The 57,671-nt window shown below is 73.0% G+C and carries 47 protein-coding genes (1 of these 47 cut by a window edge); 24 read left to right on the forward strand and 23 right to left on the reverse strand.

The window, feature by feature from the left end; all coding sequences use genetic code 11:
- Positions 1 to 470: 470 nt before the first annotated feature.
- The 3 genes from VKA29_RS29045 to VKA29_RS29055 form a co-directional block, all read right to left on the reverse strand.
- A complete protein-coding gene (locus tag VKA29_RS29045; protein WP_324788969.1) occupies positions 471 to 1,613 on the reverse strand; it encodes an acetamidase/formamidase family protein in 1,143 nt (380 codons plus the stop codon).
- 261 nt (positions 1,614 to 1,874) lie between these two features.
- Positions 1,875 to 4,127 carry a cytochrome P450 gene (locus VKA29_RS29050; RefSeq protein WP_324788970.1) on the reverse strand — a complete coding sequence of 751 codons (2,253 nt, stop codon included), beginning with the start codon at positions 4,125 to 4,127 and terminating at the stop codon, positions 1,875 to 1,877.
- A gap of 298 nt (positions 4,128 to 4,425) precedes the next feature.
- Positions 4,426 to 5,508: an NAD(P)-dependent alcohol dehydrogenase gene (locus VKA29_RS29055; RefSeq protein ID WP_324788971.1), complete on the reverse strand. Its 1,083-nt coding sequence runs from the start codon at positions 5,506 to 5,508 to the stop codon at positions 4,426 to 4,428.
- Positions 5,509 to 5,651: 143 nt separating this feature from the next.
- Here VKA29_RS29055 and VKA29_RS29060 point away from each other — a divergent pair, with 143 nt between their 5' ends.
- The 8 genes from VKA29_RS29060 to VKA29_RS29095 all read left to right on the forward strand — a co-directional run bounded on the left by VKA29_RS29060 (position 5,652) and on the right by VKA29_RS29095 (position 16,662).
- Positions 5,652 to 7,100 (forward strand): aldehyde dehydrogenase family protein, encoded by a 1,449-nt coding sequence (locus VKA29_RS29060; protein WP_324788972.1) that lies wholly within the window; start codon positions 5,652 to 5,654, stop codon positions 7,098 to 7,100.
- A gap of 12 nt (positions 7,101 to 7,112) precedes the next feature.
- Complete coding sequence (locus tag VKA29_RS29065; RefSeq protein ID WP_324788973.1) at positions 7,113 to 8,339, forward strand: helix-turn-helix domain-containing protein; 1,227 nt, start codon at positions 7,113 to 7,115, stop codon at positions 8,337 to 8,339.
- 713 nt (positions 8,340 to 9,052) lie between these two features.
- Entirely contained in the window at positions 9,053 to 10,075 is a 1,023-nt protein-coding gene (locus tag VKA29_RS29070; protein ID WP_324788974.1) for a zinc-binding dehydrogenase, read from the forward strand.
- On the forward strand, positions 10,072 to 11,448 hold the full coding sequence (locus VKA29_RS29075; RefSeq protein ID WP_324788975.1) for an amidohydrolase family protein: 1,377 nt from the start codon (positions 10,072 to 10,074) through the stop codon (positions 11,446 to 11,448). Before VKA29_RS29070 ends, VKA29_RS29075 begins: the two co-directional genes overlap by 4 nt.
- Positions 11,449 to 11,897: 449 nt before the next feature.
- Positions 11,898 to 12,986: a BMP family ABC transporter substrate-binding protein gene (locus tag VKA29_RS29080; protein ID WP_324788976.1), complete on the forward strand. Its 1,089-nt coding sequence runs from the start codon at positions 11,898 to 11,900 to the stop codon at positions 12,984 to 12,986.
- Between the two features lie 30 nt (positions 12,987 to 13,016).
- Positions 13,017 to 14,573 (forward strand): ABC transporter ATP-binding protein, encoded by a 1,557-nt coding sequence (locus VKA29_RS29085; protein ID WP_324788977.1) that lies wholly within the window; start codon positions 13,017 to 13,019, stop codon positions 14,571 to 14,573.
- Entirely contained in the window at positions 14,570 to 15,751 is a 1,182-nt protein-coding gene (locus tag VKA29_RS29090; protein ID WP_324788978.1) for an ABC transporter permease, read from the forward strand. The genes VKA29_RS29085 and VKA29_RS29090 overlap by 4 nt, the downstream gene beginning before the upstream one ends.
- Positions 15,748 to 16,662, forward strand: a complete 915-nt coding sequence (locus VKA29_RS29095; RefSeq protein WP_324788979.1) for an ABC transporter permease — start codon at positions 15,748 to 15,750, stop codon at positions 16,660 to 16,662. Before VKA29_RS29090 ends, VKA29_RS29095 begins: the two co-directional genes overlap by 4 nt.
- A 628-nt stretch (positions 16,663 to 17,290) precedes the next feature.
- Here the strand turns inward: VKA29_RS29095 and VKA29_RS29100 are convergent.
- Positions 17,291 to 18,325, reverse strand: a complete 1,035-nt coding sequence (locus VKA29_RS29100) for an aldo/keto reductase (RefSeq protein WP_324788980.1) — start codon at positions 18,323 to 18,325, stop codon at positions 17,291 to 17,293.
- A 213-nt stretch (positions 18,326 to 18,538) separates the two neighbouring features.
- Between VKA29_RS29100 and VKA29_RS29105 the strand changes: the two genes are divergently transcribed.
- The 6 genes from VKA29_RS29105 to VKA29_RS29130 all read left to right on the forward strand — a co-directional run bounded on the left by VKA29_RS29105 (position 18,539) and on the right by VKA29_RS29130 (position 22,808).
- Positions 18,539 to 18,991, forward strand: a complete 453-nt coding sequence (locus VKA29_RS29105; RefSeq protein ID WP_324788981.1) for a VOC family protein — start codon at positions 18,539 to 18,541, stop codon at positions 18,989 to 18,991.
- Positions 18,976 to 19,401, forward strand: a complete 426-nt coding sequence (locus VKA29_RS29110; RefSeq protein ID WP_324788982.1) for a nuclear transport factor 2 family protein — start codon at positions 18,976 to 18,978, stop codon at positions 19,399 to 19,401. Before VKA29_RS29105 ends, VKA29_RS29110 begins: the two co-directional genes overlap by 16 nt.
- A 166-nt stretch (positions 19,402 to 19,567) precedes the next feature.
- Complete coding sequence (locus VKA29_RS29115) at positions 19,568 to 20,428, forward strand: fumarylacetoacetate hydrolase family protein (RefSeq protein WP_324788983.1); 861 nt, start codon at positions 19,568 to 19,570, stop codon at positions 20,426 to 20,428.
- A 26-nt stretch (positions 20,429 to 20,454) separates the two neighbouring features.
- Positions 20,455 to 21,618 (forward strand): amidohydrolase family protein, encoded by a 1,164-nt coding sequence (locus VKA29_RS29120; protein ID WP_324788984.1) that lies wholly within the window; start codon positions 20,455 to 20,457, stop codon positions 21,616 to 21,618.
- 63 nt (positions 21,619 to 21,681) lie between these two features.
- A complete protein-coding gene (locus tag VKA29_RS29125) occupies positions 21,682 to 22,455 on the forward strand; it encodes an aldolase/citrate lyase family protein (protein WP_324788985.1) in 774 nt (257 codons plus the stop codon).
- Entirely contained in the window at positions 22,452 to 22,808 is a 357-nt protein-coding gene (locus VKA29_RS29130) for a cupin domain-containing protein (protein WP_324788986.1), read from the forward strand. Before VKA29_RS29125 ends, VKA29_RS29130 begins: the two co-directional genes overlap by 4 nt.
- A 106-nt stretch (positions 22,809 to 22,914) precedes the next feature.
- Here the strand turns inward: VKA29_RS29130 and VKA29_RS29135 are convergent, their stop codons facing one another.
- The 3 genes from VKA29_RS29135 to fdxA all read right to left on the reverse strand — a co-directional run bounded on the left by VKA29_RS29135 (position 22,915) and on the right by fdxA (position 25,443).
- Positions 22,915 to 23,712 (reverse strand): IclR family transcriptional regulator, encoded by a 798-nt coding sequence (locus VKA29_RS29135; protein WP_324788987.1) that lies wholly within the window; start codon positions 23,710 to 23,712, stop codon positions 22,915 to 22,917.
- A gap of 211 nt (positions 23,713 to 23,923) precedes the next feature.
- The gene (locus tag VKA29_RS29140) at positions 23,924 to 25,108 is read right to left on the reverse strand and encodes an FAD-dependent oxidoreductase (protein ID WP_324788988.1); all 1,185 of its coding nucleotides are present in this window, start codon (positions 25,106 to 25,108) and stop codon (positions 23,924 to 23,926) included.
- Complete coding sequence (gene fdxA / locus VKA29_RS29145; protein ID WP_420718587.1) at positions 25,105 to 25,443, reverse strand: ferredoxin; 339 nt, start codon at positions 25,441 to 25,443, stop codon at positions 25,105 to 25,107. The genes VKA29_RS29140 and fdxA overlap by 4 nt, the downstream gene beginning before the upstream one ends.
- Before the next feature lie 187 nt (positions 25,444 to 25,630).
- Between fdxA and VKA29_RS29150 the strand changes: the two genes are divergently transcribed.
- The 5 genes from VKA29_RS29150 (at position 25,631) to rbsK (ending at position 31,075) form a co-directional block, all read left to right on the forward strand.
- Positions 25,631 to 26,983 carry an aromatic ring-hydroxylating dioxygenase subunit alpha gene (locus VKA29_RS29150; protein WP_324788989.1) on the forward strand — a complete coding sequence of 451 codons (1,353 nt, stop codon included), beginning with the start codon at positions 25,631 to 25,633 and terminating at the stop codon, positions 26,981 to 26,983.
- Positions 26,980 to 27,510, forward strand: a complete 531-nt coding sequence (locus tag VKA29_RS29155; RefSeq protein WP_324788990.1) for an aromatic-ring-hydroxylating dioxygenase subunit beta — start codon at positions 26,980 to 26,982, stop codon at positions 27,508 to 27,510. The genes VKA29_RS29150 and VKA29_RS29155 overlap by 4 nt, the downstream gene beginning before the upstream one ends.
- 20 nt (positions 27,511 to 27,530) lie before the next feature.
- Positions 27,531 to 28,742: a VOC family protein gene (locus VKA29_RS29160; RefSeq protein WP_324788991.1), complete on the forward strand. Its 1,212-nt coding sequence runs from the start codon at positions 27,531 to 27,533 to the stop codon at positions 28,740 to 28,742.
- Positions 28,739 to 29,905, forward strand: a complete 1,167-nt coding sequence (locus VKA29_RS29165; protein ID WP_324788992.1) for a hypothetical protein — start codon at positions 28,739 to 28,741, stop codon at positions 29,903 to 29,905. The genes VKA29_RS29160 and VKA29_RS29165 overlap by 4 nt, the downstream gene beginning before the upstream one ends.
- Before the next feature lie 252 nt (positions 29,906 to 30,157).
- Positions 30,158 to 31,075: a ribokinase gene (rbsK, locus tag VKA29_RS29170; RefSeq protein WP_324788993.1), complete on the forward strand. Its 918-nt coding sequence runs from the start codon at positions 30,158 to 30,160 to the stop codon at positions 31,073 to 31,075.
- 124 nt (positions 31,076 to 31,199) lie between these two features.
- Here rbsK and VKA29_RS29175 read toward each other — a convergent pair whose 3' ends face one another.
- Together VKA29_RS29175 and VKA29_RS29180 are read right to left on the reverse strand one after the other, a co-directional pair.
- Positions 31,200 to 32,273, reverse strand: coding sequence for a TauD/TfdA family dioxygenase (locus VKA29_RS29175; protein WP_324788994.1), 1,074 nt, complete (start codon positions 32,271 to 32,273; stop codon positions 31,200 to 31,202).
- Between the two features lie 494 nt (positions 32,274 to 32,767).
- Positions 32,768 to 33,721 carry a LysR family transcriptional regulator gene (locus VKA29_RS29180; RefSeq protein WP_324788995.1) on the reverse strand — a complete coding sequence of 318 codons (954 nt, stop codon included), beginning with the start codon at positions 33,719 to 33,721 and terminating at the stop codon, positions 32,768 to 32,770.
- A gap of 63 nt (positions 33,722 to 33,784) precedes the next feature.
- Between VKA29_RS29180 and VKA29_RS29185 the strand changes: the two genes are divergently transcribed.
- Positions 33,785 to 35,053 (forward strand): MFS transporter, encoded by a 1,269-nt coding sequence (locus VKA29_RS29185; RefSeq protein ID WP_324788996.1) that lies wholly within the window; start codon positions 33,785 to 33,787, stop codon positions 35,051 to 35,053.
- Positions 35,054 to 35,437: 384 nt separating this feature from the next.
- Positions 35,438 to 36,454: a sigma-70 family RNA polymerase sigma factor gene (locus VKA29_RS29190; RefSeq protein WP_324788997.1), complete on the forward strand. Its 1,017-nt coding sequence runs from the start codon at positions 35,438 to 35,440 to the stop codon at positions 36,452 to 36,454.
- Here the strand turns inward: VKA29_RS29190 and VKA29_RS29195 are convergent.
- The 8 genes from VKA29_RS29195 to VKA29_RS29230 all read right to left on the reverse strand — a co-directional run bounded on the left by VKA29_RS29195 (position 36,338) and on the right by VKA29_RS29230 (position 45,473).
- Positions 36,338 to 36,682, reverse strand: a complete 345-nt coding sequence (locus VKA29_RS29195; protein WP_420718588.1) for an STAS domain-containing protein — start codon at positions 36,680 to 36,682, stop codon at positions 36,338 to 36,340. The two genes, VKA29_RS29190 and VKA29_RS29195, sit on opposite strands and share 117 nt — an antisense overlap.
- 167 nt (positions 36,683 to 36,849) lie before the next feature.
- Positions 36,850 to 38,133, reverse strand: coding sequence for a thymidine phosphorylase (locus VKA29_RS29200; RefSeq protein ID WP_324788998.1), 1,284 nt, complete (start codon positions 38,131 to 38,133; stop codon positions 36,850 to 36,852).
- 66 nt (positions 38,134 to 38,199) lie between these two features.
- Entirely contained in the window at positions 38,200 to 38,601 is a 402-nt protein-coding gene (locus tag VKA29_RS29205) for a cytidine deaminase (RefSeq protein ID WP_324788999.1), read from the reverse strand.
- On the reverse strand, positions 38,598 to 39,884 hold the full coding sequence (locus VKA29_RS29210; RefSeq protein WP_324789000.1) for an ABC transporter permease: 1,287 nt from the start codon (positions 39,882 to 39,884) through the stop codon (positions 38,598 to 38,600). The genes VKA29_RS29205 and VKA29_RS29210 overlap by 4 nt, the downstream gene beginning before the upstream one ends.
- Positions 39,884 to 41,014 (reverse strand): ABC transporter permease, encoded by a 1,131-nt coding sequence (locus tag VKA29_RS29215; RefSeq protein WP_324789001.1) that lies wholly within the window; start codon positions 41,012 to 41,014, stop codon positions 39,884 to 39,886. Before VKA29_RS29215 ends, VKA29_RS29210 begins: the two co-directional genes overlap by 1 nt.
- Positions 41,011 to 42,537 (reverse strand): ABC transporter ATP-binding protein, encoded by a 1,527-nt coding sequence (locus VKA29_RS29220; protein WP_324789246.1) that lies wholly within the window; start codon positions 42,535 to 42,537, stop codon positions 41,011 to 41,013. Before VKA29_RS29220 ends, VKA29_RS29215 begins: the two co-directional genes overlap by 4 nt.
- A 197-nt stretch (positions 42,538 to 42,734) precedes the next feature.
- The gene (locus VKA29_RS29225; protein WP_324789002.1) at positions 42,735 to 43,802 is read right to left on the reverse strand and encodes a BMP family ABC transporter substrate-binding protein; all 1,068 of its coding nucleotides are present in this window, start codon (positions 43,800 to 43,802) and stop codon (positions 42,735 to 42,737) included.
- A 444-nt stretch (positions 43,803 to 44,246) separates the two neighbouring features.
- On the reverse strand, positions 44,247 to 45,473 hold the full coding sequence (locus VKA29_RS29230; RefSeq protein ID WP_324789247.1) for an amidohydrolase: 1,227 nt from the start codon (positions 45,471 to 45,473) through the stop codon (positions 44,247 to 44,249).
- Between the two features lie 422 nt (positions 45,474 to 45,895).
- Between VKA29_RS29230 and VKA29_RS29235 the strand changes: the two genes are divergently transcribed.
- On the forward strand, positions 45,896 to 46,603 hold the full coding sequence (locus tag VKA29_RS29235; RefSeq protein ID WP_324789003.1) for a class I SAM-dependent methyltransferase: 708 nt from the start codon (positions 45,896 to 45,898) through the stop codon (positions 46,601 to 46,603).
- Between the two features lie 334 nt (positions 46,604 to 46,937).
- Here the strand turns inward: VKA29_RS29235 and VKA29_RS29240 are convergent, their stop codons facing one another.
- The 4 genes from VKA29_RS29240 to VKA29_RS29255 form a co-directional block, all read right to left on the reverse strand.
- Positions 46,938 to 48,002, reverse strand: coding sequence for a hypothetical protein (locus VKA29_RS29240; protein ID WP_324789004.1), 1,065 nt, complete (start codon positions 48,000 to 48,002; stop codon positions 46,938 to 46,940).
- Between the two features lie 40 nt (positions 48,003 to 48,042).
- Entirely contained in the window at positions 48,043 to 48,981 is a 939-nt protein-coding gene (locus VKA29_RS29245) for an N-acetylneuraminate synthase family protein (protein ID WP_324789005.1), read from the reverse strand.
- Between the two features lie 14 nt (positions 48,982 to 48,995).
- Positions 48,996 to 50,270, reverse strand: a complete 1,275-nt coding sequence (locus VKA29_RS29250; protein WP_324789006.1) for an N-acylneuraminate cytidylyltransferase — start codon at positions 50,268 to 50,270, stop codon at positions 48,996 to 48,998.
- Positions 50,271 to 50,350: 80 nt separating this feature from the next.
- Positions 50,351 to 51,730 carry a DUF6716 putative glycosyltransferase gene (locus VKA29_RS29255; RefSeq protein WP_324789007.1) on the reverse strand — a complete coding sequence of 460 codons (1,380 nt, stop codon included), beginning with the start codon at positions 51,728 to 51,730 and terminating at the stop codon, positions 50,351 to 50,353.
- A gap of 198 nt (positions 51,731 to 51,928) precedes the next feature.
- Between VKA29_RS29255 and VKA29_RS29260 the strand changes: the two genes are divergently transcribed.
- Together VKA29_RS29260 and VKA29_RS29265 are read left to right on the forward strand one after the other, a co-directional pair.
- Positions 51,929 to 52,915, forward strand: a complete 987-nt coding sequence (locus tag VKA29_RS29260; RefSeq protein ID WP_324789008.1) for a glycosyltransferase family 2 protein — start codon at positions 51,929 to 51,931, stop codon at positions 52,913 to 52,915.
- The gene (locus VKA29_RS29265) at positions 52,915 to 54,246 is read left to right on the forward strand and encodes an alpha-2,8-polysialyltransferase family protein (protein ID WP_324789009.1); all 1,332 of its coding nucleotides are present in this window, start codon (positions 52,915 to 52,917) and stop codon (positions 54,244 to 54,246) included. Before VKA29_RS29260 ends, VKA29_RS29265 begins: the two co-directional genes overlap by 1 nt.
- 721 nt (positions 54,247 to 54,967) lie before the next feature.
- On the opposite strand, the gene VKA29_RS29270 is transcribed toward VKA29_RS29265, so the two are convergent.
- Together VKA29_RS29270 and VKA29_RS29275 are read right to left on the reverse strand one after the other, a co-directional pair.
- Positions 54,968 to 57,301 carry a glycosyltransferase gene (locus VKA29_RS29270; protein WP_324789010.1) on the reverse strand — a complete coding sequence of 778 codons (2,334 nt, stop codon included), beginning with the start codon at positions 57,299 to 57,301 and terminating at the stop codon, positions 54,968 to 54,970.
- Positions 57,298 to 57,671: the 3' end of a glycosyltransferase family 29 protein gene (locus tag VKA29_RS29275; RefSeq protein ID WP_324789011.1), read on the reverse strand. The gene runs 1,096 nt beyond the window's last position; the window shows 374 of its 1,470 coding nt (coding positions 1,097–1,470); its start codon lies off the right edge, out of view; its stop codon occupies positions 57,298 to 57,300. The genes VKA29_RS29270 and VKA29_RS29275 overlap by 4 nt, the downstream gene beginning before the upstream one ends.

Consider the following 57,671-nt stretch of genomic DNA (forward strand, 5'->3'; position numbering starts at 1 on the left):
GTCCGGACCGAATGGCAGGCCCGGACGACCACTCGGACGACAGGCCCAGGCAGGACCGAACAACGCACCCCGACAACCAGCCGATTGACGAACCCGGACGACGGACCGAGGGACAGGTCCGGCCGATGGTCCGAGGGACGCGGCCGCCGCGAACTGGCGCGGGGGCGGCGGCGCCGGCCCCCATCGCGGCCGGCCCACGGCGCCGGCGGCCGCTCGGACGACGAACCGAGGGAGAGGCCCGGGTGACGCGTTCGGACGACGGGCCCGGGCAGCGAACCCGGTTGGCGGGCCCGGATGGCGGGCCCGGATGGCGGGCCCGGATGGCGGGCCCGGATGGCGGGCCCGGGCAGCGGGCCCGGGTGGTGGGCCCGGGGGGCTGTAGTGGGGTGGTCGGGGTCGGGTGGGCTCGCGGGTTCCGGGGCGGAGCTCGGTGTACCGTCCGGGGCGTCTGCCGCGCAGCGGGCCGGTGGTCAGCGGGGTCGGGTGACCTCGCGGAAGTCGGACTTGCGGATCTTCCCGTGGATGCCCTTCACGCCGTCGACGACCTGGGAGACGGCGAAGTCGCCGGCGGCGCTGAGGTAGGCCATCGCCAGGTGGCGGTCGATGCCGTAGTCGGTCATGAGCAGGTCCAGCGCGCAGCGGACGCAGTCGCGCATCGCCTCGTCGAGGTCCTCGTGCAGGCCGATCGGCACGAGGTGGTCGTCGGTCTCGGCGAACGGGGCCGTGCGGCCGTTGCCGGGGCGCTGGGCAGCGCCGCCGGGTATCACCTCCAGCCTCACGGTGGCCCGCAACGACGCCTCGAACGCGGTGAGGGCGATCTCGCCGTCGCCCTGGGCGAAGTGGGGGTCTCCGAAGTAGACCAGCGCGTCGTCGACCTGGACGGGGAGGAAGAGGGTGGCGCCCTCGCCGAGGAGGGCGACGTCGATGTTGCCGCCGTGCCGTCCCGGAGGCACGGAGTGGGGACGCTCGTCGCCGGGTACGGCCACGCCCATCACGCCGAGGAACGGCCGCAGCGGGAAGCGCAGGGAGCCGCGGGAGGGGTCCGCCGGGTCCACCGCCATCCGGCCCCAGGCGCCGTCGCGGTCGGCGTGCGCGGTCGCGAAGGTCATCACGGGGCCCGGCAGCGCGGGCATCTCGCCGGGGAGCGCGCCGAAGCCGTGCCGGGCGGAGACCAGGCCGTACGGGACCCGCGGGGTCAGGCCGAGGACGGTCACGGCGAGCAGGTCGCCGGGGCGGGCGCCGGCCACGGCGATCGGGCCGGTGACGAGGTGCGGTCCGTCGTCGTCGAAGTCGTGCGGCATGCCGGAGTCCGCGATCTGCTGGACGTCGTCGAGCACATGGGCGCCGCCGACTCCGTAACGGGCGAAGAACTCGCGCGGGTTGCGGCCCTGGTCCTCCAGGACTCCCTCGTGGCTGAGGGTGTCGACCGTGACGACGGAGCCCGGCCGGACCGCGGCGACCGGTGCGTCCGCCTCGCACGGGAGGCGGCCCCAGAGGGTGTTGCCGGGGGTGGCCGGGACGTAGGCGGTCGACGGGATCGCTCCGTGGCCGGGCTGGAGGATCGGGAAGCCGGTCGCGGCAACGTCGAGGAGGGGCGAGTCGGTCGCTGTCATGGCCCACCTTTCGTGGAAGGGATGGGCCGACGCTATGAACGTCCCGTTGCCATGGCGTTTCGGGTGCGGGTCCGTGCCGTAACCGTGTCCCGTATTGCGATATGGCGTCTCGCAAGCGGTTCGGGTGCGGGGGGGGTTCGGGGTGGGCGTGGGCGCAGGCCGCAGCGCGGGCCGGCGGGGGTCGTGACCGAGAGGTCCTGATGCCGGACCGCGCTGCGGCGGGGTGACGGTGGGGCGGGGCGGGGTGTGGCGAGCGGGGGCTCAGAGGTCGAGGACGAGCCGTTCGCCCCGGCAGCGGCCGACGCAGATCATCATCGTGCGCCCGGCATCGCGTTCCTCGTCACTGAGCACGGAGTCGCGGTGCTCGGGCGTTCCGGCGAGGACGCGGGTCTCGCAGGCGCCGCAGTACCCCTTCTCGCAGTCGTAGGACAAGCCGCTGACGGCATCGCGCAGGACCTCGATGAGGCGGCGGTCGGCCGGCACGGTGAGGGTGGCTCCTGTGCGTGCGAGCCGCACCTCGAACGGCCGGTTCGCCGTGGAGTCGAACGCCGTCTCCAGGTCGTCGCCGGCCGCGAAGCGTTCCAGGTGGAGCCGGTCGGTGAGGCCCAGGCGGGCGGACTCGTGCTCGACCGCCGCGAGCATGGGGCCGGGGCCGCACGCGTACACCGCGGTGTCCGCGTCCAGTCCGCCCAGCAGCCGGGGGAGGTCCGGCAGCCCGGCCTCGTCCTGCGGCAGCAGGGTCAGCGCGTCGCCGGCGACGGCGGCGAGTTCGTCGGCGAACGCCATCGTCGCGCGGGTGCGTCCGCCGTACACGACGGAGAACGGCGTGCCGCGTCCGGCGGCCTCGCGGACCATGGCCAGGATCGGTGTGACGCCGATGCCGCCGGCCAGGAACAGGTAGGCCGGCGCGTCCACGAGCGGGAAGTGGTTGCGCGGCCCGCGCACCGTGAACGTGGCTCCCGGGCGGGCCAGTTCGTGCAGTTCGGCCGACCCGCCCCTCCCCCGGGCCTCGCGCAGGACACCGATCCGCCACGTCGTGGTGTCGGCGGGGTCCCCGCACAGCGAGTACTGGCGCAGCCTGCCCGAGGGCAGCCGCAGTTCGACGTGCGCGCCGGGCCGCCAGGCGGGCAGTTCGCCCCCGTCCGGCAGGCCGAGGCCGACGGCCACGACGCCCTCGGCCGCCGCGCGCACCGAGGTCACCCGCAGCGGGGTGGGCGTGGTCAGCGCGCGGGCCGCGCCCGTCGTCCCGGTCGCCCGGGGGCCGGGGGTGAAGACCACCGGGATCGCGTCCCAGCCGGACTGGTTGCCGCGCGTCGGGTAGGGCACCAGTCCTTCCTCGATCACCCGGTAGTCCGGCAGCCGGGTCAGGACCTGCGTCATCATCGCGCGGAACATGGCACGGGCGAGGTGGGCGCCCGCGCACCGGTGCGATCCGATGCCGAAGCTGAGGTGCCGGCTGGCGTCGCGGTCCAGCCGTACCCGCTCGGGGTCGGGGAAGACGGCGGGATCGTGGTTCGCGGCGACCCACGGGATCAGCACCCGGTCGCCCGCTTGCATCGGGCAGCCGCCGACCTCGGTGTCCCGGGTGACCGTGCGCGCCATCGACTGCGACGGGGCGAACGCGCGGAGGAATTCCTCGGTCGCGGTGTCGAGCAGATCGGGGGAGTCGGTCAGCCGTCGGCGCTGCTCGGGGTGGCGGGCCAGGTGCACGAGGGTCGATCCGGTCAGGGAGGTGGTGGTGTCGACACCGCCCGCGATGAGCAGACCGATCACCGACACCAGCTCGTCCTCGCCGAACTCACCGCCGTCCGCGGTCCGGCCGGCCACCAGCGCGCTGACCGCGTCGGCCCGGGGCGCCGTGCGGCGTTCGGCGATCAGTTCGCGGATGCGCCGGTCCATGTAGGCCAGCCCGGCGGCCCCGCGTGCGGCGCGCTCGCTGTCGGCCGGCGCGGCGAAGATGTCGTGCACCGGACCGGCCAGCTTCGCCCAGTCGTCCTCCGGGAAACCGAGCCAGTCCAGGGTGACCGCGGCCGGCAGCGGGTTGGTGAGGTCGCGGACGAAGTCGCAGGAACCGTGCTCGATGAACTCGTCCACCACGCGGGCGGCGTGCCGCTCGATCATGGGGACCAGTTGCCCGACCGCCTCGGGGGTCAGCAGCGGGTTGATCAGCTTCCGGTACTCGGCCGAGCGGGGCGGGTCGAGTTCGATCGGGTACTGCTCGAGTCCCGGGCCCTTGGGGATGACGATGCCGACTCCCTGGCCGCCGTGGTCGCTGCGGGCCGAGGAGAACGTCGCGTCGTCGCGGGCGATGCGGGCCACGTCGGCGTAGCGCGTCGTGTAGTGGAAGCCGCCGTGTGCGGCCGAGCTGCCCACCGGGCAGCTCTCGCGGAAGCGCGCGTAGTAGGAGACCGGGTCGGCGTTGGCCTCGGCGGAGTGGTGGTCGAAGTCGAGGGGACGCTCGTCGAAGTGACGCTCGGGGTCGACGCGGTGGTCGAGGTCGATGTCGGCGGACATGGTGGGCACGCTCCACGTGCTCGGGCCTGTGCGCGGTGTTGTCCGGCCGCGCCACCGGATGTCTGCTGCCTCATCGGCGGTCCGGTCACCCTAAGGCGCCGCCGCCCGCGTGACAACGCCTGGTGGAACACCGTCTCGCGAAGCACCGTCCCGACGCCTCGACGACGGCGCCCGGCAGGTCAGCAGGTCAGCAGGTGAGAAGTCAGAGGGTCAGGAGGACAGAAAGCCGGGAGGCCGGAAAGCCGAGAGGCCAGAAGGCCACAAGCTCAAGAGCTCGGAAGCTGGGAAGCTCGGAAGGTCAGAAGGTCAGTACGGCCTTGCCGACCGAGCCGGACCGGACGGCCGCGACGGCCTCGTTGATCTGCTCGAAGGGGAAGTAGGTGATCATCTTCTCGACCGGGAACCGGCCCTTGGCGTTGAGGTCGAGCAGCCGCGGCAGGAACAGCTGCGGCAGGCTGGAGCCCGCGATGATGCCGGTCACCGTGCGGCCGTTGAGGATGCTGCGCCAGTCGAAGCTCATCGACTCGCTGGGGCCGACGCCGATGACACCGGCGCGGCCGAGCGGCCCGAGGGCCTCCACCGCGACGCGCAGGACGTCCTCGCGTCCGGTGGTGTCGATCACGAAGTCGAACCCCTCCGGGACGAGGGCGGCGAGTTGCCCGGCGGCGTCCCCGGCCGAGGAGTCGACGGTGTGCGTGGCGCCGAAGCCGCGCGCCGCCTCCAGCTTGGCCGGGTTCACGTCCACGGCGGCGACGACCTCGCAGCCGCTCAGGGCGGCGGCGATGACGGCGGCCACGCCGACGGCCCCCGCCCCGAAGACCGCGATCGACGAACCGGGGCGCGGTTGCAGCACGTTGAGCACGCCCCCGGCGCCGGTCTGGAAGCCGCAGCCGAAGGGCCCGGCGCGCAGCAGGTCCAGCGACGGGTCGATCCTGACGACCGCCCGCTCCGGTGCGACGACATGACCGGCGAACGACGACTGGCCGAGGAAGTGGGCGTTGACCTCGCGCCCCTCGTGGGTCACCGCGGTGGAGCCGTCGGGCCGGCGGCCGGAGAAGTTCACCGCGTCGAAGGCGCGGCAGTAGGCGGGCGAGCCGGTGCGGCACAGCGCGCACCTGCCGCACGAGGTGAAGGACATGGTGACGTGGTCACCCGGGCGCACCGAGGTGACGTGCGCCCCGACCTTCTCGACGACGCCCGACCCCTCGTGCCCGAGCAGCGCGGGCGTGGGGAAGAAGGTGGCGAACTCGAGGTCGGTACCGCAGATGCCGACGGCGGCGACGCGGACCAGCACCTCGTCGGGACGGGGCTCCTCCAGGTCCACCTCGGTCAGGACGAACGGCTGTCCGGGGTGTTCCAGCAGAGCGGCGGTGGCGCGCACAAGGCCTCCTCGGTGACTTGCGCGGTCGTGCGATGACTCGCGCCGTCTCACACTGTCTCGCTACGTCTCGCTACGTCTCGCGCTGACTCGCATTGCGAGATCGCATATTGACATGCGCGATATGACCGGTCAAGGTTCCCCCTATGGCGGCTGTTGACTTCCCTTCTTCCCAGCACTTCATCGACGGCGAGTGGGTCGCGGCCCGCGACGGCGGCACGCTGGACGTCCTCGATCCGGCCACTCAGCAGGTGATCACCAGGACGGCCCGGGCGGGCGGCGCCGACGTCGACGACGCGGTCGCCGCGGCGCGCCGCGCCTTCCCCGCCTGGGCGGCGACCAACCCGAGCGAACGCGGGGCACTGCTCCGGCGCTGGGCCGACCTGGTCGTCGCCGAGGTCGAGGCGCTCGCGGCCGTGGAGGCGCGGGACGTGGGCAAGCCCCTGTCCGGCGGCCGGACGAACATATACATCGCCCACGGCATCATCGACTACTTCGCCGGCGCGGCCGACAAGCTCACCGGAGTGACGCTGCCGACCCGCAGCCCCGACTACCTGGGCTACACGGTTCCCGAGCCGTACGGCGTGTGCGCCGTCGTCATCCCGTGGAACGTGCCCGCCGTGCTCACCGCCGCGAACGTCGCGCCGGCGCTCGCCGCGGGCAACACGGTCGTCCTCAAGCCGTCCGAGATCGCGCCGCTGGCCCCGTTCGCCCTCGTCGAACTCGCCCGCCGCGCCGGCTTCCCGCCGGGCGTGATCAACGTCGTCACGGGGCTCGGTCCCGAGGCGGGCGTGGCGCTCACCTCGCACCCGGACGTCGGCCACATCAGCTTCGTCGGCTCCACCACCACCGGGCGGGCGATCATGGCGGCCGCGGCGCGGAACCTCGTCCCGGTGAAACTGGAACTCGGTGGCAAGTCACCGAACGTGCTCTTCGCCGACGCCGACCTCGACACGGCGATCCCGGCGATCGTCGCCTCGATCACCGAGAACGCCGGCCAGAACTGCTACGCCGGCTCCCGGCTGCTCGTGGAGGCCGCCGTGCACGACGAGGTCGTGGAACGGGTCGCCGCCGCCATGGCCGCGGTCGAGACCGGGCCCTGGGAGGCCGACCTGGACATGGGTCCGCTGGTCAGCGCCGCGCAGTTCGACCGGGTCGCCGGCTTCCTCGCGGACGCCCCCCGGGAGGGGGCGCGGCTGGTCACCGGCGGTGCGCCCGCCGGTGACGGGTGGTTCGTCCGGCCGACGGTGTACGACCGGGTGGACGCGGGCATGCGCGTCGCCCGCGAGGAGGTCTTCGGGCCGGTGCTCGCCGTCCAGTCCTTCCGCGACGCCACCGAGGCGACCGAGCTGATGAACGCCACCGACTTCGGCCTGCTGGCCTGCATCTGGAGCAACGACATCTCCCGGGCGCTGCGGCTGGCGAAGGACGTCCGCTCCGGGCAGGTCGCGGTCAACCAGTTCCACGACGCGGGAGTGATCGGCTTCCCGTTCAACATGCAGAAGGACAGCGGCTTCAGCCGGGGCGGCGGGTACGCGGCGCTGCGCGAGTACACGCAGGAGAAGGGTGTGGCCGTCCGGCTGCTGGACCGCTGAGAGCGAGAGCCCATGGGTATCACCACCGTTGGAACCGTTGGAACCGTTGGAGCGTGGTCCGGCGCGGCCCGGGGAGGGCCGGGACCGGACGCCGAACCCGCCGCCCTGGAGCGGGAACTGACCGAGGCGGTGCTCGCCGGCGCCGCGCGCTCGGACGTGCTCCGCGCGCTGTGCGGAGCGACCGGGCGGCCCGCGCGCCTGCTGTCCGCGCGGGGCGTGCCGCTGGCGGCCACCGACGGCGGCGCCGGCGTGCCGGCCGCGGTGGCGCACGGCGTGCTCGCCGGCACCGCCGGAGAGGTGGTCGACACCCTCGACGGACTGCGGGCGACGGCGCTGCCGGTACGGGCCGGGGCGACCGTGGCCGGGGTGCTGCTGACCCTGGGTCCCGGTGATCCCCGGGTACGGGCGCTGGCGGGCGCCGCGGTCACCGCGCTGCTCATCGACGCGGTGCGCACGGGCGAGGAGTCCGCCGAGGCTCCCCCGCGGCACACGCCGGCCGATGTCGTCGCGGCGCTGCGGTCCGGCACGGTGAGCCCGTCGCAGCGCGCGGCGGCCGCGTCGCTGGGGATCGATCCGCAGCGGCCGCCGGCCGGTGCCGTACTGCACTACAGCGGCTCCCGGCTGCGTGCCTGGTCCACCGCGCTGGCCTGGCTGGAGCACCCGGTGCAGCAGGAGGCGCGCACGGCGTGGACCGTGGTGCCGGGTGAGGCCGTGCTCGCCCGGCTGCGCAACCGGCTGCGCCTGATGACCGGCGACGAGTCGGCGGACCATGTCGTCGCGGCGAGCGGCTCCCACCCCGACTCGCCCGAGGACCTGGCCCGGTCCTTCACCGAGGCCGAACGACTGCTCGGCCTGGCCCGGACCCGGCACGTCCCGCTGCTCACCTACGACGGCTGCGGGGTCGTCCAGATGCTGCTGCCGCTCCCCCGCGCCCGGCTCGAGGCGTACGCCGAGGCGCACCTCGGGCCGGTCCTGCGGCGACCCGAGCTGATGGCCACCCTGCGGGCCTGGCTGGCCGAGCGGGGCAGTCGGCAGAGCGTCTCCGAACAGCTCCACCTGCACCGCAACTCGGTGGGCTACCGGGTGCGGCAGATCAAGAACCTCCTCGGCACCGATCCCCTGTTGCCCGACGCCGCCGCGGAACTCCATCTGGCGCTCGCGGCCCTGGACCTCCTCGCCGCCGACGACCGGCGCCTGCGCGGCGTGGACGACGACGGTGCGGTGCCGGCCGGCCGCTGACCCCGTGCGGGACGTGCCACCACCGGGCCACCGACCCCACGGGCGCCACGCCGCCCCCGTCCGATGCCCCGCCCCGTCCGCTGCCCCCGCGCGCGACGCGCGCGCGTGCCCTGCTCCGCCGGGCCGCCGGACTCGCACCGCCGCCCGGCCACCGCCCCCGCGCCTGACGCCCGCCGCCGACGCTCGCACGACCTGCACGGACACGACCTGCACGGACACGACCTGCACGGACACGACCTGCACGGACACGACCTGCACGCGCACGGCCTGCACGCGCACGGCCTGCACGGACACGACCTGCACGCGCACGGCCTGCACGCGCACGGCCTGCACGGACACGGCCTGCACGGACACGACCTGCGCGGGCACGGCCACCCGCACCCGGCCGCGCGTGTGACACGCCGCCACCCGCCATCGACCCCGCGCGTGACCTGCGAGCGCGGGAGTTGCCGCCGGGCGGGCGCGGCGAGCCGTGCGCCGCGCCGCCGACGGGTCGCACGCGCCCGGGCACCGGGCCGCGGGTCCGTTTCCCACCCGCTCCGGCCTGCGCCGTGAGCGGTGCGGAGCCGAGCGCTCACACGAAAAACCTACGAAACGAAGATGTTCCACAGGAGCGTTGACACGGCCGTTCGGCGGGGGCAGAGTACCTCGCAATACGTTCCACCGACTCGCAATGCGAGACGGATCAGGGAGGAGGGCAGCCGGTGCGAGCCATGGTGCAGACCGATTTCGGAGGGCCCGAGGCCGTGTCCCCGCGGGAAGTCCCGGAACCGGTGTGCGGCCCTCGCGACATCGTCGTCGAGGTCGAGTACTGCGGGCTGAACCGCCTGGACCTCCTTCAGCTCAGGGGACCGGGCCTGCTCCCCGACTTCCGCCTCCCGCACGTACCCGGCATGGACCTCGCCGGAACGGTGGTGGCGACCGGGACCGAGGTCGCCACCGTCGTCCCCGGTGACCGGGTCATCGCCGATCCCACCCAGGGCTGCGGCAGCTGCCCGCGCTGCGCGGTGGGCGACCGGGCGTACTGCGTCCGACCGCGCGTGCTCGGCGGCAACGCCCCGGGCGCGCTGGCCGAGTTCGTACGGGCGTCCGCGGAATCGATCGTCCGGGTCCCCGACTCCGTACCGCTCGCCGCGGCCGTCACACTGCCCACCGCCTACGCGACGGCGTGGCACGCGGTCCACACCCTCGGCCGGCTCGCCGCCGGTGAGACCCTCGTCGTCCACGCGGGCGCCAGCGCCGTCAGCCTGGCGGCCATCGGGCTCGCCAGGCGGGCGGGCGCCAGTGTCGTCGCCTTCGCCGGCAGCGACGCCAAGCGGGCCGCCGCCCGCGCGGCCGGCGCCGACCTGGTGCTGCCCAACGACGACCCCGACGCGGTGAAGACGGTGTCGGCCTTCACCGACGGCGCCGGCGCGGACCTGGTCCTGGACCACGTCGGCACCGACACCTGGCGCACCTCACTCGACTGCCTCGGCGTCCGCGGACGTCTGCTGATGATGGGCAACACCAGCGGCGACGAGGTGTCGTTCTCGCTCCGGGAGGTCTTCCACCGCGGCCTGCGGCTGCTGGGCGCCGGCGGCTACACCTCGGCCGACTTCGTCGCCGCCACCTCGGCCTGCTTCGCCGACGGCCTGCACCTGCCCACCGCCGCCCGGTTCCCGCTCGGGGACCTGGCCGAGGCCTGGGACGTGCTCGCCGCCCGCGGCACCATCGGCAAGGTGGTGATCGAGCCGTGACCGATCTGCTGATCACGGGCGGCGACGTCGTCACGATGGACCCCGCCCGGCGCGTCCTCACCCGTACGACGGTCGCCGTGTCCGGCGACAGCATCGCCGCGCTCGGCACCGCCGGGGAACTGCGGGCCCGCTTCCCGGCGGCGCGGGAGATCGACGCCTCGGGCTGCGTGGTGATCCCGGGCCTGGTCGACGCCCACCAGCACACCACCGTCGACCCGCTCGTGCGCAGCATGATCCCGGACGACATCGGCTCCCAGGAGTCGATCTTCGACTGGATCGTCCCGCTGCACGCCGCCGCCGACGGCGACGACGACGAACTGGCCGCGACGATCACCGCCGTGGAGTGCCTGTCCCGGGGCATCACCACGGTGCTGGAACCGGGCACGGTGGCCTTCCCGGAACGCGCCGCCGCGGGCCTCGGCGCCGCGGGCGTCCGCGCGCGGGTCGGCGGCTGGGGCTGGGACGCCGAGGGGGTGCCGCTGGGCGCGCCCGCCGACGAGGTGCTCGCCCGGCAGGAAGACATCGTCCGCTCCCTGCCGGCCACCGGTCCGGTCACCGGCTGGGTGACGCTCGTCGGCCACAACCTGGTCAGCGACGAACTCCTCACCGGGGCGGCGGCCCTCGCCGAACGGCTCGACACCGGACTGACCTGGCACATCTCGCCGGGCCCCGCCGATATCGACGCGTACGCGCTGCGCTGCGCGCGCCGCCCGGTGGTCCACTTCCGTGAGCTGGGGGTGCTCGGCCCGCGCCTGCTGCTGGGCCACGCCGTGTGGCTCGACGACGCGGAGGTCGACGCGATCCTGGAGACCGGTACCGCGGTCGCCGCCTGCCCGGGCGCCTACCTGCGGCTCGCCCAGGGGTACACGCGCGCGTCGCGCCACGCCGAACTGGTACGGCGGGGCGGCCGGATCGCCCTGGGCTGCGACGCGCACAACGCGGGCGACGCCCCGGACGTCCTGCTGGCCGCCTACCTGTTCGCCGCCCTGGAACGCGACCGGGACCTGCCCGACCCGGTCCGCGCCGAGCAGGCCTTCGCCCTCGCGACCGTCGACGGCGCCGAGGCGATCGGGCTCGGCGACCGGATCGGCTCCCTCGAAGTGGGCAAGGCCGCCGACATCGTCGTACTGGACGCGGCCGATCCCGCCTGGATGCCCAGGGGCGACCTGGCCCGCCAGCTCGTCTGGGGTCATGTCTCCCGCACCGTACGCGACGTGGTGGTCGACGGCCGTGTCGTGTTCCGCGACCGGCGGCCGACCGGCGTCGACCTCGCGGCCGTCGCCGAGGCCGCCGCCGAACGGTCCGCCGCCCTCCTGCGGCGGGCCGGCCTCGCACCCCGCCCGGCCTGGCCCCAGCCGGTGGCCACCCGGTAAGTCCGGCCCGGCCCGGAGAACCGGCGGCCACCCAGGGAGGGAGACCAACCGTTGAACGTCATCGACAGGGCCGGGCCCGCGCCGGCCCCGGCCTCCGGGCGCACCGGGGCGGAGGCCGCCGCACACCCCCGCGGCGCCGGCGCGGACAGCGCCGGCCGGCGATTACTCCACCGGCGTACCCGGCGTCCCCGGCGTACCCCTCGTGCCCGCCGCGGCCGTCGGCACCACCGCTGACGACCCGGCCGTCTCCGCCCCCGAGGCGGTCCTGCCGTCCGATCACCCCGCCCGGCCCTCACCACCGCCCCACCCGGCCCTCACCACCGCCCCACCCGGCGGCACCACCCGACCCGCCGGGGCGGCACCACCGACCGACACCCCCAGCGACTCCACGAAGCGACTCCACTCAGCCACACCCCCGAGCGACACCCTGAGCGAATGGAACGACGCACATGACCACGAGAAGCACCCTCCGCCGTCCCCGAGCCGCGGTCGGCCTCGCCCTCGCGGGAGCCCTCGCGCTCGCCGGCTGCGCAAGCAACGACGCGACCGCAGCCAAGACGGACACCTCGGCGAGCGACAGCGGCGGCAAGGGTCTCGAGCAGCCCGACCTCAACGGCGACGGCAAGGTCGTCATCGGCGTCCTCAGCCCCGGCGACATCAACGACCACGGCTACTACCAGAGCTTCGTCGACGGAGCGGACGCGTTCGCCGAGGAGAAGGGCTGGAAGGTCATCAAGCGCGGCAGCGTCCCCGTGAACGACGCGCTCAACGCGGCCCGCGCGCTGTGCCAGCAGAAGGTCGACATGGTCGCGCTCGGCGCGAGCGAACTGAAGACCGCCATCCCCGCCTCCGAGGAACCGGTCTGCGCCAAGACCGCCTGGTACGTGCCCTCGTCGGCGAACATCGACCAGACCCCCAAGGTCATGCTGTCCACCGACGACCCGAACCAGTCCATGCTGGTCGCCGGCTACGCCGCGGGTCTGAAGATGAAGGCGGCCGGCGACACCAAGGCCGGGTTCATCACCGGCGTCAAGGCGGACTTCAGCGTCGCCGCCGCCAAGGCCTTCCTGGCGGGCATCCGCGAGGTCGTCCCGAAGGCCCAGCTGACCACCACCTACACCGGCGACTTCAACGACTCGGCCAAGGCCAAGGAGGCCACGCAGGCCCAGATCAGCCAGGGCGCCAAGGTCGTCTACCCCTACCTCGGCGGCGCGACCGACGCCTCGGCCCAGCTGGCGAACGCCAACAAGGTGCTGACCCTCACCCCGGGCACCGACCGGTGCGCCTCGACCAGCCCGAAGTTCGACATCTCGGCCATCTACAGCCCCGGCGACTACTTCCAGGCCGCGCTGCGGGAGTTCGCCAGGAACAACCTGAAGATGGGCAGCACGCGCATGTGGCAGCTGGGCGTCGACCCCTACCCGACCGTGAAGATCTGCGACCCCGAGGGCGACGAGGCCCAGAAGCTGGCGGACTTCATCAAGAAGATCGGCAGCAAGGAGATCGACCCGGCCGCCGAGGTCAAGCGCCTTGGCTGATCTGCCGACCCCGACGAGGAAGATGCAGCGATGACACCGACGGCTTCAGCGGTTCCCCTTCTCGAGCTGCACGGCATCACGAAGTCCTACGGCTCGGTCACGGCCTGCGACGCGGTGGACCTCCGGGTCGACGCCGGCGAGATCCACGGACTCCTGGGCGAGAACGGGGCGGGCAAGTCCAGCCTCATGAAGGTCCTGCTGGGGCTGGTCCGCCGGGACACCGGCCGGGTCCTGGTGCGCGGTGAGGAGGTCGCGCTCGACAGCCCGCAGGAAGCGGCCGAGCTGGGCATCGGCATGGTGCACCAGCACTTCAGCCTCATCGACGCGCTGGCCGTGTGGGAGAACGTGGCGCTCGGCGACAGCGGCAAGGTGGACAAGCAGGCCGTCTGCGCCGAGATCGCCGAGGTCTCCGCGCGGTACGGGCTGCCGATCGACCCGGAGGCCCGCGTCGGAACCCTGTCGGCCGGCGAGCGGCAGCGGGTCGAGGTGGTGAAGTGCCTGCGGCGCGATCCCCAGATCCTGATCCTCGACGAGCCCACCTCGGTGCTCACCCAGGCCGAGTCGGAGGAACTGTTCGCCGTGCTCGGCCGGGTGGTGCAGGAGGAGAGGCGCGCCGTCATCCTCATCAGTCACAAGCTCGCCGAGATCGCCCGGGCCACGGACCGCGTGACGGTCCTGCGCAAGGGCCGGGTCGCCTTCCGGGCGGTCACCGCCGAGACCACCCCGCAGCTGCTCGCCCAGCAGATGGTGGGCCGTGAGGTGTCGCTCGGCGAGGAGGGCGCCGCCCTCGGCCTGCTGCCGGTGCAGAACACACGCACCGCGCGGGACTGCGGCCACGACAGCGGCGGGCACGTGCTGCGCCTCGCCGGACTCACCGTGGAGCACGGCGGGGTCAAGGTGCTCGACGGCGTCGAGCTGACCGTCGGGGCGGGCGAGATCGTCGCCCTCTACGGCGTCGAGGGCAACGGCCAGGCGATGCTGGGCGACGTCCTCTCCGGGCTCGTCGTGCCCACCGCCGGCACCATCGAGGTCGCCGGGCAGGAGATCGACGTGACCCGGCCCGGCGCGCTGTCGAAGGCCGGCCTCGGCATCGTCCCGGAGGACCGGCACCAGAGCGGCGTCGTCCTCGACATGAGCGTCGCCGAGAACCTGACCATGAAGTCGCTCGACAAGGTCAGCGGCCGGTTCCTGGTGCGGCGGCGGGCGATGCTGGCCGAGGCCCGCCGCCTCGCCGACGAGTTCAACATCGTCACGCCGTCGCTGGACGCACCCGTGCGCAGCCTCTCCGGCGGCAACCAGCAACGGGTCGTGCTCGCGCGGGAGTTGTCGGGCCACACCCGCGTCCTGGTGGCCGCGCAGCCCACCCACGGGCTGGACGTCGGCGCCATCGAGGACATGTACGCCCGGCTGCGCGCGGCGGCCGCCGACGGCGTAGGAGTGCTGCTCATCTCCACCGAACTGGAGGAAGTCATGGCCCTTGCCGGCTGGATCGCGGTGATCTCCTCCGGGCGGATCACCGGCGCGCTTCCCGTCTCCGAGGCGACCCCCGAGCGGCTCGGCATGCTGGTCGGCGGTGAGGCCGCATGAACACCGCCTCCCTGCCGGCCCCCGACGAGGTCGCCCGGCGCCTCCTCGCCCGGCTCCGCCCCGGGCGCGACGGCTGGCTGACGGCGGGCGTCACCGTCGCCCTCGTCACCGTCGCCCTGGGCGCGTCCGCCGTGCTGCTCATGCTGACCGGCGCCTCGCCCGGCGCCTCGGCGGCCGCGATATGGACCGGCAGCCTGGCCAACGCCACCGGCTGGACGACGACGCTGCTCAACGCGGCGCCGCTGCTGCTGGTCGCGGTCGGCGCGTGCGTCTGCGCGGCCGCGGGCACGTTCAACATCGGCCAGGAGGGCCAGGTGCTCATCGGCGGGCTGGCCGGAGCCTGGGTCGGGCTGCGGCTGGCCGTGCCCGGCCCGATGCTGGTCGTCGTGGTGATGGCCGCCGCGGCCGTCGGCGGCGGCGCCTGGGCCGCCCTCAGCGCCCTGATGTACCGCTACCGCGGCGTCAACGTCACGGTGAGCACCATGCTGATGACGTTCCTCGCCCTCCAGCTCGTCACGTTCGCGGTCAGCACCCCGTGGTTCCTCCAGGAGAGCGCGCAGGGCTCCTCCGGCATCGCCGACGCCCAGTCCAACCCGCTGCCCGCGGGCGCCCGGCTCGCGGACTTCGGGCAGTACCCGTCGCTCCAGCTCAACACGGGCCTGTTCATCGCGCTCGCCGCCGCGGCCGGCGTGGCCCTCGTGCTGACCCGCAGCCGGTGGGGCTTCCGGGTGCGGATGGTCGGGCTGAACCGGCGCACCGCCCAGCACACCGGGGTCCGGGTGGCCGCGCTCAGCGGTCTCACCCTCACCCTGTCGGGCGCCTTCGCCGGGCTCGCGGGCGGGCTGCTGCTGGCCAGCCCGGTCAGCACCAACCGGCTGCAGGGCGGACTCGCCGACAACGTCGGCTGGGACGGCCTGCTCGTCGCGCTCGTCGCCCGCAACCGTCCCCTGGTCGCGGTCCCGGTGTCGTTCGTGTTCGCCGTGCTGCGTTCCGGCGGCGACTTCCTCTCGGCGACCGGCGTGCCGTACTACCTCGTCGACGTCGTCAAGGCGCTGCTGGTGCTCGCGTTCGTCGTGCCGCCGCTCCTCGTCGGCGTCTTCACCGGGCGCCGCGGGGCCAGGCCGTCGGCCGAGCCCGCCGTGTCCGTCGTCCCGGCCAAAGTGAAGGTGGTCGCGTGAGCGCTCTGGACAGCACCTCCACCATTCTCGCGAGCGGCGTCCGGCTGACCGTTCCGCTCGCCCTCGCCGCCTGCGGCGAGTACGTGGCCGAGCGGGCCGGCACGATGAACATCTCCGTCGAGGCCATGATGCTCGGCTCCGCGTTCACCTCCGTCGCCGCCGCGAGCGCGACCGGCAGCGCCACCACCGGCCTGCTCGTCGGCGTCCTGACCGGTCTCGTCATCGGCCTGGTGCACGGCAACCTCTCGCACCGGGTGCAGATCAACACCTTCGTCGTCGGCCTGGTGCTGAACGCGCTGGTGCTCGGCCTGACGAGCTACCTGATCACGACGCAGCAGTTCTCCTCGCACCAGGTCGGGGTGGTGTCCATCCCGCTGCTGGCGGACATCCCGGTCATCGGCGAGCCGCTGTTCGCCGTGCGCTGGCCCGCCTACCTGCTGATTCCGCTGATCGTGCTGACCTGGTGGCTGGTGGAGCGCGGCCGCTGGGGCCTGGAACTGCGGGCGGTGGGAGAGAACCCGCAGGCCGCCGACGTCACCGGCATCAAGGTCAACCTACGGCGCCGCCAGGCACTGCTGTGGTGCGGCGCGATGGCCGGTCTGGGCGGCGCGTACCTGGCGGTCGGCGAGGTCGGCTCGTTCAACCAGAACATGACCGCCGGGCGCGGTTACATCGTCATCGCCGCGGTCATCTTCGGGGCGTGGCGGCTGGGCCGGACCCTGCTCGGCTGCCTGGTGTTCGGCCTGTCCGACGCGCTGCGGATGGCGCTGCCGCCGCTCGGGATCACCCTCAACGCCCAGCTGCTCGTCGCGGCTCCGTACCTGCTGGCGCTGCTGGCCATGCTGCTGTTCACCACCCAGCACCGGGAACCGGCCGCGCTGGGCCGGCCCTTCGAGCGAGGGTCCGCCTGACCGACGAACCCGGCACGGACCGAGGCCGGCCCCGCCCACTCGCGGGGCCGGCCTCCGCCGTGGCGGCGGGCGGGCCGACCTCCGCCATGAAGCAGGCGGACCGGCCTCCGCCGCACGCCAGCCGAGCCGACCTCCGCCGTACGACAGCCGGACCGACCTCCGCCATGAAGCGGGCGGACCGGCCTCCGCCATGAAGCAGGCGGACCGGCCTCCGCCGCACGACAGCCGAGCCGACCTCCGCCGTGGCGGCAGCCGGACCGACCTCCGCCATGAAGCGGGCGGACCGGCCTCCGCCATGAAGCAGGCGGACCGGCCTCCGCCGCACGACAGCCGAGCCGACCTCCGCCGTGGCGGCAGCCGGACCGACCTCCGCCATGAAGCGGGCGGACCGGCCTCCGCCATGAAGCAGGCGGACCGGCCTCCGCCGCACGCCAGCCGAGCCGACCTCCGCCGCACGACAGCCGGACCGACCTCCGCCATGAAGCGGGCGGACCGGCCTCCGCCATACGAAGCCGAGCCGACCTCCGCCATGAAGCAGGCGGACCGACCTCCGCCGCACGACAGCCGAGCCGATCTCCGCCGTGGCGGCAGCCGGACCGACCTCCGCCGTGGCGGCGGGCGGGTCGGCTCAGCGGCGGCGCAGCGCCGCGTTCTCCAGCGGCGGCGGCGTGTAGCCGGTGTCGCGCGGGTTGAGCGCGCTGCCCGGCGCGACCAGCTGGTCGATCCGGTCCAGCGCCGCCGCGGACAGCGGCCGGTCCACCGCCGTCAGCTGCGTCAGGAGCTGGTCGTGGGTGCGCGGGCCCATGACGGCCGAGGTGACGCCGGGATGGGCGAGCACGAACCGCAGGGCCAGTTCCACGAGCGTGCAGCCCTCGTCGGCGGCGAGGCGCACGAGTTCCTCGACGACCGCCAGCTTGCGCTCGCGCACCCGCGCGTCGGCGTAGTCGAAGTGGTCGCCGTTGGTCCGCGCGCGCGAGTCGCCCGCCGGTTCGGCACCCGCCCGGTACTTGCCGGTCAGCCAGCCGCCGTTCAGCGGGCTCCAGACCATGACGCCCATCCGGTGCCGCTGCGCGGTGGGCAGCGCGGCGGCCTCCGCGTGCCGGGCCAGGACCGAGTACGACAGCTGTTCCACCGTGAACCGCTCACGGCCGGTGCGCCGTGCCGCCCACTGCGCCTCGACGATCTCCTCGGCGGGGAAGCTGGACGTGCCGATCGCCCGTACCTTGCCCGCCCGCACCAGGTCACTCAGCGCGCCGAGGGTCTCCTCGACGTCGGTGCGGGGGTCGGGACGGTGGACGAGGTACACGTCGAGGTGGTCCGTGCCCAGCCGGCGCAGGCTGCCCTCCACGGCGCGGGTGATCCACAGCCGGGAGTTGCCGCGCCGGTTGCGGTCGAGCGGACCGGCGGGCATCTCGTTGTGGAACTTCGACACCAGGACGACGTCGTCGCGCCGCCCCTTCAGCGCCCGGCCGAGGATCTCCTCCGACTCGCCGAAGGCGTACACGTCGGCGGTGTCGACGAAGTTGACCCCGGCGTCCAGCGCCGTCGCGACCATGCGCCGGCACTCCGCCTCGTCCCTGTCGCCCCAGGCCCCGAACATCATCGTGCCGAGGCACAGTCCGCTCACCTCGATGCCCGTCCCGCCCAGAATCCGGTACTGCACGCCTGGCCCTCGTCTTCCGTGTCGGCGCCCCCGCTGTCGGCGGCAGGGCGGTCCCGCGCAGGCTCCCACGGCGGCGGGCCCACGGCCGATGTCGCGCGGGGTCAGCGTTCCCGGCCCGCGTGTTGTGTCCGCAGCACATCGACCGGCGCCCGCGGGTGTGTCTAACCTCGAGGAAATTCGCACCTCTCCCGCACCTCTCACGATGGAGGCACTGTGGCCACCGGTCTCACCTCGGCCCGCTGGACTCACGTCGCGCTGCCCACCGGGGACCTCGACAAGGCGATCGAGTTCTACACCTCGCTGACCCCGCTGGTCGTGGTCGAGCGGTTCAAGGACGCCGACGGCGAGAGCGTCTGGCTCTCCAACGACCAGCAGGTGGAGACGCCGTTCGTGCTCGTCCTGGTGTCCTTCGACAAGGACAGGGGCAACCAGCTGGGCCTGCTGCACCCCTTCGCGCACATCGGCATCGAGGTGCCGGCGCGCGAGGACGTCGACGCCATGGCGGACAGGGCCCGCGAACTGGGCTGCCTGCACTGGGAACCCCGGCAGATGCCCGACCCCGTGGGCTACATCTGCGCCCTGAAGGATCCGGACGGCAACGTCGTCGAGATCTCGCACGACCAGCGGGTGTTCGACACCGTCCGGAAGAAGTGGGGTTCGGACTGACCGCCGACGAGACAGACAAGGGCACGGGCGCAGCCACCCGTGCCGCCGTCGAGGCGTACCTCGCGGCGCTGAACGCGCATGACGCCGACGCCGTGGCGGCTTGCGTGGCCGAGGACTTCGTCAACGACCACACCTCGTCGCTGGGACACAGCCGCCGGGGCCGCGCCGAGTACCGCGCGGCGCTGACCGGGTTCCTGGAGGACTTCGCGGACCTGCGCTACGTGCCCGAGCGCGTCCTCGTCGACGGCGACTCGGCCGCGGTGCCGTACGTCATGACGTTCCGGATGCGTTCGGCGGGCGACCGCCCCGTGCGGATCCGCGGGGTCTTCCTGTTCACCGTCGCCGGCGGGCTCATCACCCGCCGCACGGACTACTGGGACAGCGGCGAGGTGCACCGCCAGCTCGCCTGACGCTCTATCAGGCACGTCCCGAGACCCTGAACAACCCGCCCCACCAGCGGAGATCAGCCTTCCGACACCCCGTCCGCCTGCCGCGCGGACGGGGTGTCGGCGCGTGCCCGACCGACGCTTCCGTATCGCTTGACATGATGGCGTCTCGCAATAAAAGATGCTCGCCATGCGAGTAGTCACGACGCAGGCCGGCCTGGGCCGGATCGAGAACGGGGCTGTCGCCCTGTTGGCCACCGCTTTTCCGCACATCGGCGCGGTCCTCGAGCAGGAGGGCTCGCTGCAGTCCCTGGCGACCTGCGCGGTACGCCGGCGCATCGCTCTGGACGAGGCCGAACTCACGGCACCACTGGGCCGTCCCCACGCGGTGTGGGGCGTCGGGCTCAACTACCTGTCGAAGGCGGAGCTGACCGGCAGGGGGCTGCCCGAGCAGCCGATCCTGTACCTGGCCGCGTCCTCGGGGGTCCTGCCGCCCGGCGCGCAGGCGGTGATCCCGCCGGGCGCGGCCGAACCCGACTACGAGGGCGAGATCGCGGTCGTCGTCGGGCGCCGGCTGTACCAGGCGGCCGCGTCGGAGGTCTGGCCCGCCGTTGCCGGCATCACCGCCGCCAACGACATGACGGCCCGGGATGTCATGCGCACTACCGGCACGCCCGCCCTCGCCAAGAGCTACCCGGGGTTCACCCCGCTCGGCGCGTCCGTCTGCACGCCCGACGCACTCGCCGACCGCGAGGCGATCGCCGTACGGACCCGGGTCAACGGGCAGCTCGTCCAGGACGACACCAGCGCCGGAATGATCTTCCCGGTCGCCGATCTGCTCAGCAGGCTGTCCTGGTTCGCCGCGCTCGAACCCGGCGACGTCGTCCTCACCGGAACCCCGGCCGGCACCGGCCAGGACCGCGCGTGCTTCCTCGCCGACGGCGACGAGGTGAGCGTCGAGGTGGACGGCGTACTGCCCCTCGTCACCCGCATCGCGCGTCCCGCGGACGCCGCACCGCGCGAGAAGCGGCTGGCCGAACCGGTCAGCTGACCGTCCCCTCACCCTGGAGCCCAGCGATGTCCCACTCCTCCAAGCCGTCCTACGACCTCGTCCTGGCCGGGGGCACCGTCATCGACCCGGCGTCGGGCACCAACGCCCGGCTCGACGTGGCGGTCACCGGTGACCGCATCGCCGCGATCGGGGAGGGCCTGGCGCCGGACGCGGCCCGCACGATCGACGTCACCGGCTCCACCGTGCTCCCGGGCCTCGTCGAGGGCCACACCCACATCTTCCAGTACGTCTCCGCCGTCGGCGCCCCCGCCGAGGAGGCCCACCTGCGGCGCGGCGTGGTCGCCGCGGCGGACGCCGGCACGGCCGGCGCCTCGACCTTCCCGGCCTTCCGCAAGCTGGTCGTCGAGGCGAACCCGATGCGCATCGTCAACTTCCTCAACGTCTCGGTGCTCGGCCTCATCGACTTCAGATTCGGCGAGCTGCTGAACCCCGGCACCCTGGTCGCCGAGGACGCGCTCGCCGCCGCCGAGGCCCACCCCGACATCGTGCGCGGCTTCAAGATCCGCCTCTCCGAGGACGTCGTCGGGGAGAACTGGGAGTCGCTGCTGAAGAAGTCCGTGGCGCTGGCCGAACAGGCCGGTCTGCCGCTGATGCTGCACATCGGCGAGACCGCCGAGCCGCTGCCCGTCGTCCTCGACCACCTGCGCCCCGGCGACATCGTGGCGCACTGCTACACCGGCAAGCCGCACGGCATCCTCGACGGCGACCACGTACAGCCGGCCGTCGCCGCCGCGCGGGAGCGCGGTGTCCTGTTCGACTCCGCGCACGGCAAGAGCAACCTCAGCTTCGAGGTGGCCCGCCGGGCCATCGCCGACGGCTTCCTGCCCGACGTCCTCAGCTCCGACACCAGCGCCCGCAACTGGCGCGGCCCGGTGTTCGACCTGCTCACCAGCATCTCCAAGCTGGTCGCGCTCGGCGCGCCGATCGAGGAGTGCGTCCGCCGGGCCACCGTCGCACCGGCCCGGCTGCTGGGCCTCGACAGCGAGGGCTACGGACGCCTGGAGGTCGGCGGGCGGGCCGACGTCACCGTCGTCACCGAGACCGACGAGGTCACCCTGCCGGACGCCGCGGGCAACACGATCGTCGCGCCCCGCCTGGAGCCGACGGTGGTGCTGCACGAGGGCGCCGAGGTCGGCATCGTGCCGTGGCGCGGACTGCCGTCGGCCTGACCCGTCGGTGCCGGCCGGTGCCGGCACGTCCCCGCGACACCCGTACGTCCTGTGGAGGATCCGATGACCGCCGGTGATGTCCGTCCGCTGCGGCGCCGGCTGCGCGCGGCCCTGACGGCGGAGTCACCCGCCGTCGGCACCTTCGTGAAGCTGGCGACGCCCGACGTGGTGGAACTGGCCGCGGCGGCCGGGTTCGCGTTCGTGGTCGTCGATCTCGAACACGCCGCCCTGGCCGAGCGGGACGCGGTGGACCTGGTGCGCCACGCGGCCGTCTGCGGCCTGCCCGCCCTGGTCCGGGTGCCCGAGGTGGACGCCGCCGCCGTCAACCGGCTGCTGGAGGCCGGGGCGGCGGGCATCCAGCTGTCCATGCTCACCCGCGTCGCCCAGACCGAGGCGCTGGTCGCGGCCACCCGGTTCGCCCCGGCCGGCCGCCGGTCGGTGAGCCTGGCCAACCGGTCCGCCGGGTTCGGCGCGCTGCCGCTGGCCGGCTTCCTGCGCGCCGAGCGGGACGACCCGCCGGTGCTGGTGGGCCAGATCGAGACGGCGCGCACCGACCCGCTGCCGGAGCTGGTGGCCGCGCTCGACGTGTGCTTCGTCGGCAGCACCGACCTGGCCGTCGACCTGGGTCTGCCCGCGGACCCGGCGGTGCTGCGGGCCGCCGTGGACCGGGTACGGGCCGCCGCCCGGTCCGCCGGGGTGGCGTTCGGCGGCTGGGCGCCGGCCCGGGAGCGCGCGGCGGACCTGGGCCTCGGCGACGCCGACTACCTGATCGTCGGCTCGGACCTGCAGATGTTGGCGGCCGGCCTGCGGGCGGCCGCCGGAGAGGAGAAGCAGTGAGCACACGCAACGCGGCGCTCTTCGGCACCGTCGTCAACTGGGACGAGCTGCCGGTCACCCAGGTGCGGCCGGGCGTCCGGCGGCGCGTCTACGCCACGGACGAGGTGATGATCTGCCACCACGAGCTGGAGGTCGGCATGGCGCTCAACCCGCACCGGCACGAGGAGTTCGACCAGCTGGTCCACATCGCCGAGGGGCGCGCGAACTACCACGTGGACGGCGTCGCGCACGACATGCGCGCGGGCTCGTTCCTGCTGGTCCCGCGCGGCAGCGAGCACTACGTGGAACCGACGGAGGCGCCCTGCGTGAACATCGACTTCTTCGTCCCGCCCCGGGCCGACCTGCTCCCCTGACCGGCACACTCCCCTGACCGGCACAGGGCGACGGCCCACCGCGAGCATCCGCTGCGGTGGGCCGTCGCCGTGTGCCGTGTGCTGTGTGCCGTGTGCCGTGAACGGCTCAGCCGCCGTTGGGGCCGTCCCCCGAGGTGCCCAGCCGCTGCGACAGCGCCCGGGCGGTCTCCACCAGCGCCTGGGCCATCGGCGAGGAGACGTCGTCGGGAACCGTCGCCGTGGTCCCGACGATGGCGAGCGTCCCGCTGATCTTGTCGCCCTCGAAGATCGGCGCCGCGATGGTGCGAACCCCGTTGACGGTCGGGGAGTTGACCGACAGCCCGTGCTTGCGGATGGCGTCGAGCTCCTCGGTGAACTCGGGCGACCTGCGGACCGCGCGCGGCAGCGCCGGCACCTGCTCGGGGGGCAGGAAGGCGAGGAAGACCCGGCCCTGCGCCGACGACGTCAGGTTCAGGCGCGAGCCGACCCGGACGCTGATGCGCACCATGTGGTCGGTGTTGTCCACCGAGCGCACCACGGTCGCCGACTCGCCGTCCCAGACCGACAGCACGATCGTCTCGTCGATGCGCCGGACCAGTTCCTCCATGTACGGCTCGGCGGCGGCGACGATCGGCAGGCCGGCCCGCGCGGCCGCGGCGAGGGTGAGCACCTGCGGGCCGAGGGAGTAGAGCGAGGTGCGCTCGTCGTACCGCAGCAGGTTCGCCGCCCGCAGCGCCTTGGTGTAGCGGTGCGCGGTCGCCTTGCTGGCCCCGAGCCGCGCGGTGATCTCGTTCAGGCTCATGTGCGGCTTGCCGACCGTGAACGAGCCGAGGATCAGCGCGGCGCGCTCGACCGTCTGGATGGTCGGTGCGGTCCGGTCGGGACCGTCCTTCTCGTCGGTGCCGCGCTGCACCTTCGTGGCCATGGTCTTATCGCTCCTGTCCGAGCTCGGTTCGAGGGATGGGGACGCTGCATGGGACGCCGTGCCGGATGAAGTGGTTCGGCCGTCCGCGGCTGTGCGTGCAGCGTACTCACCTTCTCCTCCCCGGGGGGCCACGACGGCGCACGGAGGTGGTGCGGCACCGGTGGCCGGCGCGCCGGGCGGGTCCGCCCGGCGCGCTTCCGGAGCGGCGTCGTCAGCCATCGGAGGAGTGCCCCGGTGTGATCGACCGTGCCGGGTCCAGCAGGGCGGCCACGTGGTTGACGGCGAGGGCGGCCTCGCCGAAGCCGATCGAGATGAGGCTGACCTTCCCGTCGTGGTCGGCGATGTCACCGGCCGCGAAGACGCGCTCCCGGCTGGTGCGCATCGTGCGGTCGACGAGGATGCGCCGACGGCGCAACTCCAGTCCCCACCGCTCGATCGGGCCGAGGTCGGCGATGAAGCCGAGCGCGGCCACGACGGACCGCGCGGGCAGGGTGATCCGGTCACCACCGGAGCTCGCGACCACCACCTCCGACACCGCCCCGTCGGCCCCGTCGCCGCAGACCTTCTCGACCTCGTACGGCGTCAGGACGCGTACCGAGGATTCCCGGACCTGCTCGACGGTGCGCTCGTGGGCCCGGAACCGGGTCCGCCGGTGCACCAGCGTCACCGACGAGGCGAGCGGCTCCAGGGACAGTGCCCAGTCCAGCGCGGAGTCCCCGCCGCCGACCACCACCACGTCCTGGCCGGCCAGCTCGTCCAGCCGCGGCACGAAGTACCGCAGCCCGCGGCCCAGGTACTCGGATCCCACCGGCAGTTCACGGGGGACGAAGTTGCCGATCCCGCCGCAGACGAGCACCGCGCCCGCGCTGATCCGCGCGCCCGCGTCGGTGGTGGCGACGATGCCCCGGTCCGTGTCGTCGAGGTCGGTGACGCCGTGTCCGAGCAGGTAGACCGGGTTCCACCGGCCGGCCTGCTCGGCCAGCCGGTCCACCAGGTCCTGGCCGCGGACGGCGGGGAAGCCGGCCACGTCGAAGATCAGCTTCTCCGGGTACAGCGCGGCGATCTGGCCGCCCACCTCGGGCAGCGCGTCGGCGACCGCGACGCTCATGCCGCGGAAGCCGGCGTAGTACGCGGCGTACAGCCCGGTCGGTCCGGCGCCGATGACGAGCAGGTCGACGGACACCTCGGGGAGGGCACCCGGGGACCCGGAGGGGCCGGCGCCCGGAAGCCCGGAGGGGCCGGCGCCCGGAAGCCCGGAGGGGCCGGCGCCCGGAAGCCCGGAGGGGCCGGCGTCCGGGGACGCGGAGGGGCCGGCGTCCGGGGCCGGGGCGCCCGCGGCCGTCGGCAGCGCGCCCGGTGCGGGGGCGGCGGCGCCCGCCGCAGCGCGCCCGGTCACGCGACCGCCTCCGGGTGGTCGTGGCCGACCCGGCCGACCTTGCGCGCCCCGCCGGGCGAGCCGAGCGGCTCGGCGCCGAGTCCGAGGGTGAAGAACTCGGCGTTGATCCGCTCGAACTGCTTGCTCTCCTCCGGCAGGTCCTCGTGGTGGAAGATCGAGATCTGCGGGCACACCGGTTCACAGCGCCCGCACTCGACACATTCGTCGGGCTGGATGTAGAGCATCCGGTCGCCCTCGTAGATGCAGTCGGCCGGGCACTCCTCCATGCACGACTTGTCCATGACGTCGACGCAGGCCTGAGTGATGACATACGGCACGAGCTTTTTGCCCTTCACACGGTCGCACGGAATGCGAGACGGTGTCTTTCAATGTGAAATTGGATGATGGCGACACGGGCCTGGCCTGTCAACCGCCCGTCGAATGCTTGACAGCTCGGGTGTGCTAGGGGACGCTACTGCGACATACGAGATGGCGTCTCACAGCGCGCCACTCGGGTCGGGACTTGTGAGAGGCAAACTCCCCATGGTCAGCAATCCCCGGACCGTCCCAGCGCCGATGATCGTCGAGGACTGGGACCAGCTCACCTTCCGGGTCAACCGCGAGGCCTACCGCAGCGCGGAGATCTTCGCCCGGGAACGCGGCTGGGTGTGGATGCACACCTGGCTCTACCTCGGGCACGAGACCGAGATCCCCAACCCCAACGACTTCAAGGTCCGCACCCTCGGCGGACGGCCGCTGATCTTCTGCCGGGACAGCGCCGGCGAGGTGCACGCGTTCCTGAACTCCTGCCCCCACCGCGGCACGGTGCTGTGCCGCGAGAGGGAGGGCTCGGCCAAGCTCTTCCAGTGCTTCTACCACGCGTGGACGTTCCGCAACAACGGCGAGGTCGCCGCGATCCCCGACGCCGGCGCGTACGAGTCGAGCGACGAGTTCCGGGCGTCGATGGCGCTGCGCGGCGTGCCGCGCCTGGAGATCCACGAAGGGTTCGTCTTCGTCTCCTTCGACCCCGACGTCCCGCCGCTGCTCGACCACCTCGGCGACGCGGCCGACTACCTGACGATGATCGAGCAGCAGCACACCGGCGGCATGACCACCCTGCCCGGCACCCAGCTCTACAGCGTCCGGGGCAACTGGAAACTCGCCGTCGAGAACGCGATGGACGGCTACCACTTCGCGCCGACCCACAACACGTTCGTGGGCTATCTGCGCGAGAGCGGCTACGCCGTCACCGACGACGACCAGTACGCGTACGACCTCGGCAACGGCCACGGCCTGCTGGTCCTGACCGGCCACGGCGGACGGATCAGCATGGTCTGGGAACCGCGCTTCGGCGAGGACGAGCGCGTCCGCACCGAGCGGCACCGGGCCGAGATGACCGAGCGGCTGGGCGAGAAGCGGGCGCACCACGTGGCCGACGAGAGCCACATCCTGTTCGTGTTCCCGAACCTGCTGCTGTTCGACATCGAGGGCCTGTCGATCCGGCAGCTGGAGCCGGTGGCGCCCGACCGGACCGACGTACGGGCCTGGCAGCTTGTCCCGCGGAACGAGGACCCCGCCACCCGCGCCCTGCGCATGAAGACCGTGGTCAGCTTCGTCGGCCCGGGCGGCCTCGCCACCCCGGACGACATCGAGGCCTACGAAGCGGTCCAGCGCGGCATCCAGGCCACGGCTGGCTCCGCGGCGCCCGAGCTGGACTACAGCGACATGTCACGCGGCATGGCCGACGAGGTCAAGGGCGTACAGGGCAGGTCGGTCGACGAGGGCGCGATGCGCGGCTTCTGGCGGCACTGGATCGACGCCATGGGCATCGACGACGGGCTGGAAGTGCACGGCGAGCGGCCGGCGTCCTTCCTGGCGGGGAGGGACGTGCGATGACGACCGTCGGCAACCCCGGTTCTCACACCGTGCTGTGCGCGGGACGCACCGTCACCCGGCCGGAGGTGGAGGACTTCCTCTACGCCGAGGCCGACATCCTCGACCGCTGGGACTACGACGGCTGGCTCGCCCTCTTCGAGCCCGGCGCCCGCTACGAGATCCCCACCACCGACCACCAACCCGGCTGGTCGCCGCACGAGACGGGATCGTTCGTCGACGACGACTGGGACCTGCTGCGGGCCCGGGTCAAGCGGCTGAAGTCCCGCAAGGCGCACGCCGAGAACCCGCACTCGCGCACCCACCGCATGGTGTCCAACGTACGGCTGTCCGAGCACACCGAGGACTCCTTCCGGGTGTCGGCGTCGTTCATCGTGCACCGCGCCCGCGACGGCCACTTCGACGGCTACGTCGGCCGGTACGAGCACCTGCTGGTGCCCACCGACGACGGATTCCGTTTCCGGCTGCGGCGCTCGCTGCTCGGCCACGAGTCGCTCGCCGCCGGCGCCCGGCTCAGCTTCATCCTCTGACCGGCGACGGAAGGGACCCGATGATCCGCCACACCCTGTCCTTCCGTTTCGCCGACGGGACCGACCAGGCCGTCCGGGATTCCGTACTGGCCGAGCTGCGGACCTTCCCGGACCGCTACCCGGCGATGCGCGGCTTCCTCCTCGGCGAGAACATCAGCACCCGCGACCAGACCTTCACCCACACGATGGCCGTCGACTTCGACAGCCAGGACGACCTGCTCGCCTACCTCGGCAGCGAGTTCCACGAGACCTTCGTGCGCACCCGCTGGCGGCCGGTCATCGGCAACCAGGTCATCACCTCGTTCGAGTTCGCCGAGCGTCCGCCGCTCGCCGCAGGAAGGACACCGCCGGTGAGCACCCGCCCGCACGGCCCGTACGGCATGGAGTACGCCCGCATCGAGGTCCCCGACATGCAGGCCGCGATCGACTTCCTCGAGTACCACGTCGGACTGCAACTGGAGCAGCGCACCGACGAATACGCCTACCTGCGCGCCGACATCGAGCACCACGCGATCGAGCTGATCCACGCCCCCGGGCGCACCGAGGGCTGGACGACCGCCGTCGGCTACAGCGTGGAGAGCGAGGAGGTCCTCGAACAGCTCCACAAGAGCGTCCTCGACGCCGGCCTGGAGGTCCTCGAACTCCAGGAGCGGCAGCGGGCGCTGTGCGACAACGGCTTCGCGGTGAAGGACCCCAACGGCCTCGTGGTCGAGCTGTTCACGGAGTTCCAGGAGTACGCCGAGCCGCCGCACATCGAGATCCGGCCGCTCGACCTCGTCCACCCCTTCATCGCCACCGCCAAGTACGAGGAGACGCTGGACTTCTACCAGAACGTCCTGAAGTTCCTGCCCTCCGACTACGTCGTCGGCTCCACCACGTTCTTCCGCTGCGAGGACCGCTACCACCACAGCCTCGCCGTGCAGAACAACACCGAGCACTACGTCGCGCACCTGTGCTTCGCGATGAAGAGCCTCGACCACGTCATGCGGATGCGCGCCCGCGCCCTGTACAAGGGCGCGCCGATCGCCTCCGACATCGTCAACCACTCGGCGTCGACGTCGATCGCGTTCTACATGCACGACACGCGCTTCGGCCCCCGGTTCGAACTGTGCGACGCGCACCGGGTGTTCACGCCGGAGGAGCACGAGACGCACCGGCCCCGCAGGATGCCGGCCGACCCGCGCAACATCGACGTGTGGCGTCCGGCCGCCGACGACTGGGGACGTTTTTGAGGCAGCGGCTGCTCGACGTCCTGCGGCTGCTCGACACCACGCCCGCCCCGCGCGGCCGGGAACGGACGGCGGCGCACCGGCTGCGCGCCTGGTGCGCGGACCGGTGGCCGCACATCGACTGGCAGGTGCTGGAGCACGGCCCCGCGGGCGGCAGCCTGTTCGCCGCCCACGGGGCCGGGCCCCTGCTCTACTCCCACCTCGACACCTCGCTGGACGACGGCGCCGCCACGGTCAACCGGCTCGTCACCGGCAGCGCGGCACCGGTCGGACCGCTCGCCGTGGACGGCGACACCGTGACCGGCTTCGGTCTCGGGGTCGCCCGCGGACCGGCCGCCGCCGCGCTGGTCGCCTTCGCCGGGGCGGAGCGGGGACGGCTGCTGCTCGCCGGCTCCGGCACGCACCGCCGCGGCGGCGGGACCACCGGCCTGGAGTCCTACGCCGACACCCACCCGCTGCCGGGCTCGGCGGTGGTGGCGAAGTGCGGCCCGCCGACGCTGCTGTGGCACGAGCCGGGCGCCTGCTACCTGACGGTCCGGGTGACCGGCCGCTCCGGCGCGGTGATGCTGCCGGAGTCCGCCACACCGCCCGGCGGTGTCGTCGCCGGGGCCGGCGTCGTGCTGGACGAACTGGCCCGCTGGCGCGAGGCCTACCTGGCCGCCGACCCGAGGCAGGGGCAGACCGGCCGGGCCTGCGGCATCGGCGCGATCGGCGGGGGCTGGCAGGAGAAACCGGACCTGCTGCCCGCCGAGCTGCGGATCGACCTGTACGTCGTCGCCGGTGACCCGGTGGAACCGGCCGCGCTGGCCGCCGGGCTGGCGGACCGGCTGCGGGCACGGTGCGCGCGGTCGGCACTGCGGGACTGCGCGGTCGACGTCGAGGCCGAGCCGGTCGCGGCAGCCGCGGCCACCCCGGCCGACGCGCCGGTGGTGACCGTGGCGCGGGCCGCCTGGCACGACGCGTTCGGCGCACCGCCGCCGCCGATCAGCGGCTGGACCGGATCCACCGACGGCGTCGAACTGCGCGCCCGCGGCGTCGACACCGTACGCCTCGGCCCGCAGGCGCGGCCGGCCGACGGTGATCCGCGCCGCGACGCGCTGTCGCTGGCCCGGCTGGAGGCGTACGCGCGGGTCTACCGGCGCCTGCTGGCCGAGCTGCCGGCGTAGCCGGGCGTCGGACGCGGGGCTCGGACATCGGGCATCTGGCGTCGGGCATCGGGTCTCGGGCGTAGGGCATCGGTCTCGGGCGGAGGGCATCGGATGTCGGGCGTCGGATGTCGGGCCTCGGGCGTCGGGGATCGCCTGGGGATCGCCTGGGCGGCGCCGACGAGTTCGTCATCGGACGATCTCAGTGGAACGATCTCAGTGAGGAGCGTCGCGAGTTCCCTCGCGAGTGCCCTGAAGGAAGTGGGCGGACGGATGGACGGAATCCGGACCGGCGGCTCCACCGTCGCCGTGCTCGGCAGCACGAACATGGACCTGGTCGCGTACGTCGCGAGGGCCCCGGCGCGCGGGGAGACGGTGGCCGGACGGGAGTTCCGCACGGTGCCCGGCGGCAAGGGCGCCAACCAGGCGGTGGCGGCGGCCCGCGCCGGCGGCTCGGTGTCGATGATCGGCGCGGTGGGCGCCGACGCGTTCGGCGACCGCCTGCGGGCCGCGCTGGAGGAGTCGGGCGTGGACACGGGGCCGCTGCGCACGGTCGACGGCCCGTCCGGGACCGCGCACATCGTGGTCGACGACGAGGGCGGCAACGCGATCGTCGTCGTCCCCGGCGCCAACGCCGCCGTCACGGCCCTCACCCCGGGCGACGAGGCCGTCATCGCGGGCGCCGACTCGCTGCTGCTCCAGCTGGAGACCCCGCTGGAGGGGGTCCTGGCCGCCGCCGAGACCGCCCGCGGGCACGGCGTGCGCACCGTCCTGACCCCGGCGCCCGCCCGGCCGCTGCCCGCCGGACTGCTCGCCGCGACCGACCTCCTCGTCCCCAACGAGCACGAGGCCGCCGCGCTCACCGGCAGGACGGACCCGCACGCCGCGGCCGACGCCCTGCTGGAGCAGGTCCCGGAAGTGGTGATCACGCTGGGATCGGCGGGCAGCCTCTACGCCTCCCGGACCGCCGGACGGTTCACGGTCCCCGCGCCGCGCGTGACGGCCGTGGACTCGACCGGGGCGGGGGACACGTTCGTGGGTGCCCTGGCCGTGGCGCTGGGAGAGGGCAGGCCGATGCCCGAGGCGCTGGCCTGGGCGTCGTGCGCGGCGGCGCTCTCCGTCCAGCGGTCCGGAGCGTCGACCGCCATGCCGTACCGGACGGAGATCGACGGCCTGGCCTCCTCTTCCTGAGCTTCCTCCGCGCGATTCCCGAAGTCCCTCCGCGCGGCTTCCTGAAGTTCCTCCGCACGACGGACGACCGCCGCAGCCCGCTGAAGCCGGCCGCGGCGGTCGTCCGTCAAGATGTGCCGCCGGGTCACGCCCCCCAGTCGTCGTTGACGGTGACGGCCTCGGCGATGCGGAACCGGCCGCCGGGCAGCAGCGGCTTGGTGGTCTCACCGAGGACGACGACGTGCTTGCCGAACCTGGGGGCCAGCGGGCGGCCGACGTCGCGCTTGAGCCACATGCGCAGCAGGTGCCGGCGGCGCTCCGGCTCCGGGTGGTCGACGAAGCTGGTGCGCGAGTGCAGGGCGGCGTAGTTGAGCAGCCACTGCACGTCCCCCGGCTGGAAGTCCATGTCGATCGGCAGACCGGGCTCCTGCGAGATCTCGTCGAACAGGTTGATCGCCTCGACCTGGTCGGGCGTCAGCTGCGGGACGCCCGGATACCCCTGGGCGCTGAAGATCATCGTGCTGCCGGCGTAGGTGCTGAAGACGCCGTCGACGTAGCTGACGATCGGCGAGGTGTAGGTCAGCTCCGGGGAGTCGGGGTCCTGGCGCCGCCAGTCCCAGTGGTAGGTGTCGAAGAGCCGCGGCGCGAGGTCCGGCCGGCGGCGCAGCATCTCGTTGTAGATGGTCGTCCCGCTGACCAGGCTGGACGCCCCGCCCTCCTTGGCGCCCCGCAGGCACATGAGGGCGACGACGTCGGAGCTGTCGGAGTGGAACGGCAGCCGGTCCCTCACCCGGGAGGGCAGCGCGCCCTCGTCGTCCATCGTCTTGTTCGACGTGGCGATCACGTGGTCGAGCAGGTCACCGCGCTGGTTCTGCCCGATCGGCTGGCCGAGGTGGAGGCTCATGACGAAGAAGATGGCGCCGGCGACGTCGTTGCCGTACTCCTCGGTCCGCAGACCGCGTACCAGGATGAAGCCCCGGCCGGCGTCCATCTGGCGGGCGCACTCGTCGTTGAGGGCGCGGCAGGCGTCGAAGGGGTAGTCGGCGGCGGTGACGGTGCGCAGGTCGGGGTCGTCGGCGACGAAACGCCGTCCCAGGTCCTCCAGTTCGGTGCGCTCGGCGTCACTGAGGACGTAGATCCACTCGGTGGACTTCGACAGTTCGTCGCCACGCCAGGCGGAAGGCCCGGGGATCTGCTCGACGGGGGCGGTGGTGGTCACGGTGATGCACTCCTCGCGAAGGTGATGGCGGGGCTGGAACGGCCCTGTCCGTGTCGGCCATGGCACGCGGACGCCGAAGACGTCGGCGCGGCAGCGGTGCGTCGCGCTGCGACGCGGGCCCTCAGAACGGGGTCTGAGGTACGCCGACAGCCGTGCCGGGGCGCAGTCCTTCCCTGGGCGGGGAGTACCTGAGCGGTTCGTCGTACGTCCGGCGGCCGGCACACGACACGAGCAAGGCGCCGATCAGGGCGACTGGCCTCATGCGGTCCCGTCCTTTCAAGAAGTGCCTTCACCCTAGAAGTGGCCCACATCCGAGTCAATAGACGAGATGACATCTTGGAATGCAGTACACGCGACCGCCGACGCGACGCCGGCGCCGGGCCACGGCCGCCCGGTCCGCCCGGGCGGGCACCGGCCGGCGGAGGAGGGCAGGTGGATCCCGGCACGCGAGGGTCCGGCCGGTGGATGGCGGCCACCGCGCGTGCGGCGCCGGCTCAGCCCGGCAGCAGGCCGCCCCTCCTCGACAGCAGGAACTTCTTGAAGGCCGCCACGGGCGGTGTGTCGGGGTGGCCGTCCAGCCAGGCCACCCCGATCTCGCGCGCCGCTCTCGGCGCGGTCACCGTCAGTTCGACGACTCCCGGACGGGCGACGGCGGGCGGGGGCAGCAGGGCGACGCCGAGTCCCGCGGCCACCAGCCCCCGCAGCGTCTCCGCCTCCTCCCCCTCGAAGGCGATACGAGGCCTGAAGCCCGCCTCCTGGCAGAGGTCGTCGGTGAGGCGGCGCAGGCCGTAGCCGGTCTCCAGGGTGACGAAGGCCTCCTCGGACGCCTCGGCGAGGCGGACGCGGCGGCGGGCGGCCAGGCGGTGGTCGGCGGGCACGACCAGGCGCAGCTTCTGCTCGTCCAGGCGCCGGCCGACCAGGTCGGGGGCGTCCGGCACCGGGGAGGTCAGGCACAGGTCGAGTTCGCCGGCGCGCAGCTTCTCCAGCATCGCCTCGCCGTAGTTCTGGACCAGGCTGAAGCGGACGCGGGGATGGTCGGCGCGGAAGCCCTGGATCAGGCCCGGGACCGTCTCCGCGCCCATCGTGTGCAGGAACCCGAAGGCGACCTTGCCGGTGGCGGGGTCGGCATCGGCGCGGACCTCCTCGGCGGCGCGCTCGATCTCGGCCAGGGCGCGTTCGACGGAACCGAGGAAGGTACGGCCGGCCGGGGTCAGCGCGACGGTGCGGCCGCGGCGGGCGAACAGCTCCACGCCGAGGTCCTGTTCGAGGCGGACCATCGCGCGCGACAGGGTGGACTGGGGGACCTGCATCTCCTGGGCGGCGCGCGTGACGTGTTCGGTGCGGGCCACTCCGGCGAAGTGGACGAGGCGCGGGGCGAGCAGCGCGACGATGTCTTCTGTGTCACCGGACGGTGACAGGCGCCCCGATGAGCTGTGCTGATGCGGCATGGGAACGATTATGCCGATTCCATGCATTGGACGGATGAGCGGAAGTGTCCGTACGTTCGAGGCATGTCTCCCGCCAGTACCGGGGCGTCCACCACCGTGGGCGCCGTCCCGTCCGCCGCCTCTTCCGACTCCCGTCTGACCCCGGGCGCGCCCGGCTACCGCCGGATGAGCCTCGCGCTGTTCCTCGCCGGCGTGGCGACCTTCGCGCTGCTGTACTCCACGCAGGCCCTGCTGCCGCTGATCTCCGACGACCTCGGGGTGGCGGCGAGCGAGGCGAGCTGGACCGTGGCGGCGGCGACCGGCGGCCTCGCACTGTTCGTGCTGCCGATGAGCGCCCTGTCGGAGCGGTTCGGACGGCGTACGGTCATGACGGCGTCGCTGGCGGTCGCGGTGACCGTCGGGCTGCTGGTCCCCTTCGCGCCGTCGCTGCCGGCCCTGGTCGCGCTGCGGGCGTTGCAGGGCGCGGCGCTGGCGGGTCTGCCCGCGTCCGCGACCGCGTACCTCGCGGAGGAGGTCCGCCCGCGGGCCCTGGTGACGGCGATCGGCCTGTTCGTGGCGGGCAACAGCGTCGGCGGGATGAGCGGCCGGGTCATCACCGGCTGGGTCGCCCAGGTGTGGGGCTGGCGGGTCGCGGTGGGCGTGATCGGCGTGATCGCGGTCGGCTGCGCGGTGGCCTTCCGGCTGCTCCTGCCGGCGCCCCGGCACTTCACGGCGGGCTCACTGCGGCCGCGGGTGCTGGCCGGCACGGTCCGCGACCACCTGTCGAACCCGCTGCTGCGCCGGCTGTACGTCATCGGCGCCCTGTTCATGACGGTGTTCGGCGGCGTGTACACGGTGATCGGCTACCGCCTGACGGCACAGCCGTTCGGGCTGCCGCAGGGCATCATCGGCTCGGTCTTCCTGGTGTACCTGGTCGGCACGGTGTCCGCGTCCACGGCCGGCCGGCTGGTGGGCCGCCTGGGCCGCCGCGGCGCCCTGTACCTGGCGGGCGGCACGACGGCGACGGGCCTGGTGCTGTCCCTCGCGCAGTCGGTTCCGCTGGTGCTGCTGGGGCTGGTGCTGATCACCGCCGGCTTCTTCGCGGGCCACGCGGTCGCCTCCTCGGCAGTCAGCAGGACGGCCACGACCGGCCGCGCCCAGGCGTCGGCCCTGTACCAGTCCGCGTACTACGTCGGCTCCAGCGCCGGCAGCACGGTCGGCGCGGTCGCCTTCCACGCGGCGGGCTGGGCCGGGACCGTCGGGGTCGGGCTGCTGGCGGTGGCGGGGGTCGGGACGATCACCCTGCTCGGCACGCGCGCGGCCCGGCTGGCCACCCGGCCCGCACCCGCCTGACCGCCCGGCCCGGCGCCCGGCGGTTGCCGTCCGACGCCCGGCGTCGGCGGCCCCGGCACCGTCGTAGCGGAGCACGCAGTTCCCCGCGCCCCTTCAGGACACTGCCGCACCGCACACCGAACCACCCGCCCCGCCCCGAGCCACCGGCCGTCCGCCACACCATCGCGGCTGAGCGCGCAGTTCCCCGCGCACCGTCGGGGCACTGCCGCACCGTGCTTCGGGAGGCGCCGGGGGATGTCCGGAGGGTGCGCCGCGCCGCTGGGGGCACCGCTCTGAGCTGCGGATCGCTTCGCTCCGGGAGCCGTTGTCAGTGGGCTGCGGTAGCTTCCGAAGCAGTGGGCGCGTGAGCGCGTGACGGGAATGCCGCACAGGGGTGGGTGGACCATGGGCCAGGGCACGGCGACGACAGCGGACCTCGACGTCACGCTGGAGAAGCACCGGGTCGAGCTGACCGGCTACTGCTACCGGATGCTCGGTTCCTCCTTCGAGGCCGAGGACGCGGTGCAGGACACGATGGTCCGCGCCTGGCGCAGCTACGACAAGTTCGAGGGCCGCTCCAGCCTCCGCTCCTGGCTCTACCGCATCGCGACCAACGTGTGCCTGGACATGCTGACGGCCGGCAACAAGCGCGCCAGACCGATGGACCTGACCGAGTCCACGCCGCTGGCCCGGGCGGCCCTCGCCCCGCGCCCGGACAACACCTGGCTCGAACCCGTGCCGGACGCGCGCGTGCTGCCCACGACCGACGATCCGGCGGAGGCGGCGGTGGCCAAGGAGTCCGTGCGGCTGGCCTTCATGGCGGCGCTGCAGCAGCTGCCGCCCAAGCAGCGGGCGGTGCTGATCCTGCGCGAGGTGCTGGCCTGGCGGGCGAGCGAGGTCGCCGAGCTGCTCGGGACATCGGTCGCGTCGGTCAACAGCGCGCTCCAGCGCGCCAGGGCGACCCTCGCCGAGCGGGACGACGCGAGCGCCCGCGCGGCGGTCTCCGACCCGCTGGACGAGGAGCAGCAGAAGCTCCTGGAGCGCTACGTCGCGGCCTTCGAGGGGTACGACATGGCGGCGCTGACGGCGCTGCTGCACGAGGACGCGGTGATGACGATGCCGCCGTTCGACCTGTGGCTGCGGGGCCACGAGGACATCACCGGCTTCATGACGACGCTGGGCGCCGCCTGCGCCGGCTCGCGCCTGCTGCCGGTGCAGGTCAACGGGTTGCCCGGGTTCGCACAGTACAAGCCGGACCCGGAGGAGGGCGGCTTCACCGCGTGGGCCGTGCAGGCGCTGGAGACGTCAGAGGGCCGGATCACCGGGTTCCACTGCTTCCTCGACACCCAGCGGTGGTTCCCGCTGTTCGGCCTGCCCCTCCACCTCGAAGCGGAGCCCGACCAGGTCGAGAAGGGCCTGTAAGGCGGGAGCGGGGTCCCGCAGCCGGATCCCGCCGCCGGCCCGCCGGGCGGTGAGCTGGAGCCGCGCCAGCAGGTCCACGGCGGCGAGGCCCGGCGGCCCGATCCCGGCCACGTCGACCACGACCGCCCGGGCGCCGTCGGCGGCCAGCCGCGCCCGCACGTGCTCGCACAGCCCTGTCACCTCGTCCCGGGTGAGCGGGCCGGGCAGCACGAGTACGGCGGGTGTCATGGCGTCCACAAAAGGTAGACCGACCGGCCGCACGGAACTCATCGGGGCGCCCGGCCGTGCCCGGACGGGGGCGAGGTCGTTCCGTCGGGGCACCGCCGGTCCCGGCATGCGGAACGGGACCGGCGAAGGTCCGCCGGTCCCGCGCACCCGGAAGGGGGGACCGCGGGTCAGGCGATACGTTCGAGGACGACCGGGGAGGGGCTGAAGTCCGTACCCGGGGCCGCGATGTCGTAGCAGCCCTCCGTCGCCTCCAGGGCGTAGGCGAAGCGCTCGGGGGTGTCCGTGTGCAGGGTCAGCAGGGGCTGGCCCGCGGTCACCGTGTCGCCCGGCTTGGCGTGCATCTCCACGCCCGCCGCCGCCTGCACCGGGTCCTCCTTGCGGGCGCGCCCCGCGCCCAGGCGCCAGGCGGCGATGCCGATGTCGTAGGCGTCGAGGCGGGTCAGGACGCCGGAGGAGGGTGCCGTGATCACGTGCTGCTCGCGGGAGGTGGGCAGCGGGGCGTCCGGGTCGCCGCCCTGGGCGGTGATCATGCGGCGCCAGACGTCCATCGCCGAGCCGTCGGCCAGGGCCTTCGCCGGGTCGGCGTCGGTCACCCCGGCGGCCCGGAGCATCTCGCGCGCCAGGGCGAGCGTCAGTTCCACGACGTCGGCCGGTCCGCCGCCCGCGAGGACCTCCACCGACTCGCGGACCTCCAGGGCGTTGCCCGCCGTGCGGCCGAGCGGGGTGGACATGTCGGTGAGCAGCGCGACCGTCCGCACGCCGTGGTCGGTGCCCAGGCCGACCATCGTGGAGGCGAGTTCGCGGGCGTCCGCGAGCGTCCGCATGAAGGCGCCGGTGCCGACCTTCACGTCCAGGACCAGCGAGCCGGTGCCCTCCGCGATCTTCTTCGACATGATCGAGGAGGCGATCAGCGGGATCGCCTCGACCGTGCCGGTGACGTCCCGCAGCGCGTACAGCTTCTTGTCCGCCGGGGCCAGGCCGTCGCCCGCCGCGCAGATCACCGCGCCCGTGGTGTCCAGGACGTGCAGCATCTCCTCGTTGGAGAGCAGGGCGCGCCAGCCGGGGATCGACTCCAGCTTGTCGAGGGTGCCGCCGGTGTGGCCGAGGCCGCGGCCCGACAGCTGGGGCACGGCGGCTCCGCAGGCCGCGACCAGGGGCGCCAGCGGCAGGGTGATCTTGTCGCCGACGCCGCCCGTGGAGTGCTTGTCGGCCGTCGGGCGGGACAGCGCGGAGAAGTCCATGCGCTCGCCGGAGGCGATCATCGCGGCCGTCCAGCGGGCGATCTCCCGGCGGTTCATGCCGTTGAGCAGGATCGCCATGGCGAGCGCGGACATCTGCTCGTCGGCGACCTCGCCGCGGGTGTACGCGTCGATGACCCAGTCGATCTGCTCGTCGCTGAGTTCGCCGCGGTCCCGCTTGGTGCGGATGACGGAGATGGCGTCCATGGCCATGGTTTTCCTTCCGACGTTCAGGAAGTGAGCGGCCCCTCCGCACCTGTCGGAGGGGCCGCACGGGAGTTACCGGGTGAGATGGTCCGGGCCGAAGGCCTGGGGCAGCATCTCCGACAGCGGCAGGATGCCCCGGGGTGTCTCCAGCAGCAGTCCGGGGCCGCCGAACTCGTACAGCAGCTGCCGGCAGCGGCCGCACGGGACGAGGATCTCGCCGTGGCCGTCGACGCAGGTGAAGTGCGTCAGGCGGCCGCCGCCGGTGTTCTGCAGCTGCGAGATCAGTCCGCACTCGGCGCACAGTCCGAGCCCGTACGAGGCGTTCTCGACGTTGCAGCCGGTGACCGTCCGGCCGTCGTCGACCAGGGCCGCGACGCCGACCGGGTAGCCCGAGTAGGGGGCGTAGGCGCGGGACATGGCCTCCCGGGCCAGCTCCCGCAGCCGTTCCCAGTCGACGTCGGCGGACTCGGTCACTTGCCCTGGCCCTTCCGGTAGCGCAGGCCGTCCGCCTTGGGCATCCGCAGCCGCTGCGCGGACAGCGACAGCACCAGCAGGGTGACGACGTACGGGGTGGCGCCCACGAAGTCGCCCGGGACCTCGTCGGTGAACAGGTACCAGACCAGCACGAGCACCGCCGTGACGGCGCTCGCCACGCCCTGCCACACCGCCTTGCGGTACAGCTTCCAGCCGGCCAGCACGGCGAGCAGGACGACCAGCAGGAGCAGCAGCGCGTGCACGGTCTGGCCGCCGTTGCGCAGCTGGAGCGCGTCCGAGTAGCCGAACAGGCCCGCGCCCATCGCCAGCCCGCCGGGCCGCCAGTTGCCGAAGATCATCGCCGCGAGGCCGATGTAGCCGCGGCCGCCGGTCTGGCCCTCCAGGTAGATGTGCGAGGTGACCAGTGCGAGGAACGCGCCGCCGAGGCCGGCCAGGCCGCCGGAGACGGCGACGGCCGCGTACTTGTACTTGTAGACGTTGACGCCGAGGGACTCCGCGGCGACCGGGTTCTCGCCGCAGGAGCGCAGCCGCAGACCGAACGCCGTGCGCCACAGCAGCCACCAGCTGCCGACGAACAGCAGGAGGGCGATGAGCGTCACCACGGACAGGTCGGTGACCAGGCCGCCGAGGATGCCGGCGAGGTCGGAGACCAGGAACCAGTGGTGCTGCTCGACGGAGTGCAGGGCGTCCGAGAGGCCGGGCACGTCCACGTTGGGCAGCGACTCCGCGGGCGGGGACTGCTTGGGGTTGCCGCCCGCCTCCGCCGCCTTGCCCTCGGAGAAGAACAGCTTGGCGAGGTACTGGGTGGCGCCGAGCGCGAGCAGGTTGATCGCGACACCGGAGACGATGTGGTCGACGCCGAAGGTGACGGTCGCGACGGCGTGCACCAGGCCGCCGAGGACGCCGAAGGCGATCCCGCACAGCAGGCCGAGCCAGGGGCTGTGCTGCCAGCCGACCCAGCCCGCGCCGAAGGTGCCGAGGATCATCATGCCTTCGAGGCCGATGTTGACCACGCCGGAGCGCTCGGACCACAGACCGGCGAGACCGGCGAGGCCGATCGGCACGGCCAGTCCCAGCGCGGCGCTGACCTGCCCCTCGGAGGTGAGCTGGTTGGCGCCGGTCAGCACGCGGACCGCGGCCACCAGGATCAGCGCCCCCGCGGCGATCAGGAGTACCCGGCCGAGGGTCCGGCCGGAGCCGCCGGCCGCGGTGTCGGTCTTGGGCGCCGCGGGCGGCGGCGTGTCGGTCATCGTGGCAGTCATCACGCCACCTCCTGCTTCTCGGTCGGGGCGGCGGCGGCCTGGGCGGCGAGTTCGGCGCCCACGCGCTGCTGCTGGTGCCGCAGGCCGTAACGGCGTACGACTTCGTAGGCGATGACGACGCACAGGACGATGACGCCCTGGATGACGCCGAGGATCTCCTTGTCGTAGCCCTGGAACTCCAGGTGGTTGGTGGTGCGCTCCAGGAAGCCCCACAGCAGGGCGCCGAGCGCGATGCCGATCGGGTGGTTGCGGCCCAGCAGCGCGATGGCGATGCCGGTGAAGCCGATGCCCGCCGGGAAGTCGTTGCTGAACTGGTGGCTGTCGTTGAGCAGGGTCGGCATGCCGATCAGGCCGGCCACCGCACCCGAGATGACCATGCTGGTGGCGACCATCTTCTTCACGCTGACGCCGCTGGCCGCGGCGGCGGTCTCGGACAGTCCGACGGTGCGCAGGTCGAAGCCGAACCGGGTGCGGCCGAGGACGAACCAGAAGGCGAAGCCGACGAGCACGGCGATGACGATGAAGCCCCACAGCTCGCCGGCCGGGCCGGTGTCGAAGCTGAAGAAGTACGACGACTCCGGCAGCGGCTTGGTGGACACCAGGGTGCCCGCCTTGTCCAGCTGGCCGAGCTGCTCGGGCTGCAGCAGGTAGCCGATGATTGCGGTGGCGATCGAGTTCAGCATGATCGTCGAGATGACCTCGCTGACGCCCCGGGTCACCTTCAGCACGCCCGCGATGGCCGCCCACAGCGCACCGCTCGCCATGGCGCACAGGATGATCAGCGGGATGGCGATCCAGCCGGGGGCGGTGAGCGCGCCGCCGAGGACGGCGGCGATGAAGGCGGCGATCCGGTACTGGCCGTCGACGCCGATGTTGAACAGGTTCATGCGGAAGCCGATGGCCACCGCGACGCCCGCGAGGTAGTACGTCGTCGCCTTGTTGAGGATGTAGACCTGGCTGTCGCTGGCGGTGCCGTAGGTCAGCATGTCGCTGAAGGCGTCGCCCGGGTTCTTGCCGGTGGCGAGGATGACCAGGGTGGTGACGACGAGGGCGGCGGCGATCGCCAGCAGCGGCGCCGCGACGCCGAGGAGCAGCCGCTGCCTGTCGATCCGTGAGATCAGCTTCTTCATCGGACGTCGTCCTCCGTGTGCTCCAGGTGGCCGGTGGCCGCACCCGTCATGGCGGAGCCCAGCGCCTCGGGGGTGATCGTGGCGGGGTCGGCGTCGGCGACCAGACGGCCGCGGTACATCACCCGCAGGGTGTCGGAGAGCCCGATGAGCTCGTCCAGGTCCGCGGAGATCAGCAGCACGGCCAGGCCGTTGCGGCGGGCGTCGCGGATGTGGTCCCAGATCGCGGCCTGCGCGCCGACGTCCACGCCGCGGGTGGGGTGGGCGGCGATGAGGAGCTTCGGCTCGTGGCTCATCTCCCGGCCGACGATCAGCTTCTGCTGGTTGCCGCCGGACAGCGAGCCCGCGGTCACCTCGATGCCGGGGGTGCGGACGTCGTAGGACTCGATGATGCGCTCGGTGTCGGCGCGGGCGGCCTTGAGGTCGAGCAGTCCGCCGCGGGAGTTGGGCTCCTCGGTGACGTGGCCGAGGATGCGGTTCTCCCACAGCGTCGCCTCCAGCAGCAGGCCGTGGCGCTGGCGGTCCTCGGGGATGTAGGCGACGCCGGCCTCGCGGCGTCTGCGGGTGGGGAGGCGGGAGATGTCGGCGTCGCCGAGGGTGATCGTGCCGGTGTCCGGGGTGCGGATACCCATGATCGCCTCGACCAGTTCGGACTGGCCGTTGCCCTCCACACCGGCGATGCCGAGCACCTCGCCCTTGTGGATGGTGAGGGAGATCTCGTCGAGGATGACGCGCTCGACGCCGTCGAGGTCGGTCTGCGTCAGCTTCAGCCCGTCCACCTTCAGCACCTGGACGTCGGTGACGGTGGACTCCTCGGTCGCCGGGGTGGGCAGCTCGCTGCCGACCATCAGCTCGGCGAGCTGCTTGGTGGTGGTGGAGTGCGGCTCGACCGTGCCGACGGTGGTGCCGCGCCGGATGACGGTGATCTCGTCGGCCACGGACAGCACCTCCCCCAGTTTGTGGGAGATGAAGATGACCGTGAGCCCCTCCGCCTTGAGGTCGCGGAGGTTGTCGAAGAGGGCCTCGACCTCCTGCGGCACGAGGACGGCGGTGGGCTCGTCGAGGATGAGGATCCTGGCGCCGCGGTAGAGGACCTTGAGGATCTCCACGCGCTGGCGGTCGGCGACGCCGAGTTCCTCCATGAGCACGTCGGGACGTATGTTCAGCCCGTAGCTGCGCGAGATCTCCTGGATCTTCGCGCGGGCCTTCGCGCCGATCCCGTACAGCTTCTCCGCGCCGAGGACGACGTTCTCCAGGACGGTGAGGTTGTCGGCGAGCATGAAGTGCTGGTGCACCATGCCGATGCCGCGGGCGATGGCGTCGGCGGGGTTGTTGAACGTGACGGGCTCGCCGTTCACCGTGATGGTGCCCTCGTCCGGCTGCTGCATGCCGTAGAGGATCTTCATCAGGGTGGACTTGCCGGCGCCGTTCTCACCGCACAGGGCGTGGACCGTGCCCGCGCGGACGGTGATGTCGATGTCGCGGTTGGCGACGACGCCGGGGAAGCGCTTGGTGATGCCGCGCAGTTCGACGGCAGCGGGAGGGCTGGACGCGTTGATGGCGCACTCTCCTCGGGGGAAGGGGCTGCGTAAGGGGAGGCAGGCGTCGGCGACGCTAGCGCGACAACTCAGCGCTACACGCGTAGAGTTGACACATCGTTATGGCTCGGCGGGGGCTTGTCGTGCGCCCCTCGCCGAGCCTTGGTCCGGCGGGAACCGTCAGGTCACGGGGTGGTCTTGACCTTGATGTCGCCGTCGACGATCTTCTTCTGGGCCGCGTCCAGCTTGGCCTTTATGTCGTCGATGAAGCCGCCGCTGGTGGCCAGCGAGACACCGTTCTTGGCGAGCGAGTAGACGTTGTTGCCGGTCAGCGGCTTGCCGTCGTGGACGGACTTGACGAAGTCGTAGACACCGACGTCGACGTTCTTGACCATCGAGGTCAGGATCGAGTTCTTGTACTTCGCCAGGCCCGGGATGTTGTACTGGTCGGAGTCCACGCCGATGGCCCAGGCGCCCTTGACGCCGCTGACGGCCTCGAGCGCGCCGTTGCCGGAGGAGCCGGCCGCCGAGTAGATCACGTCGGCGCCGTTGTCGAGCATGCCGGACGCGGCCTCCTTGCCCTTGTCGGGGCTGACGAAGCCGGAGGTGTCCGAGCCGTGGCTCAGGTACTGGGTGTCGACCTTGACCTTGGGCTTGGTGTCCTTGACGCCCTGGACGTAGCCCGCCTCGAACTTCTTGATCAGCGGGTTGTCGACGCCGCCGATGAAGCCGACGTGGTCCTTCTTGGTCTTCAGCGCCGCGGCGACACCGGCCAGGTAGGAACCCTGCTCCTCGGTGAAGGTGATGCTGTCGACGTTCTCGGCGTCCACGACCGAGTCGACGATGCCGAAGCTGACCTTCGGGTACTTCGCGGCGACCTTGGTCATGGAGGTGGCGTAGGCGTAGCCGATACCGATGACCGGGTTGTAGCCGGCGTCGGCCAGGTCGGTCAGGCGCTGCTCGCGGTCGGCCTCGGTGTCGGAGGTCTTGGCGGTCAGTTCCTTGATCGAACCCTTGAACTCCGCCTTGGCCTTGTCGGCGCCGCGCGCGGCGGAGTCGTTGAAGGAGCGGTCGCCGCGGCCGCCGACGTCGAAGGCGAGGCCGATCTTGACGCCGCCCTTGCCGCCGTCGGAGGACGAGGAGGACGACTTGTCGCTGCCCTTTTCGGAGGAGGTGCTGCCACAGGCAGTGGCAGACAGTGCGAGAGCTGCGGTGGCGATGCACGCAGCGGAAAGCTTGGCTACCCGGCGCACGGGAGGCTCCTTCACCTGACCTGAGCGCCATGTCGGCGCTTTTTGTGAGCACCATGCGGTGCCCGGGCCGAGACGCCCCGGCGGCGTCGGCTTCGCGGCATCGTAACGCGCGTAGATGTCGGAAAGAGACCTCTCCGGAAGCCGTTATCGATTCGAGGCAAACAGCGTCTGAACTGAGGGTCTGCGGCTGCCGCGGCGACCGTTGCGGTCTGTTCACAAATGGCTTACGGACGTGTTGCGCCGGGGGTCCGGACGTCCCCGGAGCAGGGACGTCCGGACCATTGCGCGGGCCGGCCGGGCCGCCGCGCGGGCGTCGCGGGGACCGGCGGGAACCGTCAGGAACCGGCATTGACCGGTTGAAACCGGCGTTGCCCGGCTGGAACCTGCGTCGACCGCTGAGACCCCTCAGGTCAGGGGAGTCTCAGCGGTCCGTTCGGAGAGTGTTCAGCGTTCCGCCGCGTCCAGGAGGGCGGCTGCCGTGAACAGTTCCACGCCCACCGTGATCGCCGACTCGTCGACGTCGAAGTCGCCCTGGTGCAGGTCGCGCACGGTCCGCTCGCCCGGGGGACGCACACCGAGGCGGGCCATCGCGCCGGGCACGTGCTCCAGGTACCAGGAGAAGTCCTCGCCGCCCAGGCTCTGTTCGGTGCCCTCCACGGCGTCCGGGCCCCGCCGGGCGGCCATGGCGTGCCGCAGCAGATCGGTGACGGCCTGGTCGTTGACCACCGGCGGGACACCGCGCACGTAGTTGATCTCCGACTTGGCGCCGTGCAGGTTGGCGACCTCGTCGATGGCGGCGACGACGACGTCCGGCACCTGCCGCCAGGTGGCGAGGTCCAGGCAGCGCACCGTCCCGGAGAGCTCCGCGTGCTGCGGGATGACGTTCGGGGCGTGGCCGGACTCGATACGGCCCCAGGTCACGGCGAGGCCGCTGCGGCTGTCGACGCGGCGGCCGACCAGCGCGGGCACGTCGGTGGCGACGCGGGCGGCGGCGGTGACCAGGTCGGTGGTCAGGTGCGGCCGGGCGGTGTGGCCGCCGGGGCCGTCGAGGGAGACCTCGAGCCGGTCGCAGGCGGAGGTGATGGGGCCGGTGCGCAGCCCGATCCGGCCGGCGTCCACGCGGGGGTCGCAGTGCACGGCGACGATCCGTCCCACTCCCTCCAGCACCCCCCACTCGATGGCGTCGGCGGCGCCGCCCGGCAGCACCTCCTCGGCGGGCTGGAAGATCAGCCGGACCGGCTGCGGCAGCCTGCCCTGCCGGTGCAGGTCGGCCAGCACCAGGCCGGCGCCGAGCACCACGGTGGTGTGCACGTCGTGCCCGCAGGCGTGCGCCCGGTCGGGCACGGTGGAGCGGTAGGCGCACTCGCTCTTGGTGTCGGGGATGGGCAGGGCGTCGATGTCCGCCCGCAGCGCGAGCGCGGGGCGGTCACCGGCCCAGTGGCCGATGTCGCAGACGAGTCCGGTCCCGGCGCCGAGCACGCGCGGCTGCAGCCCGGCCTTCTCCAGCCGTGCCTTGATCGCGGCGGTCGTGCGGAACTCCTGGTTGCCGAGTTCCGGGTGCATGTGCAAGTCGCGCCGGAACGCGATGAGTTCGGTACGCAGCGCCTCGGGCAGCGTGCCGGGAAGCAGCGCTTCCGCGGCCGGCAGTTCGACTTCGGACTCCAGTGACATCAGTTGCTTCACCCTCTGAAGGGTAGGACGCCGGGACGGCCGACCGAGCCTCGATCAACAAACTTCAGCCCGTCAGACGAAGAAAAACTCGCCCCTCGGCGCATGGGATTCGGTTGAGGTGGGTAAACCACTCCTTTCTCTACGCATACCACGCTCCGCTCCCGCACGGCGCGTCTGTTCACCTGTCGGAACCGTCCCCCGCCGCCCGCGGGCCCGGCCACACGGCGTTCGCGGCGTACGGCCACTCGGTGCACGCGAACCGCATACCCCCGCATACCCCCGCGACGCGCGTCCCATGAGCGCGGCGGTCCCCGCGTGAGTGCGGCGGTCCCCGCGTGAGTGCGGCGGTCCCCGCGGTCCGTCGGTGCCGGACCGGTGAACCGCCGGACACGCGCCGGGCTCCGGGGCTAGGGTCCGGCCACGTGAACGACGACACCCCCGACTTCGTCCGCGCCACCCGGGCCTCGTACGACGAGATCGCCGATCCCTACGCCGAGCGGCACCCGGACAGCCTGGCCCACCATCCCCTGGACCGGGCGCTGCTCACCGGCTTCGCCGAGCTGGTCCGGGCGGCCGGCCCGGCTCCCGTCGCCGACGTCGGCAGCGGCCCCGGGCACGTCACCGCGCGGCTGCACGCGCTCGGGGTGCCGGTCTTCGGGGTCGACGTCTCGCCGCGCATGGTGGCGCTGGCCCGCCGGGCGCATCCGGGGCTGCGCTTCCAGGTGGGTTCGATGCTGCGCCTCGACCTGCCGGACGGGACGCTGGGCGGGGTGCTCGCCCTGTACTCGGTCATCCACGTGCCGGACGAGCACCTGCCGAGGGCGTTCGCCGAGTTCCACCGCGTGCTGGCGCCCGGCGGGCACGTGCTGCTCGGCTTCCAGTCCGGCGACGAGGAGGGCCGGATGCGCCTCACCGAGCGCTTCGGCCGGGAGATCGGGCTGGACTACCACTGGCGTACGCCCGAGACGGTGGCCCGGCAGCTGGCTTCGGCGGGGCTGCGGCCGACGGCCCGCGTGCTGCGCGAGCCGGACGGCGAGGAGACCCGCCCCCGCGCGTTCGTACTGGCGCACAAGCCGCCCGCGGCACCGCGCCGACCGGAGGCAGCCGCAGGCGCGGTCACATCGCGCTGAGCGCCGACAGGCGGTGCGGGCCGCGTCCGTCACGCCTGGAGGGGAGGCCCCGCCGGCGCGGACAGGCGCGGGGCGCACCGGCCCTGTCCGCTGCCGAAACCCGCACGCGGTGCGGGGCCCGGGCCGGACAGCCGGACCAGGATGACCCGCACGGCCCACCAGGGAAACCGCAGGCGGTGCGAGGCCCGGGCCGAAGAACCGGGCCAGGGCCAGGGGAACCGCACGCGGTGCGAGGCCCGGGAGCGGACAGCCGGACCGGGGCCAGGGGAACCGCACGCGGTGCGAGGCCCGGGAGCGGACGGCGGGACCGGGGTGACTCGCGAGGCGCGCCGGGTCACACGGCGGTGACCGCCGACAGGCGGTGGACGTCGCGGGCGGTGTCCGTCACGCCCGACAGGAAGCCCTGGGCGCGGGGCGAGGCACGGTCGGTGAGCCAGGCCGGGTCTATGTCGCAGACGGCGACGCGGACCGGGGTGCCGGCCAGGGCGAGGGGCAGGGTGTGGACGACCGTGGAGGGGAAGCTGAGGATCGTGCGGCCGACCGGGCCGCGGCGGGCGATCAGCTCCAGCGGGAGGTCCGGGCGGACGACCTCCAGGCCGGTCTCCAGCACCAGCCGGTGCAGTTTCTCGGTGCTCTCGCGCCGGTGCGCGAAGTAGCGGGTGGCGCCGTGCGCCCTGGCCAGGGCGCGCACCGCCTCCAGGTAGCGCTCGGCGTCGACCACGCCGGTCTCCACCAGGGAGGTGCCCACCATGTCGGCGCCCTTGGTGATGCGGGGCGGGCCGAAGCGGGCGCGGGTCCAGGCGAAGGCGTTCACCGTCACCGTCACCCCCTCCGGCCGCTCGTCCACCGGCATGGCGGAGAAGATCTCCACCTGCCGGTTGCCGCCCGGCGTCAGGCGCCGGCGGGCCGAGGAGGAGACCGGGGCGAAGAGCAGGTCCCGCGGGCCGGGGCGGCCGCCCTTGCGGTGCCAGCGCACCAGGCGCTCGCCGCGGGCGAGCTGGGCGACGAACTCCATGGTGGCGGTGCCGTCGTCCACCACGACGAGGGCGGGGGCCTTGGTGATCGTCAGCAGCAGTTGCACGTAGCGGGAGAAGGGGTCGCCCAGCACGACGCGGTCGGCGCGGCGGAGCATGCCGGCCAGGCCGCCTATCGTCTGGAACGGCGCAGCCGGGCCGCCCCTGGCCTCCTCCCAGCGGACCTCGTGGCCCTCCTCGCGGGCGAGTTCGGCCATCCGGCGCAACTGGCCGCGGGTCATCGGGTCGGTCGGGGACAGCACGACGAGGGTGAGCTCCGCGCCGGGCGCGTGGGCGTGCGCCCACTCCAGCACGTTCAGCAGCTGTACCGGGCTCTCGACGAACGCGAGAGTGGAGTGCCCGGCGGATCCGGCGCGGCGGCTCATCGGCGTGTGACCGTTCCCCTGGTTGGTGTCGCCCGGACCGTCAGACCGCGACCGGCTCGCCCGCGGCGGCGGCGATCTCCGCCTCGGCGACCACGCCGGAGACGCGGCGCAGCTTCTTCATCGGGCCGAGCTCGGAGTCGTAGACCTTCTTGACGCCGTCGCCGAGGGACGCCTCGATGGTGCGGATGTCGCGCACCAGGCGGGTGAGGCCCTGCGGCTCGACGGAGGCGGCCTGGTCGGAGCCCCACATGGCGCGGTCGAGGGTGATGTGGCGCTCGACGAAGGTGGCGCCGAGGGCGACGGCGGCCAGCGTGGTCTGCAGGCCCGTCTCGTGGCCGGAGTAGCCGATCGGGACGTTCGGGTACTCCTTCTCCAGCGTGTTGATCACGCGGAGGTTCAGCTCGTCGGCCTTCGCCGGGTAGGTCGAGGTGGCGTGGCACATGAGAATGTTGTCGCTGCCGAGCACCTCCACCGCGTGGCGGATCTGCCGCGGCGTCGACATGCCGGTGGACAGGATGACCGCGCGGCCGGTGGCGCGCAGGGCGCGCAGCAGCTCGTCGTCGGTGAGGGAGGCGGAGGCGACCTTGTGGGCCGGCAGGTCGAACTTCTCCAGGAAGGCGACCGCCTCGGTGTCCCACGGGGACGCGAACCAGTCGATGCCCTTCTCCTTGCAGTACTCGTCGATCTGCCGGTACTCGTCCTCGCCGAACTCGACCCGGTGGCGGTAGTCGATGTACGTCATCCGGCCCCAGGGGGTGTCGCGCTCGATGTCCCACTGGTCGCGCGGGGTGCAGATCTCGGGGGTGCGCTTCTGGAACTTCACGGCGTCGCAGCCGGCCTCGGCGGCCACGTCGATCAGCTTGAAGGCGTTGTCCAGGTCGCCGTTGTGGTTGATGCCGATCTCGCCGCAGATGTAGACGGGCCTGCCCGGGCCGACCTCACGCGAGCCGAAGGTGCGCAGACGGGAGTGGGTGCTCATGGCGGGGACTTTCCTTACTTGTCGAGGGAATCGAGAGAGGGGCCGAGGATCCAGCTGGCGATCTCCCGGATCGCGCCGTCACCGCCGGGGACGGTGGTGACCGCGCGTGCGGCGCCGCGCACGACGTCGTGGGCGCTCGCGACCGCCACGGGCCAGCCGACGAGGGCGAAGCACGGGAGGTCGTTGACGTCGTTTCCGACGTAGAGCACGCGCTCGGGCGCGATGCCCTGCTCCTCGCACCACTGCTTCAGCGCGAGGTCCTTGCGGTCGATGCCGTGCAGGACCGGGATCTTCAGCTTCCGGGCCCGGGCGGCGACGACCGGGTTCTGCTCCGTGGAGAGGATCAGCATCTTCAGCCCGCTCCTGCGCAGGGCGGCGATGCCCAGCCCGTCCCCGCGGTGCACGGAGACGAACTCCTTTCCGTCGGCGTCGATCAGCACCCGGTCGTCGGTCTGGGTGCCGTCGAAGTCCAGGACGACCGCGTCGACGTCGTCGGCGGCCGGCAGGGCGCCGGGCCGGTCCGCGTCGAAGAGGGGCGCGAGGGCGCGGGCGCGGGCCAGGTCGTGCGGGTCGTCGATCTCCAGCACCCGGGCGGGGTCGGTGCGCACCAGCTCCGTGCGGCCGAAGAAGCGGTGCCGGTGCTCGCGGAAGCCGGCGGCGTCCATCGCGTAGGCGGCGCCGGTCTCCAGCAGGTCCTGGGGGCGGTCCTGGCGGCGCGGGCGGTAGGACTTGTCGTGGTTGACGCCGTAGCCGCCGCCCGCCGCGTCCGTGCCGGACGGACCGGCCGGGTCGAGGACGGCGTCGCCGGCGTCGGCGGCGTCGCGCCAGACGAACCCGTGGAACGGCGCCACGGTCACCGCCGTGTCGGCGCCGTTGTCCACGACCGCGCCGGCCACCCCGTCGATGTCCTCGCGGACCAGGAACGGGCTGGTGCACTGCACCAGCAGGACCGCGTCCACGCGGGCGCCGTGCAGGGCCTCGTGGGCGTCCAGGGCGTGCAGCACGGCCGCCTCGGAGGTCGCCGTGTCGCCGGCGATGGCGGCGGGCCGCAGCACCACCTCCGCGCCGGCCTCGCGGGCGGCGGCGGCGATCGCCTGGTCGTCCGTGGAGACCACGACGTCCGTCACCAGGCGGGTGGCCCGGCACTCGCGCACCGCCCGCGCCACCAGCGGCACGCCCCCGACGGGGGCGAGGTTCTTCGCGGGCACGCCCTTGGAGCCGCCTCGCGCGGGGATCACCGCGAGCACCCGGCGCACCGTCGCGCCGTCTCCCGCTTGCGGACTGGACATGGGTTCTGCTCCTCGGAGTGGGGTGGGGCGGCTCACGTCCCGCCAGGTGGGGCGGCTCACGTCCGGCCCGGTGGGGCGGCTCACAGCTCGCCCATCCGCCGGATGACGGGTGCCACGCGCTGCACCCCGTGCCGGTAGGCGCCGCGCGCCGCGCGGCGCACGATCTGCCGGACCGGACCCGGCTCGCGGTCGGCGGCGGGCGCGCCGGGCAGCGGGCTGCCGTCCGGGCCGAGGTGGTGGCGGGCGAGGATGCCGGGCAGGTAGCCGGGCGCCGTCGCGGGCGTGTAGTACGGGGTCAGCGGGGGCAGCCCGGCGGGCTGGGCGAGCAGCTTGGCGACCCGCTCGCGGGCCGCGTCGAAGGCGGTGGCGTACGCCCCTCCGCCGGAGGCGACGCCCTGCCGGGCCACCCACTCCTCGTCGGCCTCGGGCCGGTGCCCGGCGTCGAGCCGGTCCCAGGAGGCGAGGCAGCCGGATCCGACGAAGTGGTGGTTGCCGAGCGCCTCGCGCACGCCCAGGTCGGTGAGGACCACGGTCGGGATGCGGCGGTGCAGCGACTCCAGCGCGGCCGTCGAACTGATCGTGACCAGCAGGTCGGTGCGGTCCAGGACCTCGCCCATGTTGCCGTACACCAGGCGGAGGTTGGCGGGCAGCTCGAACCGCTGCGCCAGCTTCTGGTAGGGCAGTTCCTCGATGTGGGTGGTGTGCTCGCCCGGCTTGGAGCGCAGCTTGAGCAGCACCTCGCGCTCGGGGTGCAGGCGCGCGTGCCGGACCAGCCGCTCCAGCAGGTAGGTACGGTCCCGCCGGTTGTCCGGCACGGACGGCTGGGCGGCGAACACCACGGTGTACGGCCTGCGTTCCGGCTCCGCGGCCAGGTCGCGGCCGCCGTCGTAGGCGGCTCCGCCGAGGAACGGCAGCGCCACCTCCGTCACCGACGAGGCGTCGGCGCCCACTCCCTCGTAGACCGCGCGGAAACGCTCGGCGTCCTGGCGGGAGTTGGCGAGCACCAGGTCCGCGCCGTGCCGCAGCAGCAGACCGTCGGCGAGCTTCTCGTAGACGACGCCGACGTAGCCGGTGACGACGACGGGACGCCTGGCACGGCCCTCCCAGACCCGCTTCAGGCCGTGCAGCACCGCCTGCACGCCGCCGCCGACGAGGGCGAGCACGACGACGTCGTACTCCCCTTCGGCCATGGCGCGCAGGAACTCGACGGCCGTGACCTCGCGCAGGGAGTCGACGCGCACGCCGACCTCGGCGAGCTGGCGCGCGGTCGGCGTGGACCGGCCGCGCAGCAGGAATCCGTCCAGTTCGGGGCCGGCTTGCGCACCCTCTGCCTCTGCCGAGGCGGTTTCCCCGGTCGGGCCCGGGGCGATGCGCGCCGCGGTGAGGGCACCCCATTTCCAGCGGGTGTCGGAGTCCGCGAGCACGGCGATTCGCGTGGGCTTCGGTGTACTTGGTGGCACGACGAAGACGCTAGGAAGCAATTCCCAGGAATGGCCCAACCACATCTCAACAAAGAGTTAACAACAGCCCGCCTGGAACCGAACTGGCTCGTCAAACGCCCTCAAGAACGCGCGATGCACCGTTCCGACACATCGAGTTCATCCCCTGTACGCCCACCGGAAAGTTCCGCAGCCGGGCGCCCTCCTAGGGTTTCTCGAGTGCCAAAGCTTTCCGTGATCGTGCCGTTCTACAACGTCCAGCGATATGCGCCGGACACCCTCAGAAGTCTTCGCCTGAACGCCCGCCCGGATTTCGAGTTCATCCTGGTCGACGACCATTCGACGGACGAAACTCCGGCCATTCTGGAGCGTGCGGCCGAGGACCTGTCCGGGGCCGCCCGAGTGCGCCTCGTCCGTCATGAGAAGAACGGAGGGCTCGCCACCGCGCGCAACACCGGTCTGGACGCGGCGGGCGGCGAGTACCTGACGTTCCTGGACGGCGACGACTGGCTGGCCCCCGGTTACCTGACGCGCCTGGCCGGCGCGATCGAGGAGCTGGGCTGCGACTTCGTGCGGACCGACCATGTGCAGGCCACCGCCCGCGCCCGGACGGTGCACCGGGTCCCGCACGGGCGCCGCTGGGAGGTGCTCGACCCGCGCGGGGCGATCCTGCCGGCCAACCGCACGACCTCCGTGGACTACGCCTACGCGTGGGCCGGCGCCTACCACCGGCGGCTGCTGGAGCGGGGGCTGCTGCACTTCACGGACGGGCTGCGCACGGCCGAGGACCGGCCGTGGATCTGGAAACTGCACCGCGAGGCGGAGTCGTTCGCCGTGGTGAGCCTGCTCGGCGTGTTCTACCGGCGCGGGGTGGCCTCCTCGCTGACCCAGATCGGCGACGCCCGGCAGCTCGACTTCATCCGCGCCTTCGACCAGGTGATCGAGGAGACCGCGGCGGACCCGGACGCGGCCCGGCTGCTGCCGAAGGCGGTGCGGACCTACTGCGCGATCATCGACCACCACCTCTCCGACGAGGCCAAGTGGGAGCCGACCGTCGCCAGGCAGCTGCGGTCGCTGACCGCGGCCGCGATCCAGCGCATGCCGCAGGACGCCCTCGGCGACGTGCTCGACACCATGGACCTGCGCCGTTCCGCCAGGCTGCGACGGCTGCGGCGCCGGATCACCACAGCGAAGGCGGCTTCCTGATGTCCCGTACCACCCGGATCTACTGCGCCTCCACGCTCTACGGCGCCGCCACCCTGGCCGCCGCGCTGGATTCCGACTGCTTCCCCGATGCGGACCGCGAACTGCTGCTGGTGTTCAACACCTCGGCGATCCCGGAGACCACCCCGGCGCTCGACGAGATGCCGGGCTTCGAACCGCTGCGCGGCCACTTCGACGCCGTGCTGTCCTGGAACGAGGCCATCCGCCCGTTCCACCCGGGCGCCTGGGTACCCCGCCCGGACGACGTCCCGCTCTTCGAGCGCTACCTGCGGCTGCTGTGGGGCCTGGGCGAGGACCGGGTGGAGCTGATCGTGGAGTCCCTCCAGGTCGCCCCCGCGCAGACGGTGGCCCAGTTGTTCGCCGACGCCCCGATCGACGTCTACGCCGACGGCCTGATGAGCTACGGCCCCACCCGCAACAAGCTCGACCCGCTGATCGGCACGCGGGTGCGCCGGCTGCTGCACCTGGACCTGGTGCCCGGTCTGACGCCGATGCTGCTGACCGAGTTCGGCGTTCAGGCGCAGGTGGTGCCGACCGCCGCGTTCCTGAAGACGATGACCGAACTGAGCGCGGCCGTCCCGGACCTGCCGGTGCTGCCGGACGGCTCGGCGCTGCTGCTCGGCCAGTACCTGTCCGCGCTGGACATCCTCACCCCGCAGGAGGAGGAGGATCTGCACGTGCGGATGGCGCGGGGGGCGGCCGAGCGCGGTCACCGCTCGATCGTCTTCAAACCGCACCCCAGCGCGCCCGCCCGCTACAGCCGCGCCCTGGAGGCCGAGGCCGGGAAACTGGGCGTGGACCTCACCGTGCTGGACGTGCCCGTCCTCGCCGAGGCGCTGTTCGCGCAGTCGCCGCCCGGCCTGGTCGTCGGCTGCTTCTCCACCGCGCTGTTCACCGCGTCGGCGTTCTACGGCCTGCCGGTGGCCCGCGTCGGCACCGAACCGCTGCTGGAGCGCCTGGCGCCGTACCAGAACAGCAACCGGGTGCCGGCCGTGCTCGCCGACGCGCTGGTGCCGGACCTGGCGGGCCGCAAGGCCGAGGACCCGGTCCCCGACGGGACGCTGAACGACCTGGTCACCGCGGTCGGCTTCACCATGCAGCCGCAGCTGCACCCGGACCGGCGCGCGGAGGCGGAGCGCTATCTCTCGCGCCACCTCGGCCCGCGCACCCTGCGCTACTTCAAGAAGAAGCGGCTCACCTCGCTGGGGCTGCCGGGCGGCATCCCGGAGCGGCTCGCCTTCCTGCCCCGCAACGCCACCGCACGCCGGGTGGTCCGGCGGGCCCGCGCACTGCGGAAGGCGGTACGGCGCTGAGCTGCCCCGGGCCGGCGCCACGGCCGGGGCTTCCGGGCCGGCGCCACGGCCGGGGCGGGCGGCAGGCCGACGACGGCCGGCGGACGGCGCCCGGCGGACGGCGGAAGACAGCCGGCGCCCGGCGGACGGCGGAAGACGGACGGCCGCCGGGGAGCGAAGCGCAACGGGGAAGACGGCTTCCGGCGCGGCACGTCGGGATGCGGTTGAGCAACCCGGAGTTCGACGCCTCGCCGGGGCCGACGCCGAGGCGCTGCTCCCTGACCCGGCAGCGCACGGCCCGGTGGCGTCCCTCCCACGGGGAAGGACGGCACCGGGCCGGCGTGCGCGGCCGCTACAGCAGCACCCCGAGGTACTGCACGATGCTGGCGAGAAGGTCGGTGATCATGTCCTGCTCCTAACGCGCTTGGGGAGTGGGGAAGAAGTGCTCCGCGACACGGTCCGCAACGGTGCGTGACTTGTCGCTCACACAAGGTTATTGTTGCTCGTTTCGGCCGCCTCGACGCGCGCTCGGACCACTGCCCACCTCTTCGTGGGAAGCGCTCCCCCGATCGGCGGGCCGCCGGGATGCGCCCCGGGCTTCCCGCCGGTTGCGCGGTCTCCCTGCGGGCGCACGACACCACCCGCTCCGGGAAAGGGCCGGCCGCCGCCGACCGCAGGGGTGCGCGGCGGCCGGCCTTCCCCGCCGGTTCGGCCACGTCGTCGGCGAGGGCCGTCGCCGTGGTCAGCCGCCCAGGACGACCCGCAGGTCGGCGGCGTTCGCCTCGGTGACCTTCCACAGCTCCTGCTGGCGGCCGTGCACGTCGGCCACGGTCTTCGCGTGGTCGGCGAGCAGCTCCCGGGAGCGCTCCACCAGGCGGGCGGCGAGGTGGCGGTCGTGCACGGAGACACCCCACTCGGGCCGCTCGATGTCGCCCAGGAAGTACGCCATCTTCGGGTGCGAGATCAGGCTGATGATGGGTGTTCCGCAGCCGAACGGGATCATTCCGGCGTGCCCGCGCATGCCGATGACCAGCTTGGTGCGGGCGTACAGGTCGAGGATCTCCTTGTTCTCGAAGTCGTACATCGGGATGACCGGCAGCGAGATGCCGTGCTCGCGGCGCAGGTCGAAGGCGATCTTCTCGTCGTCGAGCGAGTGCGCCACGCACCGCACCTCGGCGAGCTCGCCCAGGTCCCTGACCGCCTGCGCCATCTGGGCCAGGAAGTAGCCGTAGTCGTGGCCGAAGCGCAGGCCGGCGCGGTCGTAGGCGGCGTTGATCAGGATGGTGTCGTCGCGGCGGGCGGGGTCCTGCCAGCCCGGCACGAGCTGCCGGGTGACCGTCGTCGGGCAGGGCTGGAAGCGCACCTTGTCCTGGAGACGGGCCGGGAGCATGGCCCGGACCTTCTCGATCGAGCCGTGGTTGCGCAGCCCGAAGAAGGAGGACCGCTCGACGAGCAGCCGCAGCGACTGGCGGAACCGGCCGGCCCGGTAGGACTGGCCGTCGAAGGCGTTGAAGCCCACCGCGAACACCGAGATCGGCACGTCGATGCGGTCCAGCAGCTCGTCCGGGACGTTCCACTGCCAGGCGCTGTTGCCGTTGGGCATGGTGTCCGGGATGAACAGGCCACCGCCGCCGATGACCAGGCCGCGGCGGGCGTTGACCCGTTCCAGGGCCGCCTCGTCGAAGAGGCGGTGGGCGTGCACGGAGTGCCAGCGGCGGGAGGTGGTGTCCGGCCCGAAGGCGAGGCGGACGCTCTCCGGCAGCAGCTTGTCGCCCGCGTTGCCCTGCCGGTCCATGTAGAACGCGACGTGCGCCAGCTGGTCCTCGGGGGCGCCGAGTTCCTGGGCCGGCACGGAGGACGCGCGCTGCGCCCACAGCCGGCTGGAGCGGTGGGTGGGGTCGACGGACAGGCCGGCCGTGGCGTGCTTCAGCGCCTGGACGTTGTCGCCGTGCACCCACGCGATCTGCGCGAGGCGGGCGTGGGCGGTCGCGGCCCGGTTGGGGGCGGCGGTGGCCAGCAGCAGCTGCGCCTTGGCCTCCGCGTAGCGCGAGACGCTCATCAGGGCGTGGCCGAGGACCTCGTGCGGCCACGCCTCGTCGAGCGGGACGCGGACGCCGCTCAGGATGTCGACGGCGTCCTGGTAGTCGCCGGAGGCGATGTGCGCGGCGGCGACCTTGCGGGCGACCTCGGCGTCGCCGGTGCGGGCGACGTGCGGGGTGCCGTAGTGGACGAGCAGGTCGTGGTGGAGGCCACCGGAGGAGGCCAGGTAGGCGGCGTGGAAGTCGGCGTCGGACAGGTCGAACTCGCGCCAGCGGTCCTCGGCCTGGCTGTAGCCTGCCTCGCCGCCCTGCCACGGCTTGTGGCGGCCGGTGAAGTGCAGGATCGCGGTGTCCTCGGGGACCGGCAGATCGCCGGACAGCCGCCGCTTGACGAAGTTGTAGCGGGGGTCGAGGCGGACGAAGTCGCCGTCCAGGACGGCGTTGAGGATGCCCTGGTCGTGCTTGTCGAGCTCGTAGTCGCCGCTGCGCCCGCACCGGTCGAGCTTGGCGCAGAACTCGTCGCTGAGGTACTCGCGCTGGATGACCAGCAGGCCGGAGTTGAGCTTGTGCTGTCCGTAGAAGAACTGCGGCACGGCCGCCAGGCCCTCGCGCAGCCTGAGCAGCTCGCCCAGGTCGCCGAGGACGACCATGTCGGTGTCGAGGGTGATGACGGTGTCGTACTCGCGCAGCCGGAAGACGTCGAGGATGAAGTACGCCTTGCGGACCAGGTAGTTGTCCTGGTCGCCCTTCTTGTACGAGTCGTAGTGGTCGGCGTCGACACGCTTCAGGACGATGCGCGGGTGCAGGTCGCGGATCTTCGCGACGGAGCCGGGACGCAGGTCGTCGTACAGGACGACGAAGTCCTCGCAGACGCCCGGGTTGGACAGGGCGAGGCTGCGCAGCAGGACGAGGAAGCCGGGCAGGTAGTTCTCGTCGACGTAGGAGGCGAAGGCGATGCGGCGCTTGCCGGTGAGCGCGGAGGCGTCGGTCGCCGGGGCCGGTCCCGCGGCGGGCGCGGTCAGGGAGGTCGTGGTCATCGCAGGGATATCCTCATGTCGGTCACGCTCTGGGCCCGCTGCATGACCCATTCCTTCTCGCTGGTGTATTCGTGCACGGACGTGATGGCCAGCTTCATGGCCTCCGGCACGCGGTAGGCGCCGGTCTCGTAGAAGTCGAAGCCGATCAGGTCGAGCCGGGGGCTGACGTCCAGGAAGTCCAGCAGCCACAGCATGTTGAAGCCGGTGGTCGGGATGCCCGACCAGGCGTCGGCGCCGAGCTTGCCGATGTTGCGCAGGGGCCAGCGCAGCGACTCGTCGCCGAGGTAGGTCTGGGCGCCGGGCACCAGGCGGTTGCGCAGCGAGTGCTTCCAGTCGCCGGAGATGCCGCCGAAGACCAGGCGGGTGGTGA

This window comes from Streptomyces sp. H51, assembly GCF_035656535.1.
Taxonomy (GTDB): domain Bacteria; phylum Actinomycetota; class Actinomycetes; order Streptomycetales; family Streptomycetaceae; genus Streptomyces.

What these genes read in the sequence shown, in the direction of transcription:
- VKA29_RS29215 (WP_324789001.1), bottom strand. Translation starts at nt 41,014, where the DNA reads ATGAAGAAGCTGATCTCACGGATCGACAGGCAGCGGCTGCTCCTCGGC.
- VKA29_RS29060 (WP_324788972.1), top strand. Translation starts at nt 5,652, where the DNA reads ATGGCGGCTGTTGACTTCCCTTCTTCCCAGCACTTCATCGACGGCGAG.
- VKA29_RS29185 (WP_324788996.1), top strand. Translation starts at nt 33,785, where the DNA reads ATGTCTCCCGCCAGTACCGGGGCGTCCACCACCGTGGGCGCCGTCCCG.
- VKA29_RS29085 (WP_324788977.1), top strand. Translation starts at nt 13,017, where the DNA reads ATGACACCGACGGCTTCAGCGGTTCCCCTTCTCGAGCTGCACGGCATC.
- VKA29_RS29150 (WP_324788989.1), top strand. Translation starts at nt 25,631, where the DNA reads ATGGTCAGCAATCCCCGGACCGTCCCAGCGCCGATGATCGTCGAGGAC.
- VKA29_RS29070 (WP_324788974.1), top strand. Translation starts at nt 9,053, where the DNA reads ATGGTGCAGACCGATTTCGGAGGGCCCGAGGCCGTGTCCCCGCGGGAA.
- VKA29_RS29245 (WP_324789005.1), bottom strand. Translation starts at nt 48,981, where the DNA reads ATGAGCACCCACTCCCGTCTGCGCACCTTCGGCTCGCGTGAGGTCGGC.
- VKA29_RS29115 (WP_324788983.1), top strand. Translation starts at nt 19,568, where the DNA reads ATGCGAGTAGTCACGACGCAGGCCGGCCTGGGCCGGATCGAGAACGGG.
- VKA29_RS29195 (WP_420718588.1), bottom strand. Translation starts at nt 36,682, where the DNA reads ATGACACCCGCCGTACTCGTGCTGCCCGGCCCGCTCACCCGGGACGAG.
- VKA29_RS29250 (WP_324789006.1), bottom strand. Translation starts at nt 50,270, where the DNA reads ATGTCCAGTCCGCAAGCGGGAGACGGCGCGACGGTGCGCCGGGTGCTC.
- VKA29_RS29190 (WP_324788997.1), top strand. Translation starts at nt 35,438, where the DNA reads ATGGGCCAGGGCACGGCGACGACAGCGGACCTCGACGTCACGCTGGAG.
- VKA29_RS29240 (WP_324789004.1), bottom strand. Translation starts at nt 48,002, where the DNA reads ATGAGCCGCCGCGCCGGATCCGCCGGGCACTCCACTCTCGCGTTCGTC.
- VKA29_RS29230 (WP_324789247.1), bottom strand. Translation starts at nt 45,473, where the DNA reads ATGTCACTGGAGTCCGAAGTCGAACTGCCGGCCGCGGAAGCGCTGCTT.
- VKA29_RS29080 (WP_324788976.1), top strand. Translation starts at nt 11,898, where the DNA reads ATGACCACGAGAAGCACCCTCCGCCGTCCCCGAGCCGCGGTCGGCCTC.
- VKA29_RS29210 (WP_324789000.1), bottom strand. Translation starts at nt 39,884, where the DNA reads ATGACTGCCACGATGACCGACACGCCGCCGCCCGCGGCGCCCAAGACC.
- rbsK (WP_324788993.1), top strand. Translation starts at nt 30,158, where the DNA reads ATGGACGGAATCCGGACCGGCGGCTCCACCGTCGCCGTGCTCGGCAGC.
- VKA29_RS29160 (WP_324788991.1), top strand. Translation starts at nt 27,531, where the DNA reads ATGATCCGCCACACCCTGTCCTTCCGTTTCGCCGACGGGACCGACCAG.
- VKA29_RS29045 (WP_324788969.1), bottom strand. Translation starts at nt 1,613, where the DNA reads ATGACAGCGACCGACTCGCCCCTCCTCGACGTTGCCGCGACCGGCTTC.
- VKA29_RS29200 (WP_324788998.1), bottom strand. Translation starts at nt 38,133, where the DNA reads ATGGCCATGGACGCCATCTCCGTCATCCGCACCAAGCGGGACCGCGGC.
- VKA29_RS29180 (WP_324788995.1), bottom strand. Translation starts at nt 33,721, where the DNA reads ATGCCGCATCAGCACAGCTCATCGGGGCGCCTGTCACCGTCCGGTGAC.
- VKA29_RS29065 (WP_324788973.1), top strand. Translation starts at nt 7,113, where the DNA reads ATGGGTATCACCACCGTTGGAACCGTTGGAACCGTTGGAGCGTGGTCC.
- VKA29_RS29155 (WP_324788990.1), top strand. Translation starts at nt 26,980, where the DNA reads ATGACGACCGTCGGCAACCCCGGTTCTCACACCGTGCTGTGCGCGGGA.
- VKA29_RS29120 (WP_324788984.1), top strand. Translation starts at nt 20,455, where the DNA reads ATGTCCCACTCCTCCAAGCCGTCCTACGACCTCGTCCTGGCCGGGGGC.
- VKA29_RS29090 (WP_324788978.1), top strand. Translation starts at nt 14,570, where the DNA reads ATGAACACCGCCTCCCTGCCGGCCCCCGACGAGGTCGCCCGGCGCCTC.
- VKA29_RS29135 (WP_324788987.1), bottom strand. Translation starts at nt 23,712, where the DNA reads ATGGCCACGAAGGTGCAGCGCGGCACCGACGAGAAGGACGGTCCCGAC.
- VKA29_RS29050 (WP_324788970.1), bottom strand. Translation starts at nt 4,127, where the DNA reads ATGTCCGCCGACATCGACCTCGACCACCGCGTCGACCCCGAGCGTCAC.
- VKA29_RS29265 (WP_324789009.1), top strand. Translation starts at nt 52,915, where the DNA reads ATGTCCCGTACCACCCGGATCTACTGCGCCTCCACGCTCTACGGCGCC.
- VKA29_RS29125 (WP_324788985.1), top strand. Translation starts at nt 21,682, where the DNA reads ATGACCGCCGGTGATGTCCGTCCGCTGCGGCGCCGGCTGCGCGCGGCC.
- VKA29_RS29270 (WP_324789010.1), bottom strand. Translation starts at nt 57,301, where the DNA reads ATGACCACGACCTCCCTGACCGCGCCCGCCGCGGGACCGGCCCCGGCG.